The organism is Dyella sp. 01L423 (assembly GCF_056399945.1).
The window spans coordinates 284,031-339,837 of sequence record NZ_JBFTSI010000003.1 but is presented as its reverse complement, the minus strand read 5'-3'; the positions used below and the strand labels follow the sequence as shown (position 1 = coordinate 339,837).

Here is a 55,807-nt window from a genome sequence, read left to right as displayed (position 1 = left end):
TCCGGCGCTTCACTTGGCTGCCCGCAATGCACAGGCGCCTCACCTGTGCATCGCGGATCGGTTTTTAGACTGCTCGTCCGTCTCTTCTTTTCGGCACGCGTGTGTTCCCGCGAAGCCCGCTTCCTTCATCGATCATGCCTGACACCCTCGACGTCACCACTCACAGTTTCACCGATTGCCACGCGCTGGCTAGCGCGCTGGCCGAACGCATCGCCGAGCGCTTGCGCGACGGTATCGCCGAACGCGGCCACGCGCTGCTTGCGGTGTCCGGCGGCAGCACGCCCCGGCACTTCTTCGAGAGGCTTTCGCGCCAGACGCTGGATTGGTCGAAGGTCAGCGTGACGCTGGTCGATGAGCGCTGGGTGCCCGAGAGCAGCGAGCGTTCCAACGCGGCCATGGTGAAGGCGATGCTGCTGCAACACGCGGCCAGCAGTGCGCAGTTCGTGCCGCTGTACACCGATGCGCCAACACCCGAGGCAGGCCTCGCTGCGGTGCGCGCACGCATGGCTTCGCTGGAATTGCCCTTCGATGCGGTGATCCTCGGCATGGGCAATGACGGCCACACGGCCTCGTTTTTCCCGGGCGGCGACCGCCTGCCCGAAGCACTGGACCTGAATAACGCCACGCGCGTGCTGCCGATGCGTGCGGGCGGCGCCGGCGAGCCGCGCATCACCTTCACGCTGTCCGCCCTGCTCGATACGCGCGCGCTGTATCTGCATATCGAAGGCGACGCCAAGCGCCAGCTGCTGACTGACGCGCGCCTTGGCCTTGGCGAGGCCGCGGATTTTCCTGTGCGCTCGGTGCTGACCCAGCAACGCGTGCCGGTCGCCGTTTACTGGTGCCCTTGAGGCACCACGGCGCTACCCGATGAATCGACGCGCTGGTCAGCGCGCCGCCTGATGCCTCCGGAGTTTGAAATGAGTGTGCTGCACCCCGTTCTTGTCGAAGTCACCGAACGCCTGCGCGAGCGCAGTCGCGAATCGCGCGCCGAGTACCTGCGTCGCATCGATGCGGCGCGCGGCAACGGCGTGCATCGCGAACGGCTGTCGTGCGGCAACCTGGCCCACGGCTTTGCCGCCTGCGGGAGCACCGACAAGGAGCGCCTGCGCGAAGGCCATACGCCCAATCTGGCCATCGTCAATTCGTATAACGACATGCTCTCGGCGCATCAGCCGTATGAGCGTTATCCGGAGCTGATCCGCAACGTGGCGCGCGAAGCGGGCATCACCGCGCAGATGGCCGGCGGCGTCCCGGCGATGTGCGATGGCATCACCCAGGGCCGCGCAGGCATGGAGATGTCGCTGTTCTCGCGCGACCTGATCGCCATGGCCACGGCGATCTCGCTTTCGCACGACATGTTCGACGGCGCGATGTACCTGGGCATCTGCGACAAGATCGTGCCCGGCCTGTTGATCGGTGCGCTGAGCTTTGGCCATCTGCCCGGTATTTTCGTGCCGAGCGGACCGATGCCGAGCGGCATCAGCAACGAGCAGAAATCGAAAGTGCGCCAGGCTTACGCCGAGGGCAAGGCCACCAAGGCAGAGCTGCTGGAAGCCGAAGCGGCCTCGTATCACGCGGCCGGCACCTGCACCTTCTACGGCACCGCCAACTCCAACCAGATGCTGATGGAGATCATGGGCCTGCATTTGCCGGGCTCCAGCTTCGTCGCCCCGGAAACGCCGCTGCGCGACGCGCTCACGCGCGAAGCCGTGCATCGCGTGGCCGAGTTGAGCGCGCCGGGTTCCTCGTATCTGCCGCTGGGTCACATCATCGATGAGCGCGCGATCCTCAACGGCGTGATCGGCCTGCATGCCACCGGCGGTTCGACCAATCATCTGCTGCACCTGGTCGCCATCGCACGTGCGGCGGGCATTGAGCTGCGCTGGGATGATTTCGACGCGCTGTCCTCGGTGATCCCGCTGCTGGCACGCGTCTATCCGAACGGCTACGCCGACGTGAACCAGTTCCACGAAGCCGGCGGCATGGCCTTCCTGATCGACCAGCTGCTGAGCCATGGCTTGTTGCACGCGGACGTGCGCACGGTGTTCGGCACCGGCATGGACGGCTATACGCAGGTGCCGCATCTGGACGAGCACGGCACACTGGCGTGGACGCCGGTCTCCAAGGAAAGCGGCAATCGCGGCGTGCTGCGTGGCGCGGACGAACCGTTCCGCGCCGACGGCGGCCTGCGCATGCTGACCGGCAATCTCGGCCGCGCGGTGATCAAGGTGTCCTCGGTGCCGGATGACCGCCTGGTCATCGAAGCGCCGGCCATCGTGTTCCACGACCAGGACGATGTGCGCAAGGCGTTCGAGCGCGGCGAACTCAATCGCGACTTCGTTGCCGTCGTGCGTTTCCAGGGCCCGCAGGCGAACGGCATGCCGGAACTGCACAAGCTCACGCCAACGCTGTCGGTGCTGCAGGATCGCGGTCATCGCATCGCCCTGCTGACCGACGGCCGCATGTCGGGTGCCTCGGGCCGCGTGCCGGCGGCGATCCACGTGACACCGGAAGCGCAGGACCAGGGCGCCATCGCGCGCATCCGCGACGGCGACATCGTGCGCCTTGATGCCGTGCATGGCTTGCTCGATGTGCTGGTGGATGCGGCCGAGTTCGCCGCGCGCGTGCCGGCCACGGCCGATCTGTCGGCGCATCAGTTCGGACTGGGTCGCGAACTGTTCGGCATGTTCCGTCGCAATGCCACCACGGCTGACCTCGGCGCGGGCGTGTTCTGATCTGCCATCCCAAACTTTCTTGCATTCACGGAACGCCATGAGCATCGAAAACAAGCAAAAGCAGGTCGAGTCCACGCTGCGTCTCGCGCCGGTGGTACCGGTGGTGATCATCGAAGACGCGCGCCATGCCGTACCCATGGCGCGCGCGCTGGTGGCGGGTGGGATTCCTGCGATTGAAGTCACCCTGCGCACGCCCGCCGCACTCGACGCGATCAAGGCGATCGCGAACGAAGTGGAAGGCGCCGTCGTGGGCGTGGGCACCGTGCTCAGCGCCAAGGATCTGCGTGCGGCGCACAAGGCCGGCGCGACCTTCGCGGTTTCGCCTGGCGTGTCGCCGGGTCTGCTGGACGCGGCGGATGACAGCGAGTTGCCGCTGCTGCCGGGCGCTGCCACGGCGAGCGAAGTGATGACCCTGCTTGAGCGCGGCTATCGTTTTCTGAAGCTGTTCCCGGCCGTGCCGGCCGGCGGCCACAAGCTGCTGGCCGCCTGGGCGAGTCCGCTGCCGCAAGTGAAGTTCTGTCCCACCGGCGGCATCAGCCTGAGCAGTGCGCACGATTTCCTTTCGCTGCCCAACGTGGTCTGCGTGGGCGGTTCGTGGCTCACCCCGGCCGACAAGCTGCACGGCGGCGACTGGGCCGGCATCGAAGCGCTGGCGCGCGAAGCGGCCGCCCTGCGCTGAACCATCGCGCGGCAGGAGCCGTTGGCGGCTCCTGCCACAACATGTCAAAGTGAACCCTTCACCGATCTCCGGGGGGAGTCTCGATGCGTGCAGCGGTTCTGGTTGGTGCGTTGCTGCTGGCAACGCTGGGGTTGGCCGTCTCCGGCCCGGCAAGCGCCGACGATGCATCGGCGGGTTGCCCGATTCGTCCGCTCACGATCGATATCGCCCGCCTGAAAGCGGCGGCGGGTGTGCAGTCCGTCGTGCTCGATCACGCCGCTGCCCGTGCCACTGTGATGTATGACAACGGCGACGTGTTGCGCGTGGCCAGCACGGGATGCTTGACATCGATGCTTTCCGCGCGCCTGTGGGTGGCTGGTGACGACGCGATGTCTGATGCGCTGTGGCTGGAGCGCGCACGCTCGGTGACGGAACTGGTGCTGGCGCCGGCGGCTTCCGCCGAGGTCAGCGCATCGCTGAAGGCCGATGCGCCGGTCAGCCATGTGGATGGCGGCATGAAGATCGACCGCGCGCTCGCCGACGGGGCCGGCTACTCGCTCACGGTAGTGCGTACGCCGCGCGACGGTCTGGGGGCATCCATGTCCCTGGTGTTCCGCCGCCTCTGACCGCACGGCGGCGCCCCGACGCCAAGGCGCGGGGCACCGTTCAGGCGATTACGGCGCCGGTGCCGGCGTCTTGTCGACGCAATCCTGCACCTGCTGGAAATACCAGGTGTCGTCTTCATCGAAGTTCGAGTAGTAGGTGGCCACGGTGTGGTCGCTTACCGGCTTGATATCCACCAGCGCGATGGTCGGACTGTTCTCGGTCTTGTGGATTTCGATGGTCGTGCCGGTATAGAGCACGTACGACTCCAGGTGCACCGGTTTGCTGGCCCAGGCGGCTGAGATGCATGAGGCGATGTCCGCCGCGCTGCCCGGGCCCGCATAAGAGGCCGTAGGCTTGGTGTTGCGCAGACTGCCCGAGCTGGCGCAACCGGCGAGCAGCGTGACCGTCAAGGCAAGGGCTACATGTCGTTTCATCAAACGTCTTCCATCGTTGGGTTGGGGCGCGTGCCCATGGTACGTGGGCCTACGCCGTGGCGCGCATTCATGTAGGAAACGTACGATCCCTGCGATCCGCTTACGCGGTCGTAACGGCGGGGGGTGTTGAATGCCGGCACCTGACGGAGGGATACACATGAACAAGCGCATTGGCAGCATCGGAGCAGTCTGCGTGGCCATTGGCCTGAGCTTGGTTTGCAGCACGGGCAGCGCGCAGGATCTGGGCAAACTCGGCGGCATGATTCCCGGCGGCGGCTCCATGACGTCCGGCAGCATGGGCAACGTGGCCGGCCTCCTTCAATACTGCATGAAGAACAATTTCCTTGGCGGCGATTCGGGCGCGGCGGGCATCCAGAACCAGCTGATGGGCAAGCTGGGCGGCGGTTCGAGTGCTCAGACGTCCAGCAGCAACACCGGTTCGAACCCCAGCGACATGCTCGGCCAGCTCACGGGCAGCAAGAAGAAGTCCTCGGACACCAGCGCCACGAGCACGGGCGCAACGAACGACCCGGGCTACCTCAGCGGCGCCAAGGGCATCCTGCAGGGCAGCAACGGCCAGAGCATGGACTTGAACAGCGTGGGTGGGGGCTCCAGTGATCTGAAATCGCAGATCACCACCAAGGTGTGCGACACCGTGCTCAAGCAGGGCAAGTCGTTCCTGAAGATGTAGACGCAAACCTGTTTTGTGGGAGCGCACCCTGTGCGCGACAGGCGCCGCGCCGTCCTGCTGCGCACGGCCGTCGCGCACAGGGTGCGCTCCCACACACTACCCGCCCCGCCGCAGCCGCCTCTCATCACGCGCCACATAAATCCCCGCCGCCAACACCATCAACGCCAGCACATACCAGGTGATCAGGTAGCTGAGGTGGTTGTTGGGGAACGAGATCACCGTAAGCCCACCCTGCGGCCACGCGTGTTTGCCCGCGTCGAGCGTGCCCGGCGCGGCGTCCTCGTCCACAAAATACGGCGCGACATCCTTGAGCCCGCGCGCTTGCGCGATGGCGGCGACGTCACGCGTATACCAATTGTTGCGGGACGGGTCGTTGTGACGGAACGGCCGCGGCCCTTCGCTGATGCGCAGCAAGCCGGTCACGCTGGCGTCGCCGCTGGGCGCTGCCGCACAGCTGCCTTTGAGCCCGCACCAGTCCGCGGGTACAAAGCCGCGATTGATCAACACCACCGAGCCGTCGGCTTGCTGCAGTGGCGTGACCAGCCAGTAGCCGCTACCCAGATCGGTGGCTGCCCACACCAGGGTCTGGCGGTCATTGAGAAACCTGCCGTGCAGTTCGACATGGCGGTATTCCGACGACTGCGCGTTGACCTCGCCCCACTGCCCTGGCCCGGGCGCGGCCACGGGTGCCGCATGTACGCGCGCATCCACCCGCGCGATCAGGTCGCGCTTCCAGCCCAGCCGATACACCTGCCAGGTACCCAGGGACACAAAGCTGGCAAACAGCAGCACGCCCAACAGGGTCAGCAAAGTCAGCGCCACGGGGCCGCGCGGCTGGCGGCCCGGTTCTTCAACAACACTCATCGGGATTCACGTATCGGCAGTGGAGTGCGGATCGTCAGGGCAGGTTCGACGGATCCATCATCGACGGCATCATATTGCTGTTGAGGTGATACATGATCCAGATCGACCCGCTCAGCGTGATGACCACCAGCACGATGGTAAACACCAGCGCCAGCATGTTCCAGCCGCCTTCCGATTTCGCGTTCATGTGCAGGAAGTAGATCATGTGCACCACGATCTGCACGGCTGCCAGGGTGAGGATGATCACCGCGGCCGTGCTCGACTTGGTGATCACATGCGCCATCACCAGCCAGAACGGAATGACGGTGAGAATCACCGCCAACACAAAGCCGGTCATATAGCCGCTGAAAGTGGCATGGATGCCCAGGTCGTCGTCGTGACCGTGATCGTCGTGGGCGTGCAATTCGTCATGCGCGCTCATGGCAGCACTCCCATCAGATAGACGAAGCTGAAGACACCCACCCACACCACGTCCAGGAAGTGCCAGAACATCGACAGGCACAACAGGCGTCGCTTGTTGGCGGTGATCAAGCCCTTTCGCAGCACCTGGGTGATCAGCACCACCATCCAGATCAGGCCGCAGGTCACGTGCAGGCCGTGCGTCCCCACCAGGGTGAAGAACGAGGAAAGGAAAGCGCTGCGCTGCGGCCCGGCACCGATGGAGATCAGATGCGCAAACTCGCGCAGCTCCAGCGTGATGAAGCCCGCGCCCAGCAAACCGGTAATCACCAGCCACACCAGCATCGGATTCTGCCGGTTGCGCTGCATCGCCAACACGGCAAAACCGTAGGTAATCGACGAAAGCAGCAGCAGCGTGGTGTTCACCGCGACCGCAGGCAGCTCCAGCACTTCCTGCGCGGTAGGCCCGCCGGCGTACTCGCGCCCAAGCACGCCGTAGGCGGCAAACAGGCAGGCGAACACCAGGCAGTCGCTCATCAGGTAGATCCAGAAACCCAGGAGCGTGCCGTTGGCCGGGTGGACATCGGCCGACTCGTGGAACAGCAGCTGCTCCGTGCGGCCGCCGCTGCCTGGTGTCATGGAAGTGGTCATATCAGACATGGCTGGCCAGTAGATCCGTGCGGGACTGTTCGATGCGGCTGACTTCGTCGGCCGGGATGTAGTACTCGCGGTCGTAATTGAACGTGTGTCCGATCGCCACCAGCAGCAGTGCCACGAACGCGACGATGGCCAGCAGCCACATGTACCAGATCATGGCGAAGCCGAACACGAAGCTCAGCGCGGCCATGATGAAGCCGGCACCGGTGTTGTGCGGCATGTGGATGGGCAGGTAGCCGCTTAGCGGGCGCTGCCAGCGGTACTTCTTCATCATCCACCACGCATCGTGGTCATGGATGCGTGGCGTAAAGGCGAAGTTGTATTTCGGCGGCGGCGAGGAGGTGGACCATTCCAGCGTGCGACCACCCCATGGATCACCGGTGACGTCGCGTAGCGCTTCGCGGTTCTTGAAGCTCACGATGAACTGGATGATGTTGCAGGCGATGCCAAGGGCAATCAGGAAGGCGCCGAAGGCGGCGATCAGGAACCAGATCTGCAGGGACGGATCGTCGAAGTGGCTGAGGCGGCGCGTCACGCCCATCAAGCCGAGCATATAGAGCGGCATGAAGGCGAAATAGAAGCCCGACACCCAGAACCAGAACGAGCACTTGCCCCAGAACGGATCGAGCCGAAAACCGAACGCCTTCGGAAACCAATAGGTGATGCCGGCGAACAGGCCGAACAGCACGCCGCCGATGATCACGTTATGGAAGTGCGCGATCAGGAACAGGCTGTTGTGCAGCGAAAAATCCGCTGGCGGCACAGCCAGCAGCACGCCGGTCATGCCGCCGATCACAAAGGTGACCATGAACGCCACGGTCCACATCATCGGCAACTCGAACTCCACCCGGCCGCGATACATGGTGAACAGCCAGTTGAAGATCTTCGCGCCCGTGGGGATCGAGATGATCATCGTGGTGATGCCAAAGAACGAGTTGACGCTGGCACCCGAACCCATCGTGAAGAAATGATGCAACCACACCAGGTACGACAACACGGTGATCACCACGGTGGCGTACACCATCGACGCATAGCCGAACAGCGGCTTGCGGCTGAAGGTGGCAGTGACTTCCGAGAAGATGCCGAACGCCGGCAGGATCAGGATGTAGACCTCAGGATGGCCCCAGATCCAGATCAGGTTCACGTACATCATGGCGTTGCCGCCAAGCTCGGTAGTGAAGAAGTTGGTGCCTGCATAGCGGTCGAGCGCCAGCATGGCCAGCACGGCGGTGAGCACGGGGAAGGCCGCGACGATCAGCACATTCGTGCACAGCGCCGTCCAGGTGAACACCGGCATCTTCATCAGCGTCATGCCTGGCGCACGCATCTTCACGATGGTTACGAGCAGATTGATGCCCGATAACAAGGTTCCCACGCCTGCGATCTGCAGCGCCCAGATGTAGTAGTCGACACCTGCGTCAGGGCTGGACACGATATCGGACAGCGGCGGATAGGCCAGCCAGCCAGTGCGTGCAAATTCGCCGATGAACAGCGAACTCATCACCAGCATCGCGCCGGCCACGGTCATCCAGAAACTGAAGTTGTTGAGGAAGGGGAACGCCACGTCGCGCGCGCCGATCTGCAGCGGCATCACGAAGTTCATCAACCCCGTCACCATCGGCATCGCGACGAAGAAAATCATGATCACGCCATGCGCGGTGAAGACCTGGTCGTAGTGCTCTGGCGGCAGATAGCCGTGTGACGCGCCGAACGACACCGCCTGCTGGCCGCGCATCATGATCGCGTCCGAAAAGCCGCGCAGCAGCATCACGAAGCCCAGGATCATGTACATGATGCCGATCTTCTTGTGGTCGATGCTGGTAAACCATTCGTGCCACAGATAGCCCCACAGCTTGTAGTAGGTGATGGCGCCGAGCAACGCGATCGCGCCGAGGGCTACCACCACGAAGGTCCACATCACGATGGGCACGTGCAGCGGCAACGAATCGATCGACAGTCGTCCGAAGATCAGCTTGGCAAGGTCAGGATGGGAAAGCATCGTGGACACCACCGGATCAGTCGGAATGAGGTTGGGTTGCCATGGCGGCCATGCCGCTGGCCTGGCCGGATGGCGACACAGCGGCGCCTTCACCGGTCTCGTGCGGACTCAGGTCGACGCGCGTCATGCACGAGGGATTCTCCGGGTCCACGCAGTGCGTGAGGATGGCGCGATAGAGGCCGGGCTCCACCGTGGCGTAATACTTCACCGGGTCGTACTCGCTCGGCGCCGCGAGCTTCACATAGGCATCACGATTGAGATCGCCGCCGCTGGCCTTGGCCTTCGCCACCCACTGCGCAAAGCCTTCTTCCGTCACGCCTTGGAAGACGAATTGCATGCCCGAGAAACCGTTGCCGCTGTAGTTGGCGGAGAATCCCTTGAATTCGCCGGGTGCGTTGATCACCGCCTGCAGCTGCGTCTCCATGCCCGGCATGGCGTAGATCTGGCCGGCGAGCGCGGGTATGAAGAACGAGTTCATCACCGTGGACGCCGTGATCTTGAACTGGATCGGCCGATCCACCGGCGCGGCCAGCTCGTTCACGGTGGCAATGCCTTGTTCCGGGTATATGAACAGCCACTTCCAGTCGAGCGCGACCACGTTCACCTGCAAGGGCCGCACACCGGCCGGTACCGGGCGATTGGCGCTGATGCGTTCGAGCTGGCGATAGGGATCGAGCTTGTGCGTGCTCACCCAGGTGATCGCGCCCAGTGCAATGATGATGAGCAGCGGTGCGGCCCAGATCAGCAGCTCGAGAATAGTGGAGTGATCCCATTCGGGATCGTAGTGAGCCTTCTTGTTGGATGCGCGGAAATGCCAGGCGAAAAACAGCGTCAGCACGATGACCGGCACGATGATCAACAGCATCAACAACGTCGACGTGATGATCAGATCGCGCTGCTGCACCGCGAGGTCGCCGGATGGCGCCATCAATACGGTTTGGCAACCCGCAAGCAGGAAGACGACGGAGACAAGCAGTCCACGCAGCAGCTTCATAGACATGACCGACGGCGCAACCAGTGTGGAAAACGGTACGCCCTTCGGCGCGAAACAGGAACAGGGCAGATTCCAAGTGACGCGAGAGGCGTGGCGGTGCCATAGTGTGGCCGCGACATATTCCTTCTTTGTGAGTAATGACTATGTCAAGCACCTTCCCTGATCACGGCGGCGCCCCGGCTACCACGGCCGAAGACATCGGGCGGTTGCATGCACGCGCCAAGGTGGCGCCAGGCGAGATCGCCATTGGCGTGATCATCGGCCGCACGTCCGAGCAGTTCGACTTCTTCGTGTTCGGTATTTCTTGCGTGCTGGTGTTCCCCTCCGTGCTGTTCCCGTTCGCCAGTCACCTGGATGGCATTCTTTACGCCTTCACGGTCTTTTCACTGGCCTTCATCGCGCGACCGTTCGGCACCGCGTTGTTCATGGGCTTCCAGCGGCGCTGGAGTCGCGGCACCAAACTCACCATCGCGCTGTTCCTGTTGGGCAGCGCGACTGCCGGCATTGCCTTCCTTCCGGGCTACAAGCAGATCGGCAACTGGGCGATTGGACTGCTGATCCTGTTCCGTCTGCTGCAAGGCATTGCGCAAGGCGGATCGTGGGATGGCCTGCCCTCGCTGCTGGCGCTCAATACGCCGCCGGAGCGACGCGGCTGGTACGCCATGCTCGGCCAGTTGAGCGCGCCAATCGGCTTCATCGTGGCCAGTGCCTTGTTCCTGTTCCTGCATGGCAGCCTGGATGAGGACGACTTCATCGACTGGGGCTGGCGCTATCCGTTCTTCGTGGCGTTTGCCATCAACGTGGTGGCGCTGTTTGCGCGCCTGCGCCTGGTGGTGACCGAGGAATACACGGTGGCGATGGAAGAGCGCGAGCTTGAACCCGTCGGCATCGGCGAGATCCTGCGCACGCAGGGTTACAACATCTTCATCGGCGCGTTCGCGGCTCTGGCCAGCTACGCGCTGTTCCATCTGGTGACGATCTTTCCCTTGTCATGGATCGTGCTCAAGAACTCGCAGGCCGTGGATTCGGTGCTGTTGATCCAGATCTTCGGCGGCGTAGCGGGCATCTTCGGCATCGTGATGTCGGGCTACGTGGCCGACCATATCGGCCGACGCACCACGCTGGGCGTGGCGGCTGGGCTTATCGGCCTGTTCGCGCTGGCCACGCCGTGGATGCTGGATGGCGGCAAGGAGTTGCAGGACGCCTTCATCATCGTGGGCTTCCTCTTGCTCGGATTCTCGTATGGCCAGGCGGCTGGCAGCGTGACATCGAATTTCGAAGTGCGTCTGCGCTACGCGGGCGCGGCGCTGACCACCGACGTGGCATGGCTGATCGGTGCGGCGTTTGCGCCGCTGGTGGCGCTGGGTTTGTCGATGCGCTTCGGCCTGGCCGCGGTCAGTGCGTATCTGCTGTCGGGCGTGGTGTGCACTTTGCTGGCGCTGCGCGTGAATCGTGCGCTGGCAGCACGCGAATAGCCGTCGCCGACGAGAGCTGGACTATCAGCGTTCCTCGGGTGCGCGGTCGCTCACTTGGGCCACCAGCGCGGCATGTTTTACCAGGTACACGGGCTTGTGCGTCACCTGCGATGTTGCGGGGTAGCGTGACAGCGAGTTGCCGTTCTTCCAGTCCCGCGCGGGGCGAACCGGCCGTGGCGTGAAACCACCGCCGCAGTTCGGACAGACGTTCTGCAATAGCTTCACGCAGTCGCTGCAGTAGGTGCATTCGAACGAGCAGATCATGGCCTCCGTCGATGCCGGTGGCAGCGCTTTGTTGCAATGCTCGCAGGTCGGTCGAAGATCAAGCATGGGTGACTCCAATCGGGTTGGTGCCGATCATGCCAGCTCGCGGCAGCCCCGCGATGTCATGCACGGTCCAGCGGCAAGGCATAGCGCAACTTGGCATATTCGCAGGCGCCCAACCTTCGATAGAAGCGCGCGGCATCCACGTTCCAGGCGGGCGTCTGCCATTGCACGGAAGCGCATCGCAGCGCCCTCGCATGCGCGATCACGAGTTCCAGTAGTTGGCGCCCGATCGCGTGGTTGCGCCATCGCGCGCGGACATAGAGGCAATCCATGTGCAGATAACTGGCACGATCGAGCGTGGAGAAATCCACTGTCGCACTGGCATAACCCACCACGACGTCGTCGCTGTACGCGAGCCACGCAACCAGCGGCGGCCTATCGCCATCGAGTGCGTCGGCAAGCGCAGCGGAACCCACGCCGGGAACATGCGGCAGCCGTTCAAACGCCGCATGCTCCGCGCAGATTTCCATGAGCTCGTGCACGTCCAGACGATGCGCTCGGCGGATTGCAACGGCGTGCTGCATATCAGCGCTCGAGCCCGAAGCCTTCATCGATCCAACCGGTGAGCCCGCCGATCATCTCCTTCACCGGGCGACCGAGTTGGGCCAGCTTCACCGCCGCCTTGTTGGCGCCGTTGCAGTGAGGGCCGGCGCAGTACACGACGAACAACGTATCGGGCGGATATTCCGCCAGGCGCTGCTCGCTGATCATGCGGGTGGGCAGGTTGAGCGCACCCGGCACGTGGCCGGCGGCGTAGAGCGTCGGCGTGCGCACATCCAGCAGCACGAAATCTTTCGCCTCATGGTTGGTCGCGTAATACACGTCGGCACAATCGGTTTCGAAGCCTAGACGGGCCTGGAAATGCGCCAGCGCGTCGTCGCTGGCGGCGGGAGAGACACGTTGCACTACGCTGCTCATGGCTTCACTCCGGTGGAAAGACAGCGTCAGTATCGGCACTGGCGCGTTGCGCCGACATTGGCAAGAATGCCAGTCACCATGAAGAAACCGCCAAAACGTTCCGGGCATCCATCAGGACCGCCCAACCGGCAGGTGGCCGCCTTGGTCTACGACGGGCTGTGTACGTTCGAGTTCGGCATCGCCGTGGAAATGTTCGGCCTGCCGCGGCCCGAACTGGCCGACTGGTACGACTTCGGGCTGTGCGCGGTGGACCGCGGCCCGATGCGCGCGGCCGGCGGCATGCGCGTGCTGGCCGATGGCGGCCTCGAGGCGCTCGCCTCCGCCGGCACCATCATCGTGCCGGGCTGGCGAGGCGTCGATGCAGCGCCACCCGAGCCGCTGCTTGAAGCTCTACGTACCGCACATGCACGTGGCGCGCGCTTGCTGTCGTATTGCTCGGGCGTGTTCGTCCTCGCGGCCACTGGATTGCTCGATGACCGTCGCGCGACCACGCATTGGCGCTATGCCGAGGCGCTCGCCGAGCGCTTTCCGCGCATCCGCATCGAACCGGATGTGCTCTATGTCGACGAGGGACAGCTGCTCACTTCGGCAGGCAGCGCCGCGGCGCTGGATCTTTCGCTGCACCTGATCCGCCGGGACTATGGCGCGGAAGCGGCCAATAGCGTGGCGCGCCGCGCGGTGGTGCCGGCGCATCGCGATGGCGGGCAGGCCCAGTTCATCCAGTCGCCGATGCCGGCGCAGGGGGCGGGACTGGGCAAGCTGCTGGAATGGATGCGTCGCCACCTCGACCAGCCGCAGCCCGTTTCGCTGCTGGCCGAACGCGCACGCATGAGCGAACGCACGCTCTTGCGGCGCTTCGAGGAAGCCACCGGATGCTCGCCCAAGCAGTGGTTGACTCATGAGCGCCTCGGACGCGCGCGTGAGCTGCTGGAGGGCAGCGAGATGGGCGTGGACCGCGTGGCCGAGGTGTGCGGATTCGGCAGTGCGGATACCCTACGTCACCATTTCCGCCAGCACCTGCAGCTGAGCCCGGCACGCTACCGCGAGCGATTCGCCCTGCAGCGGTGAGCTTTCCCGGTGCAGCCGGCGCACCGCAGGAAAGTTGACATCATCACCGGGTATATCGGCGGAGCGGAACCGCGGTGTCGCCCATAAGGAATTTTCATGGTCTATGTGTTGCTGAGCGTCGTCTGCAGCGTGCTGGTGTCGGTGCTGCTGAAGCTCGCCCGCCGACTATCAGTGGACGTGGGCCAGGCGATTGCCTGGAACTACGTCGCCACCAGCGTACTCACGATGCTGGTGTTTCGTCCGTCCTTGTCCGTGTTGTCCAGCGGGCAGGCGCCCTGGTTGGGCTTCATCGGATTGGGTCTGTTGTTGCCACTGATCTTCCTGGCACTTGCTGCTTCGGTGAGCAGTGCCGGCATCGTGCGTACCGATGCCGCGCAGCGTCTGTCGCTGCTGATCTCGCTGCTGGCGGCGTTCCTTTTGTTCGGCGAAACGCTGAGTGTCGGCAAGGGGTTTGGCATCGCGCTGGGCCTGGTCGCGCTTGCATGCATGGTATGGCGCGCGTCGTCGGCAACTCATGGCAACGGCGAACGTAGCTGGCTTTGGCCGCTGGTGGTGTTCGCCGGTTTTGGTGCGATCGACATTCTGTTCAAGCGTGTAGCGGCAGCGGGTACGCCGTTTGCGGCTTCATTGCAGGCGATGTTCGCTTTGGCGCTGGTGGTGTCGCTGGCGATCTTGTTGTGGCGTCGCTGGCATGACCGCACGTTTTTCACTTTGCGCGATGCGGTGGCCGGGTTGCTGTTGGGGTTGGCGAACTTCGGCAATATCGTGTTTTACGTGCGGGGGCATCAGGCGTTGCCGGATCATCCGTCGCTGGTGTTTGCCAGTATGAATCTTGGGGTGGTGGCGCTGGGGGCTTTGGTGGGCACGGTGGCGTTTCGGGAGAGGTTGAGTTGGGTGAATGGGGTGGGGGTGGTGTTGGCGTTGGGGGCGATTGGGGCTATCGCCTGGGGGTAGCGCTGGCTGTTGCCTCAGCTCGTCATTCCTGCGAAGGCAGGAATCCAGCGACTGTGCGCCCGGTTGTCGCGCTACCACCAGCGTGCCGCCTACGCGGCGGGCGTTTCGAACGGCTGCCGCCGTTCGAGTCACTTTTCTCTTGCTGGCCCAAGAGATCCCACGGGACTAGCTTCGCGTCGAAAGTAACCCAAAGAGAATGGCCTGATAACGCCCGCAGCATCGTGTTGGGATAAGCCCGAACGCTTGAGGCGCGTCGTTGTGGGACAACCTCCGAGGGTACACAGGGGTACTGCAAAGCGCTGCGCAACGCGCCCGAATCGCTGAGGACTTAAAGCGGAGCCACGCTTCGCATCGGCTTTTGGGTTTCGCGGTGCGCCGCACTTCTCCCTCTCCCCTTCGGAGAGAGGGCTGGGGTGAGGGGTCAATCTTGCCTCACGCTTCCATCTGGCCAGATGGAACGCTTAGGAAAATATCGCGAGATCTCGCGACAATGCGGTTGGTCGAAGAGTTTCACTGCCAATGACTTCTGGCGTATGAAACCACCCACCCACGGCACCTAAGCTGGAGCGTCGCGCTACCGCGCTCGTTCAGAGGTTTCACTTTCATGCGCAAGCTTCCCCTCGTCGTGGCGCTCGCCACGCTGTTGCTCGGTACGGCGGTTCATGCCGATGACAAAAAGGACAACAAGGACAAGCCGGAGGACAAGCCCGAAGCCGTGCTGCTCAAGCCGCAGGCGTCGGAAACCTCGGGCACGGTGAAGGTCGAGGGCAAGAGCATCGACTACAAGGCGGTGGCGGGCACGCTGGTGTTGCATGGCAGTGGCGACAAGGAGAGCGAGCCGCAGATCAGCATGTTCTACGCCGCGTACTTCAAGAAAGGCGTGGAGCCGGGCAAGCGGCCGATCACCTTCATTTACAACGGCGGTCCGGGATCGGCCACGGTGTGGCTGCATATGGGCGCGTTTGGTCCCAAGCGCGTGGTGACCAGCGATGACGCGCATACGCCGGCCGCTCCGTACGGACTGGTGAACAACGACTACAGCCTGCTTGATGTTTCCGATCTGGTGTTCATCGATGCGCCCGGTGCGGGCTTCAGCCGCCTGATTGCCGACGACGCCGACAAGGGCAAGCGCGAAGAGTTGATGAAGGACCGCAAGAAAACGGTCTATAGCGTCGATGGCGATGGTCATGCCTTCGCGCAGTTCATCACCCAGTTCCTCTCCAAGTACAACCGCTGGAACTCGCCCAAGTACCTGTTCGGCGAGAGCTACGGCACCACGCGCTCGGCGGTGGTGGCCAACATCTTGGAGAACGAGAACAGCGTCGATCTCAATGGCGTGATCCTGCTGTCGCAGATCCTCAGCTTTGACAGCAGCATCGATGGTCCGGCCAACAACCCGGGCGTAGACCTGCCCTATATCGTTGGCCTGCCGACGTTTGCCGCCACGGCGTTCTATCACCACAAACTGCCGCAGCAGCCCGGCGCGCTGGAGCCTTTCCTGCGCGAAGTAGAGCAATACGCGACGAACGAATACGCCTCCGCCCTGATGGCCGGCTCGCGCCTGGACGAAGGGCGCAAGCAGGCCGTGGCGCAGAAGCTGCACCAGTACACGGGCTTGCCGGTCGCCTATCTGTTGAAGGCCAACCTGCGTGTCGACGGCGGCATGTTCGAGCACGAGTTGCAGGCCGATGGCGACATCACTACCGGCCGCCTGGACAGCCGCTTCTCCGGCCCGTCGATCGATCCGCTGAGCAAGTCGTCCGACTACGATCCGCAGTCCTCGGCGATCAGCTCGGCCTATGTGGCGGCCTTCAACGACTACGTGCGACGCCAGCTCAAGTTTGGCGAAAACCAGACTTATCGCTTGTTTGCGAACGTCGACAACTGGGACTTCTCGCACAAGGCGCCGGGCTCGACCGAATCGCTGCAGCAGTCGACCAACGTGATGCCGGATCTGGCCACGGCGATGAAGACCAATCCGAACCTGCGCGTTTCGCTCAACGGCGGCTACTACGATCTGGCCACGCCGTACTTCGCGGCCGATTACGAGATGCACCACATGCCGATCCCGGCGAACCTGGAGAAGAACATCTCCTATGCGTGGTATCCGTCGGGGCACATGGTCTACGCGCACGAGGATTCGCTCAAGCAGTTGCATGACAACGTGGCGCGCTTCATCGGAGAAACCGACAACGTCGGCAAGCATTGATGCGCGCGTGAGGGTGCGCCATGAACGGCGCACCTTCACATCCGGCTACTGCGGGCGGCGTTACGCTCGCGGGCCTCGCCAGCCGGAGGTTTCCCTATGAGTACCGAATCCGTTGCCAAGCGCCTGGTGGCCATGTGCCGCCACGGCCAGTTTGAGGAAGCGCAGCACGAGCTGTATGCCAAGGACGCCGTGAGCATCGAACCGGAGGGCATGGCGCAAGGCCCGCTCGGCAACGTCAAAGGCCTGGATGCCATCCTCGAGAAGGGCAAGCGCTTCCAGGCGGGCGTGACGGAGATGCACGGCGTACAAGTCAGCGAGCCGCTGATTGCCGGCAATTGGTTCAGCGTCGCGATGACGCTGGATGTGACGATGAAGGAATACGGCCGGGTCAACATGCAGGAGATCTGCGTCTACCACGTGAAGGACGACAAGATCGTGCAGGAGCAGTTTTTTTACGACGCGGGTGGGTGAGGCCGTAGCCAGGCGCTGTGGCAACGGTAACCCCTGTGGGAGCGCACCCTGTGCGCGACGCGGCCTAGCGGCTTACCGTGCAATGGGATCTTGCAGCAAGGCCATGCCGGCTTCGCCGGCTGTCGCGCACAGGGTGCGCTCCCACAGGTGATGGCCGCGCTGTGAGCCCCCACAAACAAAAAGCCCCGCTTTCGCGGGGCTCTTCGCAAATGCACCAGCGCGTGCTCAGTCGATGTCGAGGAACGAGCGCAGCTGCTCCGAGCGGCTCGGGTGACGCAGCTTGCGCAGCGCCTTGGCCTCGATCTGGCGGATACGTTCACGCGTCACGTCGAACTGCTTGCCGACTTCTTCCAGCGTGTGATCCGTGTTCATGTCGATGCCGAAGCGCATGCGCAGCACCTTGGCCTCGCGCGGGGTGAGGCCGGCGAGCACGTCGCGCACGGTTTCCATCAAGCCCGTTTCGGTGGCCGACTCGATCGGCGAGGACGCGTTGGTGTCCTCGATGAAATCGCCAAGATGGGAATCCTCGTCGTCGCCGATCGGGGTTTCCATCGAGATCGGTTCCTTCGCGATCTTCAGCACCTTGCGGATCTTGTCCTCAGGCATGTCCATTTCCTTGGCCAGCTCTTCGGGCGTCGGCTCGCGGCCGAACTGCTGCAGCATCTGGCGGGAAATGCGGTTCAACTTGTTGATCGTCTCGATCATGTGCACCGGGATACGGATGGTGCGCGCCTGGTCGGCGATCGAGCGGGTGATGGCCTGGCGGATCCACCACGTGGCGTACGTGGAGAACTTGTAGCCGCGGCGGTATTCGAACTTGTCCACCGCCTTCATCAGGCCGATGTTGCCTTCCTGGATGAGGTCGAGGAACTGCAGGCCGCGATTGGTGTACTTCTTGGCGATGGAGATGACCAGGCGCAGGTTGGCCTCGACCATTTCCTTCTTGGCGCGGCGTGCCTTGGCCTCGCCGATCGACATCGTGCGGTTGATTTCCTTGATGTCGGTCAGCGGCAGGAACAGCTTGTGCTCGATCGCGCCGAGCTTTTCCTGCTCGCCGTCGATCGCTTCCTTGTAGGTCTTGATGTTGGGCGACCATTTCTGACGCTTGCGGCCCAGCTCGTTCGCCCACTCGAGGTTGCCCTCGTTGCTGGGGAACGTCTTGAGGAACTCAGCCTTGGGCATCTTCACGTGCTTGACGAAGATCTCCATCAGCACGCGCTCGTGATGACGGATGTCGTTCACCACTTCGCGCAGCTTGCGCACGAAGCTGTCGATCAGCGCGGACGGCAGCTTGAGCTTGAGGAATTCCTCAGCCATCTGGTCGCGCAGCTTGGTGACCTTCTTGTCGTTGATGTCGGTGGCCTTGGGGGCCGCCTTCTGGAACTTGCCGTAGTAGTCGCGCAGCAACTCCATGCGGCGCTTGACCTCTTCCGGGTCCGGACCGGTCGGGCCGGCTTCTTCTTCCTCGGCCGCGCCTTCTTCTTCGTCGTCTTCGGCGTCCGCGTCGGCTTCTTCCACTTCGGCGTCGGCGGCGGCGGCCTGGGCCGCATCGGCGGCTTCTTCAAGGTCGGCGAAGCCGGCCAGGATTTCGCTCAGGCGGCGCTTGCCGTCCAGATGCTGGTCGTATTCCTCGAGCAGCAGCTCGATGGTCAGCGGGAAGCTGGCGAGCGCGGTCTGCACCTGGCCCAGGCCTTCTTCGATGCGCTTGGCAATGGCGATTTCGCCCTCGCGGGTCAGCAGCTCGACCGTACCCATCTCGCGCATATACATGCGCACCGGGTCGGTGGTGCGGCCCACTTCGGAGTCGACAGCCGACAGCAACGCGACCGCTTCTTCGGCGGCAGCTTCGTCGTCGGTAGACGCGCCGGGCGCGTTGTCCGAGAGCGGATCGGAATCGGGTGCGGCATCGTGCACTTCAATGCCGACGCCCTTGAGCACCGCCATGATGTCTTCGATCTGCTCCGGATCGACAATGTCGTCGGGCAGGTGGTCGTTGATCTCGGCGTAGGTCAGGTAGCCCTGCTCCAGACCCTTGGAGATGAGCGCCTTGATTTCAGACTGTTGCTCGGGAGCTTTGCTATTCATACCTACCGCCGCGTATGCAGGAACCGATCAGTATACCCATGTGATGCTTTTTTGACCAGTTTTCAAGGAAGAAAATCGGCAGCGCCGACACGCAAAAATCGCGCCAAATCGGCAACTTCCGGGGATTTTTTCGTCGTTTGGTCGAGATGCGCCGGGATGAAGGCGATCATGGGGTCTCCAGCCAGAAGGTGACTGGGCCGTCGTTGACCAGATGTACTTCCATATGGGCGCCGAACTGCCCGATTTCCACCCTGGGATGCATTCCACGCGCCAGTTCCACCAGCCGATCGAACCAGCGGCGGCCCTCCTCGGGTGTGGCGGCACTGGTGAAGCTGGGACGCATGCCCGAACGCGTATCGGCGGCCAGGGTGAACTGGCTGACCAGCAGCAGCTCGCCACCGGTGTCGGCCAGGGAGCGGTTCATGCGGCCCTGCTCGTCGGCAAACACGCGGTAACCCAGCAGGCGTTCAAGCATGCGCCTGGTGCGCGGTTCGTCGTCGCCGGGCTGGACCGCCACCAGCGCAAGCAGGCCGGGGCCAATGGCTCCGACGGTGGTGTTTTCGACATCGACACGGGCTGACAGGACACGCTGGATCAGGGCGATCATCGAAAGTGGTAACGGCCGGAGACGGCGGAAGCTTAGGGCCTCACTATCGCCGCCGCATAGCCTGCGAAAGTGGTAGAGCATGCCCTGGGGCGAAGAACGTAAGCGGGCGGCATGTCGTTGACCCGTGAACCGGCGATGCGGGCGGTTACACTGCGTCGCTCATGCGATTCGACATCACCCTCCTCTATCTCCTCCTGCGCCTGTTTGGACGGCTGCCGCTGCGCACGCTGCATGCCCTGGGCGCAGCCATCGGCCGCCTCTCGCTGGCCTTGCACACACGCACCGCGCACAACACGTCGGTGAACCTCAAGTTGACCCGTCCCCAGCTGGACGAACGCGCGCATGCCGCTTTGCTGCGCGAGGTGATGGAAGATGCCGGCCGCTCCGCCACCGAGATCACCTGGATCTGGGGCAACGATCCCGAGCGTGCTCTCGAGCTGGTGCGCGAGGTCCGTGGCGAGGCGCTGTTCGATGCCGCCTTGACCTCGGGCAAGGGCGTGATCATCGCGGCGCCGCACCTGGGCTGCTGGGAGCTGCTCAACTATTGGCTGTGCCGCAAGACGCCAATGGCGATCCTCTATCGCCCGCCGCGCATCGCCGCGATCGAAGGCCTGCTGCGCAAGGTGCGCGGCGCGCTGGCGCCGGAGCAGGTGCGCGCCGAAGGTGCCGGCGTACGTACCTTGTACAAGCGGCTGGCCGCCGGCGGCACGGTGGGCATCCTGCCGGACCAGAAGCCGCGTGCCGGCGAAGGCGAGGTGGCGCCGTTCTTCGGCCAGAACGCACTGACCATGGTGCTGTTGCCGCGCCTGGCCGCGCGCACCGGGGCGACCGTGCTGTTCGCCTTCGCCGAGCGCTTGCCCAAGGGCGAAGGTTTTCGCATCCACCTGTTGCCGGCGCCGGAAGGGCTGGCAGACGCGGACCTGGCGATCGGTTGCCGGGCGCTCAACCAGGGCGTTGAGCAATGCGTGGAGCTGGCCTTCTCGCAGTACCAGTGGCAGTACAAGCGCTTCTCGGCCGATACCTGGAAAAGCCCGTACGACTGATTCGCCTGCGCGGCATGCCACCTGTGGGAGCGCACCCTGTGCGCGACATGGGCGCCGGGTCGCTACCGCTCCGTAGGCTTGTCGCGCACAGGGTGCGCTCCCACAAATAGCTCCCCGCAGGAAAAAGTCGGAAGCGGTCGCTCAGCCGTGCTTTTCCACCCGCCGCAAAAACACCGCCATTTCCTTCTCCGCCTGCTTGTCGCCGCGCGCCTGGGCGACGCTGATGCCCTGGCGCCACGCCTCGGCGGCGCCGGCTTGGTCATCCATGGCGAGGCACGCCTTGCCCAGCATTTTCCACGCGGCGGAATAGCCCGCGTCGAACGCCACGGCCTGGCGAAATTCCGGAAGCGCCCCGGCGGCATCGCTTGCCGCCAGCAGCGCATTGCCCAGCGAAAACCGCAGCAAGGCGCCATCGCGCGGACCGCCGCACTGCGCGCGCAGGTTGGCGATCAGTGCGTCATTCATTGCAGTGCGCGGGAGCGCCACGGGTCGACCTGGTAGACCCGGGTCGGATGCAGCGGCTCGGGCGGTACGCGGCCGGTGCGTAGTTCGGCCAGCGACTTGGCCGGCCAGATCACCACCCAGCCCGAGCGGAACGGCTGCACCAGCAGCGCATAGCGCAGCGCGTCATTGGTCAGCTTGTCCGGATGCTCCACGATCAGCCCGTCGGGGTGTTCCTGCGCAAACGTCTGCAGCGATTTGCCTTCGTACAGACGCTCGATGCTGTGGGTCAGCCGGCCGGCAAAGTGGAACTGGCCTTCGTAATTGCCCAGCAGACCCAGGGCCTGGTTCTGCGCATCGGCCGCGCCGAGCAATTGGGCCGACGGTCGCAAGTCGAAGTTCTGCCACATGGTGAGGGTGAACAGCGTATTGAGCGCCAGCGTGCCGACCAGGCCGGCGAACGCCAGCCGCCGCAGCTCGCCGCGACCGCGCAGCAAGAGCAGCACGCCCAGCAGCACAAACACCACGCTGAAGAAGCGGCTATAGCGCTGGGTGGTGTCGAACCATTCGCCATGCAGGTCGTTGTGCGATACCAGCACCGGCAGCACGAACAGAAAGATGCCGAACAGGATGCCACCCACGCCCAGCGGCCAGGTGCCCAGCCAGGGGTTGTCGGCAAGCTTCGGACGCTGGTCGCGCAGGGCCGCGATGGCGCCGGCGATAAGCAGGGCCGCGCCCGCGAACTCCGGCAGCGGGTAGTACAGCTGCTTGCCGCTGATGAAAGAGAACACCACGATCACCGGCACCAGCCAGCACAACGCGAAGCGCAGGCCGCTATCGAGCGGACGGCGCAGCGTTGCAATCGCCACCCAGGCGCGCGGCCATCCGCTGAAGGGGAATAGCAGCGCCGGGATCATCGGCACGTACCACCAGAACGGGCGTGCGTGATCGAACGCATTGACCACGCGGCCGGCGGTCTGGGTGAAGAACAGCCGTTGCCGATAGGCCTCGCCGCCCGCAAAGCCCGCAGGCAATGCCCAGGCCAGCAGCATCGCACCGCCGAGCAGTAGCGCCAGCACGCCACGGCCGTACCAGCGCACGCGGTTGTCGCGCGCCCAGTCGTTCCACAGCGGACCGAGCAGGAACGGGAACGCCACGTGCAGAAACATCACCGGGCCCTTGGTCAGCAAGCCCGCGCCCACGCACAGGCCAAACAGCACCCAGCGGGGCTCCGCCCGCTGCCGCTTGGGCGTCAGGCATAGCAGGGCCGCCAGCACCCAGACGGCCAGCAGCACCTCGTACATGATCTGCAGGCCGAACAGGAACGCATAACCCAGCGCCAGCAGGATCCACGGCGCGCCCTTGGCCACCCACGGGCGGTTCGGAAACAGGCGTTGCGCCAGCACCGACACCAGCACCAGCTGGGTGCCGCCAAAGATCACCTCGAGCACGCGTGGCCAGATGTCGTTGACGCCGGTCACCAGCCAGCCGGCGTGGATCATCCAGAACAGCAGCGGCACCTTCTCGCTGTACGGCGCACCATTGATGTGCGGCACCAGCCAGTCGTGGTGGATCCACATTTCCCAGGCCACCGCGAGGGTGCGGGTGGAGTACAGCGGCATCGGGCCGTGCGAGAAGATCGCCAGCAACGCGGCCAGGGTCCACAGCGGTAGCCATGGCCAGAGGGAGCGCAGGTGTTCTGAGCGGCTATAGCTGCTGGATGCCACGGGCAGTCTTCTTTATGGGAATGAAACAATTCTAGCCCGAGCCGCCCCTGCTCCACGCTGACCCGGCCGCGGCGCGGCCGGGACTGGCTCAGTAGCGGGCCGGTCCCCAATAGCCGATGCGTCGGCGGATTTTCAGTTTTCGCCAGAAATTCCGAGGCTTACGGCGTCGATTGCGGCCGCCGGCGGCAATGAAGCCGTCAATCGCCTTGAGGATGCGCTCGGCTGAGTGGCCGTCGCGATACGGATGGATGGCCTCGCCGTACTCATGAATGGCCTGCATCAGCTCGGGCGGCCTCGACAGCGCACGCACAATGGCCGGCTCGAATTGGGACGCCTGGTCGATATCGATCAGCTGCGGACCCGGACGGCGGTTCTTGAAGGTCACCACCGGCTTGCCGGTGAGCAGGAATTCATTGAGTGCGGACGAGGTGTCCGAGCACATCATGTCCACCTGGGGGAACAGCTCGAGGATGTTGTCGTTCTCGGCGAACGTCAGGTACTCGTTCTGCAGCGCCTTGTACTTGGCCACCGTGGCCGGATCCATCTTCGGATGGAAGGTGACGATCCAGCGCCAGCGGCCGTCGCGGGAGAGGCGTTTGACTTCCTCATACAGCGTTTCGGCGGCGCTCCAGGACGGCGAGAAGGTGGAGTGATAGAGGATCACCGGCGGTTGGCGCACCGCCGGCAGCGGGCCGCTGATTTCCCGCATGAACGGATCGAGCTTGGGAAAGCCCGTTTCCACCACGCTGAAGTGGCCGACGCGATCGGCGATCGCCTGGAACTGCGCGGTATCGCGCGGGCCGGTGGTGCAGTAGAGGTCGAAGAAGCCGCGCACATAGATGTGTCGCGGCTTGCCGGCGTCGAAGCCGTGGAAGGTCTCTACCTTCACGCCGGGAAAGAAATGCGGCACCGCGTTGCTGGAGGTAATCACCGCACGAGGTTTCCACGCCCGCACTTCCTGCACGCTGAGCAGCCGCTCGCCCTCCACCAGATCCTCGGCACCGGGGCCGTCGAAGAACCAGGCCGCCTCGTCGCCGCGCGCGCGGATCGCGTCCTGGATCGGACGCAGGATGGCCAGCGCGTAGCGCTCAGAGCCATACAGCAAGTAATGCTCTTTAAGAGCGGGTTCTTTACTCATCGATCGATGCCGTGGCGTATCAGGGCGTCGGTAGCCGTTTGCAGTGACGCCGGATTGCGGCGCATCTCGTAGTAACGCATGCGTTTGTATGCCGCATACGAAGCGCCGGTCTGTGCGATCACGAAGCCGCGCCAGCCGTCCAGGAAGGCCAGCCGCAGAAAATAGTCCTTCACGAAGGCCAGCAGGTACACAAAGGGCGTCTGCCACATGCGCACCGGTTTGTTCTTCTGCAGCCAGTCACGGCACTTCAGTTCGGCGTAGCGCAGCACCTTGATCTGCTTTTCGGGCAGGCTCGGGTTGTTCTCGTGGTTGAACACTTCTTTCAGCAGCACGGAAGGTCCATCGAAACGCAGCGACTCGTGCACGCGTACATCCGCCCAGCGTGCGCGGTCGCGATGGTACAGGCGGGCCATTTTCTCGCCGCGGCCCGGCAGATACCAGCGCATGCGCTCGCCCATGAAGATGGTGGAACGCCGCAGATAGGCCGCGCAAAGGTTGCTGGCCATCAGCTTGGGCAGCCGCTGCTCCAGTTCGGCCGCCAGCTCCGGTGAGAGGTACTCGTCGGCGTCGAGCGCCAGCACCCAGTCATTGCTGCACTGCGTCGTAGCGAAATTGCGCTGTGGCCCGAAGCCCAGCCACGGCTGGTGCACCACCCGTGCGCCACGGGCCTGCGCGATGGCTACCGTGTCATCGGTACTCCCGCTGTCGACCACAAGTTTTTCACTGGCGAAGGGCACGCTATCCAGGCAGCGGCCGATCTGCTTCGCCTCGTTGTACGTCATGACCACGAGGGTGAGGGAAAAGGTAGGCATAAAGTGAATTCTAACGGTATTCGCCGGGAGGCTCGTGTCCTCCATGGGGGCCGGATTGGCGTTAGCCGGCAGGGCGGTGGTCGGCTACGTTTCAGCTGGAACCGTGCACTATTCTGCTGACTTTGGGTGGAGCAAGGCCGAAAATAGACCGGTTTCGGGTTCGCCCGGGCCGCAGTAACGAACAGGCAAGCAGGCAGTATGAGAAGTAGGGCGATCCCATTGAAAACCGAAGTTCAGCCAAAGAGCCGGGCCATTGCGCGCACGCTTGTTGGCGTGGGTATCGTCTGGATGATGCTGGGCATGGTCATCATGCCGGCGGGTGTCTCGTTCAACCCTGGCAAGGCCTATCAGACCAGCCTGATCGTGCTGCTCTACCTCCCTGCCCTGGTGCTGTCCTTCTCGCAGGGCGCCCGGGTATGGCGCGAGCTTTGGCCGCTGCCGGTGTTCAGGGTATTCCTGGCGCTGTTGGCTTGGGCGCTGCTCTCGTTGGCTTGGGGCCACGTGCCACGTGCGGGCGACGAGGTGGGCCGCCTGATCAGCGTGCTGGCGTTTGTGCTGGGCTGGCACGCCTATGCCACCAACGACGTGTCGCGCATCCGCCATCTGCTGCTGGCCGCCGGCCTGGCCATCGGGGTTTGCGCGATCTACTACTGCATCAGCTTTGTGCGCGCACCCATGGAAGACGGCCGCATCGTCGGCGAGGGTACGATCGCCACCGCCAACTACGCAGCGGCGCTGATGGGGGTGGTGGCGCTTTGGCTCAGCCAGCTCGATCTCGACGACCGTCGCTGGTCCATCGCGCGCTATGCGGCGATGGCCGTGCTGCTGCTGTTTGTCGGGCTCACCCAGACGCGCAGCGTGTGGTTGGCCCTGGCGCTGGTTATCGTGCTGATGCCGTTATGGCAGCCGGGCCGGATTCATCGCTGGGTGGCCGTGACCATCGCCGTGCTGGCGGCGATCATGCTGCTGTGGCCAGCGTCCATGCTGACCGAGCGCGGCACCTCCTTGCGCCCCGAACTGGCCATGCAGGCGATGCACCTGGCCGCCCAGCACCCCTTGCTTGGCCTGGGCCAGGGCGCTCCGATCAGCCTTATCGTCAACGGTGCGGCCTATACGCATACCCATAACCTGCTCACCCAGGTGATCGTGGAACTGGGCCTGCCCGGGTTGCTGCTGACCGTCGCCATGTGGCTGATGCTCGGCTGGCAAGGCTGGCGCCATCGCGACACCTTGCAGGGCCGGCTGGTCCTGACCATCTGGGTCTACGCCTCGGTGGTGCTCCAGTTCGACATGCCGCAGATGCTCGATAGCCCACGGCCGGCGTGGCTGCTGATCTGGCTGCCGATGGGTCTGGTCCTGGGCCTGCTTGCGGGCGATCGGACCAAGCCGGCAATTTCCATCCATTGAAACTAAAGTACCCCGACGTGTTGGGGATTCGGGGATCTCGATGAACAAGGTGTTGGTTACCGGCGGTGCGGGCTTTCTCGGCTCCCATCTGTGCGACCGGTTGCTGCGAGACGGCCATGACGTGCTGTGCGTGGACAACTTCTTTACCGGCAGCAAGCAGAACATCGCGCATCTGCTCGATCACCCGTATTTCGAGATGATGCGGCATGACGTGACCTTCCCACTGTACGTGGAAGTGGACCGCATCTTCAATTTCGCCTGCCCTGCCTCGCCGGTGCATTACCAGCACGATCCGGTGCAGACCACCAAGACCAGCGTGCACGGTGCGATCAATATGCTCGGCCTGGCCAAGCGCACGCACGCGCGCATCCTGCAGGCGTCGACCAGCGAAGTGTATGGCGACCCGGAAGTCCATCCGCAGCGCGAGGACTATTGGGGCCGCGTCAATCCCATCGGCTTCCGCAGCTGCTATGACGAAGGCAAGCGCTGCGCCGAAACGCTGTTCTTCGATTACCACCGCCAGCACAACCTGGACATCAAGGTGGTGCGCATCTTCAACACCTACGGCCCGCGCATGCATCCGAACGACGGGCGCGTAGTCAGCAACTTCATCGTGCAGGCGCTGCGCGGCGAGGACATCACCATCTACGGCGATGGCAGCCAGACGCGCAGCTTCTGCTATGTCGACGACTTGATCGAAGTGATCACCCGCATGATGAACAGCGAGGCCGGCTTCGTCGGTCCGGTGAACATCGGCAATCCGGTCGAGCACACCATGCTGCAGCTGGCCGAGCGGGTGATTGCGCTGGTGGGCGGGAAATCCAAGCTGGTGTTCCGCCCGCTGCCCTCGGACGATCCGCGCCAGCGGCAGCCGGATATCGCCCTGGCCAAGGAAAAACTTGGCTGGGAGCCGCGCGTGAGCCTGGACGACGGCCTGCGCGAAACCATTGCCTACTTCCGTCAGTTGCTGAAGGGAGAGGTGGCTGCATGAAGGCTCTGACCTTCAGCGTCATCATTACCAACTACAACTACCGCGACTACGTCGGCGAGGCGATCGACAGCGTGCTGGCGCAGACACGCGCCGCTGCCCAGGTGATCGTGATGGACGACGGCTCCACCGATGGCTCGGCCGCCTGGCTGGCGGAGCGCTACGGCAACGACGAACGCGTCACGCTGCGTTGCGTGAGCAACGGCGGCCAGCTTTCGGCGTTCGTGAAGGGCATGGAAGGCGTCACCGGCGATATCGTGTGCTTTCTCGATGCCGACGATCATTGGGACAAGGACTATCTGGCACGCATCGGCGAGGTGTACGACAATCGCCGCGATGTCGATTTCGTATTCACCGATGTCAATCTGTTCGGCAACGAGCAGGGCATCGTGGGCTATGCGGATCGCGCCACCGACTTGGGCTATACCGCCATCAGCACTTGGGTGACCGCGTATTGGTATGGCGCGGCGACGTCTGCCCTCTCAATGCGACGCCAGTGGGCGCAGCGCACTTTGGACCTGCCGCACACCTTCCTGACCACATGGCGCATCTCGGCGGACAACTGCCTGGTGTTCGGCACGAGCTTGCTGGGGGCGCGCAAGTATTTCCTTCCCACCGGCATGGTTCACTACCGCGTCCATGGCGCCAACGGCTGGTGGCACGCGCGCGATCGCGAGAACCAGTTCGCCAACCTGTTCCGTTCGCGCACGCTGATCAACCATTACGCCGAGCGCATGCATATGGACGTCCATACGCTGGACCTGGCCAAGGCTGAGTTCCGCAGCAAGCCGGCAGCAGGCATGGATGAGGCCTGGCGTTACGCCGGCATCGCATTCCGGCGCGGCACGGCGGGCTGGCTCAAGCGAGTGGAACGCACGGTATCCATCCTCCGGCACGGCCGTCGTAACAGCGGCAAGGCGGACGCGTGATGCCGCGCGGGGCCGGTGACATATGAGCGCCGGGCTGGAGCTCAAGGTCAGCGTGATCCTGCTGACTTACAACTGGCCGCAGGCACTCGAGCGCATGCTGGAAGGACTGGCACGCCAGACCCAGCTGCCTTACGAAGTCATCGTGGCCGATGATGGCTCGAGCGAAGAGACCGCCGCCTTGGTCAAGCGCATGGCGGCGACGTTCCCGGTGCCGCTGCGCCACCTGTGGCAGGAAGATCATGGCTTTCGGGCGGCGCGCGCACGCAATCGCGGCATTGCGGCCAGTCGGGGCGACTATGTGATCCTGCTCGACGGCGACATGCTGATCGAGCCGCATTTCATCGCCGACCATCTGATGCTGGCCGAGCGAGGATTTTTCCTGCAAGGCGGACGCATCAAGGCCACGTCTGAAGAATCGCAGCGGCTGCTCCATGGCAAGGCGCCCGTCTTTGCGCCGTGGTCCACCGCCCACTTCGACGAATTCGACGGCAGCAAGCGGCTCTACGCCTTTCGCGCACCGTGGCTGGCGCGCTGGAAATCCCGCTCGCGCAACGGCGGCCGGGTGATGAGCTGCAACATGAGTTTCTGGCGCGACGATCTATTGAAGGTCAATGGCTTCGACGAGCGCATGGAGGGCTACGGCGCGGAAGATCGCGAGCTGGCGGCGCGCCTGGAGAATACCGGGCTGAAACGCCGCGCCCTCAAATGGGCGGCGCTCGCCGTGCACCTGTGGCACAACTCGCGTTCCCCGCCAGACGTCGACGACATGAGCTTGCCGAACAATGTGCTCTTCCACGAAACGCGCACACAAGGTATCAGCTGGTGCGAGCGCGGGATCAGCCAGCACATCGACCTGCTCGGTGAAAGCGATCGCGCCGCATGAAGCTGCTCTATACGAATTTTCATCACGGCGACGGCGGTGGCCACACCACCTATATCCGCGAACTTGCTGCGGCGCTCGCATCACGGCATGAGGTGCACGTGGCGGCGCCGCCCGGCAGTCGGCTCAATCGCGAAGCCCGCGCCCTTCCTGGCGTATTCGTGCTGGACCAGCCGTTTCCCAATGGCGTGAACAAATGGAAGGCCCGGCGCCGTGCACGCGTCCAGCTGGCCTCGTATCTGCGCGAGCAGGCGTTTGATCTGGTTCACGTCAACGGGTCAGCTGACCATCGCCTGGTGCTTTCGGCGATGCCGCCCAAGCGCCCCGTCCTCGTGTGGACCAAGCACAACTCCAAGCCGGTCCGCGGACTGGGCGCTGCGCTGCGCGCGCGGCATACCGACTTGGTCATCGCCGTATGCGAATACACACGTCACGAATTGCAGCACACCGCCTATCGCCGCTGCAGGCTGGAGACGGTCTACAACGGCGTGGACATCGAGCGGTGGTCGCCGTGGCCGGTCGATCAAATGAAAGCCGAGCGCGCGCGTTGGACGAATGGCGATGAAAGCGTGCTGGTGTTGGGCAGCAACGCAGGAACGGCCAGCTACAAAGGCTGGATGGACCTGATGGAAGCATTGCCCATGCTGCCTCCCGAGGTTCGCGCCCGCGTGCGCGTGGTGCTTGCCGGTGTGCTGCCCAAGGCTGCGGAGCAAGAGCGCGTTGCTGCGCTTGGATTGTCCGAGCTGGTGCATTTCACCGGCGTGTTGACCGACGCACGCAACATGGTGGCCTCACTCGACGCAGGCTTCGTGTTGTCCTACGACGTGGAAACCATCTCATTCGCCTGCCGCGAGATGATGGCGATGGGCAAACCGGTGCTGCTAACCCGCTATGCGGGCTTGCCCGAGAATATTCGCGAGGGTCAGGACGGTTGGCTCGTGCCTGTGCGCGATCGGGCGGCGATAGCTACCGCCGTGCAGCGATTGCTCGAGCAACGCGATGCACTGCCCGCCATGGGCGCCGCGGCACGCCAACATGCGGAGCAGGAGTTCGGGCTGCCGTTGTTCGTAGGTCGCACGGAGCGGGTCTATCAGGATCTGCTGGAATCGCGTCGACCCTAATTCCCGCAGGGGATTGGAATCGGTGCGGTGCACGCCACTTCTCCCGAGGCAGCAACCGCCACATGACGAAAGTGTAGGAGCGCACCCTGTGCGCGACCAGCCTACGGAGCGGTACACCTCAGCGCTGCGGTCGCGCACAAGTGCGCTCCTACAAGGGGGATCAACGCTGCCGGCCGGCTCTTTGTGGGAGCGCACCCTGTGCGCGACAAACCTAGGGAGCGATACACCCCAGCGTGACTGTCGCGCACAGGGTGCGCTCCCACAGACAAGCCGGCGCGGCAGGCGGATGGAGCGATGCCCGGCTTTAAGTCCTCTTCGTCGTGGCGCGTTGCGGTGTAGCGGAGACGCGTGTCGGACGATCGCCACGCCTCCGAAGCCCTCGAGCGACAAGAGATCGTATTCAACAGAACGCTACGAGCCCTTGCTCTTTTAGGCCATTCTCTTTGGGTTACTTTTCTCTTGGGCCAGCAAGAGAAAAGTGACTCGAGCGGCGGCAGCCGGTCGAAACGCCCGCCGCGCAGGCGGCACGCTGGCGGAGAGGCGACAACCGAGCCGTGCCGCTACTGGATGACGAGCTTCGCTGTTGAGAAGCGCCTCCGGCCCACGCCAGGATGACGAGCAAATGGCGTGCATCCGGGCCAGCGCAATTCACCACCGCCCCCACCCCAGGCAAACACCTCACTCCTCCAAGGCAGCCGCCGGCACCCGATCCACATCCTCACTCGGCACACACCCCGGCACCACCGCATCGGCCTTGAACATCCACCACTCACGCCTGTTCGCATGCCCCAGGCTCACCGCCTTGCTGCGATCCACGCAGTTGGCCATCACGCCATCCAGCGCAAACAACCAGCGGTGCCCGGGATCGACGGCCTGCCACTTCACCGCAGCGCTGTACTGCTCGTGCCACGGGCGCGTAAAGCCAAAATCCGTGGCCGGATGGTCGAACATCAACAGGTTCTGCTCCTTCCACGCCACCATGCCGATCTGGTCGCCCGCCGGCAGGCGTTCACGCACGTCCTGCATCAAGCCGGCGGCCGAGCTGGAATCGTTGAGGATGGGATAAGCCCACAGGCTCCACACCAGCCACATCGCAGCCATGCCGCCGGCAACGGCGGCGACGGCGCGGCGCATGCGCAGCGCGGCGATCAACAGCAGTTGGATGGCGCCGATGGTGACGAACATCCACCACAGCGCATGGCCGCCGTCATCGAAACCGCGCGCCGTGGCGAAATCACTGGCGAACTTCGGATGAGCCATCAGCGCCGTGGCGCCCACGCCGAGCATGGCGGCGCCCATGATGCCGATGAAAACGAGCCCGGCCGCTCGCAGCCAGCGATTCTGCAGCAGCTCATCCAGATAGGGGCCACTGACCAGCGCCAACATCGGCAGCGCGGGCATGATGTAGACGTCGCGCTTGCCCTTGGGGATCGAGAAGAACACCAGCAGCAGCACGATCCAGCCCAGCGGCAGCAGGATGCGCGCGTCCTTGGCCTTCAGCGAACGCCACCAGCGCGGCAGCGTGCCCGGATACGTGAGCGACAGCGGCAGCCAGGTGAACAGCACGATGGGCACGTAGTACAGCGCGTTGTGGTGGTGGTCCCACGACTTGCTGTAACGGCCGGCCGTCTGGTGGAACAGGATGTCGTTGACGTAAGCCGCGTAGGCCGGATCGCCCGCGTGCGCCTTGGCTCCCAACAGCATCGGCACCAGCCATAGCGCCATGGCCAGCAACAGCGCGACCAGGCCCAGCGCCCAGCGCCACCACGCGCCTTCGCCCATGCGCGAGACGCCATTCCACTGGCCGAACGCAGCGACCAGATACGGCACGAACATGAAGAGCGCGAGCACGCCCACGCCCTTGGTGATCACGCCCAGGCCGGCGCAGAAGCAGCCGAACCAGAAAGCCCGCCAGTTCGGCCCCTTCAGCATATGCACCAGCAGGCCCCAGTTCGCCGCCGTGATGTAGAACATCACCAGCGGATCGATCTGCGCCCGTTTGGTCTGGTAGATGAACTGGAAGGTGATCAGCAGGGCCGAAGCGGCATACAGACCGACCTGGCGATTCCACAGGCGACGGCCGAGGTCATACACCAGCGCCAGGCAACCCAGCGCCGCCAGCAACGAAGGCAGCAGAAAGGCGACGCGCCAGTTGCGCAGCACCGTGTAGCTGGCGGCTTCGAGCCAGAACAGCATCGGCGGCTTGTCCGAATACAGCTCGCTGCCACGATGCGGGAACAGCCAGTCGCCGCTTTCCACCATGTGCTTGGCAGCCAGCGCAAAGCGCGGCTCGTCCGACGGCCAGGGATCGCGCAGGCCCATGCCGGCGCCGATCACCACGAAGGCAATCAGCAGCAATAGCCAGAATCGGCGGCGTTCCAGGGGAGTGGCTTCAGAAAAAACAGACATGCGTGGATTCCGGGCTGCGGCGGGCCGCGTCGCAAATACATAGCTTAATGCCATGGCCGAGCTTAACGGTCTTGCCTGGTCCCTGGCTTAGCTGCAGCGCCCGCGGGCGCCTTCAGGCCTTCTCGAGGACGGCATAGTACATGCCGTCCAGGTCGCCATCCCCGGGCAGGACCTGCCAACCCACGCTGGCGGCCTGGCCCACCGGCAGGGAAAAGTCCACGACGCGGGCATCGGGCTGGCTCTTGAGCCACGCGCCGACCACGGTGTCGTTCTCGGCGCGCAGCATGGAACAAGTGATGTAGACCAGCCGGCCGCCCGGCGCCAACAGCGGCCACAGGGCGGCCAGGATGCGCTGCTGCTGGGCGGCGAGTGGCTTGATGTCGCTCTCGCGGCGGTGCAGGCGCACATCCGGTCGCCGGCGCAGCACGCCCGCGGCCGAACAGGGCGCGTCGATCAGGATGCGATCGAACGGCTTGCCGTCCCACCAGCCTTCAGGCTCGCCTGCATCGCCGACGACGATGTTGGCCTTGAGGCCCAAGCGTTCCAGATTTTGGCTGATCCGCTGGGTGCGCTTGGCGTCGAATTCCAGCGCGGTGAGCGAGAGGTTCGCGCGCTCCAGCAAGTGGCAGGCCTTGCCACCCGGAGCGGCGCAGGCATCCAGCACGCGCTGACCGTCGCGCACATCGGCAAGGTCGGCGGCGATCTGCGCTGCGCCATCCTGCACGGCGAATTCGCCAGCCGCGAAGCCGGGCAGGCGGGTGACATCGGTACTGTGCGGAAGCACGATGCCATCAGCCAGCCATGGATGGGCGTCAGCCGTATAGCCGTCCGTACGCAAACGCTCGATCAGTGACTCGCGCTCGCTACGGCGGTGGTTGACGCGCAGCATCAACGGCGGCTCGACATTGTTCGCCGCCATGACCGCATCGGCTTGCTCCGGCCAGTCGCGCGCCAGCGTCTTGGCCAGCCATAGAGGATGCGCGTGCCGGGTCTGCGGCTTGGCATCAAGTTCGGCCAGCAGCGTCTCGCGTTCGCGTTGCCAGCGGCGCAGTACGGCGTTCACCAGTCCCGCCATGCGCGGGCGCTGCAGCGCTCGCGTGGCCTGCACGGTGGCGGCCACCGCGGCATACGCCGGCAATTGCAGGATTTCCAGCTGCACCAGGCCGAGCACCAGCAGTGCATGCACGACCGGTTCCTTCTGGCGCAGCGGCTTCTCCAGCAGGCGATCCAGCACGGGGTCGAAACGCAGCCACCAGCGTGCGCCATCGCTGAGCAAGGCCATCAGCAGTGCGCGATCGCGCCCGTCGGCCAGTTTGGGCGCATGACGCTCCATCGCGTCGCGCAGCGAGGTACCGCGCAGGGCGACGTCGGCAAGGGCTTGGGCGGCTAGGGCGCGGGTATCGGTCATGGCGGGGAAGGTAGTGGATGTGGGTGAGAAGCGGGGGTAAAGACGGAGCGGACTTTCAGCTCGTCATTCCGGCGCAGGCCGGAATCCAGTAGCGCCAGTGCTTAGTTTTCGCGTGGCGTCTTGAGATGCGCCACGAAGGCGAGGCGATAACCGACCCGCGACGCCACTGGATTCCGGCCTGCGCCGGAATGACGATCTTCAGAGGCCGCGCGTCTTCATGGCGTTGTAGTAATCCGCCGCCGTAATGCGCTTGCCACCCGCGCGCTGCAACGCGGTCACCCGCAGCGCGCCTTCACCGCAGGCGATATCAATGCCCTCGCGGCTCATGCCGAGCACGGAACCCGGAGCGCCGCTGCCTGCGATGGCACGCGCTGCCCAGATGCGCAGGGTTTCGCCCGCAACATCACCTTCGGCGACGGGCCACGGATCAAAGGCGCGCACCTGGCGCTCCAGCTCAATCGCCGGTCGCGTGAAGTCGAGTCGCGCCTCAGCCTTGTCCAGCTTGTGCGCGTAAGTGACGCCATCGTCCGGCTGGGCCCGTGCGATCAACGATTCACCGGCCATCACGCGCGCCAGACCCTCAGCCAGCACGTCAGCGCCCAGCATGGAGAGGCGATCATGCAGCGAGCCGCCGGTGTCTTCGCCGGTGATCGGCGTGCGGCGCTCCAGCAGCACCGGGCCGGTATCCAGGCCGGCCTCCATCTGCATCAGGTCGACACCGCTTTCGCTGTCGCCGGCCAGGATGGCGCGCTGGATCGGCGCCGCACCGCGCCAGCGCGGCAGCAGGCTGGCGTGCACGTTCCAGCAGCCCAGACGCGGAATGGCCAGTACCTTGCGCGGAAGAATCAGGCCGTACGCCACCACCACCATCAGGTCGGGCGCGTAGGCGGCCAGCGCGGCGCGAGCCTCGTCGGACTTCAGCGATTCGGGCTGCTCGACCGGAATGTCGGCAGCCAAGGCAGCCTGCTTGACCGGGCTGGGTGTTAGCTTGCGGCCGCGACCGGCGGGGCGATCGGGCTGGGTGTAAACCGCCACCACCTGCGCACCGCTCGCGCGGCACGCTTCAAGGCAGGGTAGGGAGAATTCGGGAGTGCCCGCGAAAACGACGCGGAGCTTCAAGCGGTGGCCGCCTGCTTGCGCTGCTTTTCCAGGCGCTTGAGCAACATGGAGCGCTTGAGCGGCGACAGATAGTCGACGAATACCTTGCCGGCCAGGTGATCCATCTCGTGCTGCACGCACACGGCCAGCGGGCCTTCGAACTCGAGCTCGATCTCGTTGCCATCCACGTCGTTGGCCTTCACCTTCACCTTGAGGGCGCGGGTGACGTCGGCATAGATGCCCGGGAACGAAAGGCAGCCTTCCTGGTAGACCTGGGCGCCGTCCTTCTCGATGATGCGTGCGTTGATCAGCGCCAGCGGCTGATTGCGCTCGTCGCTCATGTCGGCAACCAGCACCTGCTTGTGTACATTCACCTGGGTGGCGGCCAGGCCGACACCATTGGCGTCATACATGGTCTCGAACATATCGGCCACGAACTGCTTGAGTTCGGCGTCGAACACGGTCACGGGTTCGGCCTTGGTACGCAGGCGGGGATCGGGAAATTCGATGATGGTCAGTACGGACATGGCTTTACCTCAAGCGCCGAAACTGCGGGCGAATCGGTGAAAACCAAGCCCCGGGCGCATCTAGAATGACCTTTATTGTACGCCGCCAAGCGCCCGTCTGGCATGCTGTTTTGCCAACTGGTCACGGTTGCGTGAACAAGTTGTTCGGTTACACTCGCCCGAGCGTCGGGGGATGGGGGAATCCCGTTTATGATCAGAAAGTCCATAGGGCTGCTGGCCGGCATGCTGGTCACGGTGGCTGTTTACGCTGCGGGCGCGCAATTGCGTGCCGATCACCCGGATACCTATACGGTTCGAAAGGGCGACACCCTTTGGGCGATTTCCGCACGTTTCCTGTCCAAGCCGTGGCTGTGGCCGGAAATCTGGCAAGCCAATCCGCAAGTGCAGAACCCACATCTCATCTATCCGGGTGACGTGCTGAATCTGTCGTTTGCCAACGGTCCGCGCCTGGGCTTGCAGCCCCGCGTGCGTGCCGAGGGCGATGCAGTGCCGGCCATTCCGCTGGATCAGCTGCAGACGTTCCTCAAGGAAATGCGCGTACTCAACAGCGACCAGGTCAAGGCACTGCCTTACGTGGTGGGCTTTGAAGAAGCGGATCTGCGCGGCACCGTGGGCAAGAACGTCTATGCCCGCAACCTGCAGGCCGAGCCGGGCCAGCGCTTTGCGATCGTCCGTCCCACCCAGACCTTCCGCGACTTCGACAGCAAGAAGGGTCGCGACGGTGGTTCGGATCTGGTCGCCCATCCGCTGGACAGCAATGTGTCGCTGGTCCAAACGCCCTGGAAGGAAGATTTCCGCGCCGACGGCCACTACGGCCATGGCGAGGACATCGGTACCGAGGTGATGGTGATCGGCACCGCCGAGGTGTTGCGTACTGGCGACCCGACCACCCTGCTGCTGTTGAACGGCACGATGGAGATCAACAAGGGCGACCGCCTGCTGCCGCTCGACGACAAGCCGTATGACGCCTACTACTACCCGCATGCGCCCAAATCGCTGCCGGGGAATGCGCGCGTGATCGCCTTCGCCGACGCCTACGATGCGGTGGGTCCGCATCAGGTGGTGGCGTTGAACATCGGTTCGCAGGATGGCGTGGACAACGGCCAGACCTACTCGATCTACCAGCCGGGCGAAACCATCAACGACGACGTCGCCCACAACAGCTGGAATCGCGGCACCGGCGTGGACGTGACGCTGCCCCAGGAGTTCGTGGGACACGTGATGGTGTTCCGCACCTTCGACCGCGTGAGCTATGGCCTGATCATGGATGGCCTGCGCCCGGTGCACAGGCACGACAAGCTCGAACTGCCGAACTAAACCTCCGGCGGTACAGGACGACAGAACGGCGCGGTCATGACCGCGCCGTTTTTTTTTGCGCCGTGCCTAGGCTGGGCGGCGATGAACGACACCTCTCCGTTACGCACCTGGCTGCTCCTGCTGCGCACACCGCGCCTCGGGCCGGGCGCGCTGCGCGAGCAGCTGGCAGCCCATGATGGCCAGGTCGACGCCGTGCTGGCGGCACTTCACCAGCAACTGCCCGACCTGCCCGGCGACACTCGCCGCTGGCTGCAGCGCCCCGACCCTCGCCGTCTCGACGCCGATCTGGCTTGGCTGGAGCGGCGCGGCCATCGCCTGATGCTGTACACCGACGAGGATTTCCCGCCGCTGCTCGAAGCGATTGCGCAACCGCCGGCAGCGCTGTTCGTGGCCGGCGACGCCAGCCTGCTGTTGCATCCGCAGCTGGCGATCGTGGGCGCCCGCGCCGGCACGCTGAGCGGTCGCTGTGATGCGCGCGCCTTCGCGCAAGCCCTCGGGCTTGCCGGCTTCACCATCACCAGCGGCATGGCCGAGGGCATCGATGGCGCCGCGCACCTGGCCGCGCTCGAGGCCGGGCTGCCTACCGTGGCCGTGGTGGGCACCGGACTGGACCGGGTCTACCCACACAAGCACCAGGCCCTGGCCCGGCGGCTGGCGGCCGAAGGCGCGCTCGTGAGTGAGTTTCCGCCGGGCACGCCGGGTCGTGCCGATCACTTTCCGCGCCGCAACCGCCTGATCGCCGGTTTGTCGCTGGGCACCCTGGTGATCGAGGCCGGGCTGCAATCAGGCTCGCTTATCACGGCCCGCCTGGCCGCCGAACAGGGGCGCGAGGTATTCGCTTTGCCCGGTTCCATACATAATCCCCTCGCTCACGGTTGCCATCGGCTGATTCGCGATGGTGCGCGTTTGGTTGAAACGGCTGCTGAAATCGTGGAAGTGCTTGCTCCTGCTGCTGTCGCACTGGGGCGTGAGCTGGCAAGCCGGTTGCAAGGCTCAGCCGTCGCGTCCCCTCAAGAGACGGTGTCCGAAGCCGATCCATCCCGCCGAGCGCTGCTCGACGCGCTCGGTTACGGGCCGGTCGCGCTCGACGATCTGGCGGGTTTCACCGGCAAAACTGTCGCAGACCTTACATCTGCACTGTTGATGCTGGAGCTGGACGGCAAGGTCGAAGCGCTGCCAGGCAATCGTTACCAACGTTTGCCGAGTTAGCGAAAGCCGACGTGCAGCGCGCTTTCACATGGTTCAGCTTGACGGCGTGATGCCGCCATGCCTTTAACTAAATATAGGAAGCCGGCCCGGACAGGTCGGCTATAGATGGCGGATAGCAAGCTTCATGGCAAAAAACCTGCTTATCGTTGAGTCGCCGGCTAAGGCGAAGACGATCAACAAATATCTCGGCAAGGACTTCCAGGTCCTCGCTTCCTATGGCCACGTCCGCGACCTGCGCCCGAAGGAAGGGGCGGTCGACCCGGACAACAACTTCGCCATGGCCTACGAGGTCATCGACCGCAACGAGAAACACGTCGACGCCATCGCCAAGGCAGCCAAGCTGGCCGACGACATCTATCTGGCGACCGACTTGGATCGCGAAGGCGAAGCGATCTCCTGGCACATCAGCGAGATCCTCAAGGAGCGCGGCCTCACCAAGGGCAAGACGCTGCATCGCGTGGTGTTCTCCGAGATCACGCCCAAGGCGATCAAGGCCGCCGTGGCGGCGCCACGCCAGCTGTCGCTGGACATGGTCGATGCGCAGCAGGCGCGCCGCGCGCTGGACTACCTGGTCGGCTTCAATCTTTCGCCGGTGCTGTGGCGCAAGGTGCAGCGCGGTCTATCCGCCGGCCGCGTGCAGTCGCCCGCGCTGCGCATGATCGTGGAGCGCGAGGAAGAGATCGAGGCGTTCGTCGCCCGCGAGTACTGGACCATCGAGGCGGCGCTGCGCCACCCGGAAGGCGACTTCAACGCCCGCCTCACCAAGCTCAACGGCAAGAAATTCGAGCAGTTCGACCTCACCAACGAACACGATGCGCTGGCCGCGCGCCATGCGCTGAAGCAGGCGGCGCACGGCCACCTCACCGTCAGCGACGTCGGCAGCAAGGAGCGCAAGCGCCGCCCGGCGCCGCCGTTCACCACCTCCACGCTGCAGCAGGAGGCCGCGCGCAAGCTCGGTTTCTCCACCAGCCGCACCATGAAGGTCGCGCAGGGCCTGTATGAAGGCGTGTCGATCGGCAGCGAGGGCAACGTTGGCCTGATCAGCTATATGCGTACCGACTCGGTGGCACTGTCGGAGGACGCCGTGGTCGAGTTGCGCGAGCTGATCGCGCGCGACTTCGGCACCAAGGCGCTGCCAGATCATGCGCAGGCCTACAAGTCCAAATCCAAGAACGCGCAGGAAGCGCATGAGGCGATTCGCCCGACCTCGGCCATGCGCACGCCGCGCGACGTGTCGGCGTATCTCAACGACGAACAGCGCAAGCTCTACGAACTGATCTGGAAGCGCACCGTTGCGTGCCAGATGATCCACGCCACGCTCAACACCGTGTCGGTGGAATTCGCCGTGCCGCACGTGCACGGCGGCGATGCCTCGTTCCGTTCCACGGGCACCACCGTGGTCGATCCGGGCTTCCTCGCCGTGTACGAGGAAGGCCGCGACCAGAAGACGGCCGACGATGACGACGAGGGCCGCCGTCTGCCCAAGCTCGACGTGGGCGAGAAGGTGGCGCTGCAAGACATCCTGGCCGACCAGCACTTCACCGAGCCGCCGCCGCGCTACTCCGAAGCGAGCCTGGTGAAGACGCTGGAAGAGCACGGCATCGGCCGCCCGTCGACCTATGCCAGCATCATCCAGGTGCTGCTCAACCGCGAATACGTGTTCCTCGACAGCCGCCGCTTCAAGCCGACTGACGTGGGCCGCGCGGTGAGCAAGTTCCTCACCGCGCATTTCACCCGCTACGTCGACTACGACTTCACCGCCAAGCTCGAGGACGAGCTGGACGCCGTGAGCCGTGGCGAAGAAGCCTGGGTGCCGCTGATGGAGCGCTTCTGGCAGCCGTTCAAGCAGCAGGTGGACGAGAAAACCGAAACCGTCGACCGCAGCGAAGCCACCGGCGCGCGCGAACTGGGCAGCGATCCCAAGAGCGGCAAGCCGGTGTCGGTGCGACTGGGCCGCTACGGGCCGTATGCGCAGATCGGCGACAAGGACACCGACGAAAAGCTGCAGTTCGCAAGCTTGCGTCAGGGCCAGAGCATGCACACCATCACCCTGGCCGACGCGCTGGAGCTGTTCAAGCTGCCGCGCAAGCTCGGTCAGGCCGAGAACGGCGATGAGGTGTCGGTGGGCGTGGGCCGCTTCGGCCCGTTCGTGAAGCAAGGCAGCACCTACGCCTCGCTCAAGCCCGAAGACGATCCGTACACCATCGAGCTGCCGCGCGCCCTGCAGATCGTGCAGGAAAAGCTGGAGATGATCGCCAATCGCATCATCCAGGACTTCGGCAACGGCGTGCAGGTGCTCAACGGCCGCTTCGGCGCGTACATCACCGATGGCGAGAAGAACGCGCGCATTCCCAAGGACCAGGAACCGAAGGAACTGACCGAAGCGCAGTGCATCGAATTGCTCGCCGCCGCGCCGGTCAAGAAGGGCCGCGGTGCGTTCAAGAAGACCGCCGCCAAGAAGGCTGCCGCCGAGAAGAAGCCGGCGGCAAAGAAGGCTGCCACCACCAAGACCGCCGCCAAGAAAGCGCCGGCAAAGAAGGCCACCGCCAAAAAGGCCGCCAGCAAGAAGACCGCGACCAAGAAGACGGCCGCCAAGAAGGCCACCGCCAAGACCGCCACCAAGAAAGCTGCCGCCAAGAAGGCGGCAACGGAAGCCTGAGTGACGGCTCGCTTCAGCCTCGCCGACGTAACTGCCGCCGCCGCGCTGGTGCGCAGCGGCGGCGTGCTGGCCTACCCGACCGAGGCCGTGTTCGGCCTCGGTTGCGACCCGCACAATCAAGTCGCGTTCGAGCGGCTGTTCGCGCTCAAGCGACGGCCGCCCACGCAGGGCGTGTTGTTGATCGCGGCGGATTTTGCCCAGGTCGAGCGCTATATCGATCTGGCCGCCGTACCCGCCGCCGTGCTGGCGCAGGTGCGCAAGAGCTGGCCCGGACCAAATACCTGGATCTTCCCGCGCTCCGCAGAAGTGCCGGCGTGGGTGGCTGGCGCGCACGCGGGCATCGCCCTGCGCGTGACGGCGCACGAACCTGCTGCCGCGCTGTGTCGCGCCTATGGCGCCGCCCTGGTTTCCACCAGCGCCAATCCGCATGGCGAGCCGCCGGCGCGCACTGCCGACGTAGCTGCCGGCTACTTCGGACCCGCGCTGGATGGCCTGCTGGACGCACCGACCGGCGATCAGCTACGCCCCACGGTGATCCGCGATGCGCTCTCGGGCGCTATCATCCGTGCCTGAGTGAAGCCGCAAGGACTTGCTGACCGGGTCAGCGAGGATGAACGGTTTCCGCATGCCACGCGCTCTCAGTAGGGAGTGATTCAGTGGCTACCGCGAGGATGGGGATCATCGCGGGCTCTCTATTCCGTCCGCACGTCGGACCGGCCAGGCCGGACCGAGGGGCAGACTGCCGTTGCCGGAGAACACCTTGGCCATCGTTTTTGAAAACGTCCAGCTCGAACGATCCGCCATCGAGTTGCCGTTGCTGGCGGCGATCGCGCCGGATCGCCCGGTGGTGTGGCGCGATGGCGAGCCCGTCACCGCCGCGCGCTTCCTGGCGCACGTGCTGGCGGTTGCCGAACAGCTGCCGGTGGCCCCTGCCGCCGTGAACCTGTGCGAAGACCGCTACGCCTTCCTGGTGGCGTTCTGCGCCATCGCGCTCCGTGGACAGACCAACCTGCTGCCGTCCTCGCGTGCGCCGCAGGCGGTGGCCGAAGTGATGGCTGCCCATCCCGGCAGCTATGCATTGGGCGAACTTGCACTCGACGCGCCGCCGAGCCACTACCGGCACCTGCCGAGCCTGATGGACGTGCCTGAGGCGAAGGGCGAACTGACGATCCCTTCGCTGCCGGCCGATCAGGTCGTCGCCATCGGCTACACCTCCGGTTCGACCGGCACGCCCAAGGGCAATCCCAAGACCTGGGGCAGCTTCAACGCCAGCAATGCGGGCAACCTGCGCATGCTGCACGGCTCGGTGGGCAAGCACTTCCACGTGGTGGCCACGGTGCCGCCGCAGCACATGTACGGCATGGAGATGTCCGTGCTGTTGCCCCTGCTCGACGATATCGCGGTCCACGCCGGCCGCCCGCTACTGCCGGCCGATGTGGCGGCCGCATTGGCGGAAGTGCCCTCGCCGCGCGTGCTGGTCACCACACCGGTGCATCTGCGTGCGCTGATCGAATCGGGCGTGACTTTGCCGCCGATCGACGCGATGGTGTCCGCTACCGCGCCGATGCCGGTGGAGCTTGCGCAGGCTGCCGAAGCGCGTTTCGGCGCGCCGCTGCTGGAAGTATTCGGATCCACCGAGACCTGCGTGTTCGCCAGCCGTCGTTCCGCCAACGACGAGCCGTGGCTGCTGTACGACGACGTGCAGCTGCATCCGCAGCCCGATGGCACGCAGGTGCGTGCACCTCAGCTCGATGAGCCGATGACGCTGGCCGACATCGTGACGCTGCACGACGGCGGGCGTCGTTTCCGTCTGTGCGGACGCCATTCGGACCTGCTCGAGATCGCCGGCAAGCGCGCCTCGCTCGGCGACCTCACCCGACGCCTGCAGGCGATACCGGGCGTGCAGGACGGTGTGGTGTTCCAGCTGGAAAACGGCGATGCGCTGGGCGTGCATCGGATTGCGGCGTTGGCTGTCGCGCCGGATATGGATGAGCAGACCATCCTGGACGCATTCCGGCAGTCGGTAGATCCGGTGTTTTTGCCGCGGCCGCTGAAGTTGGTGGCGCGGTTGCCGCGCAATGAGACGGGGAAGTTGCCGAGGGCGGCGTTACTGGCGTTGCTTTGAGGCGCTGACGCGCCGTTTTGCCTACTCCTGGCGACCCAAGTCCTAGCTCGTCATCCCTGCGAAAGCAGGGATCCATCTCTTGATCGTCATCCCTGCGGAGGCAGGGATCCAGTGCCTTTGCGCCTTTGTTGTCGCGATCCGGCGACCGGGCCGCTTACGCAGCGGGCGTTTCGAACGGCTGCCGCCGCTCGAGTCACTTTTCTCTTGCTGGCCCAAGAGATCCCACGGGACTAGCTTCGCGTCGAAAGTAACCCAAAGAGAATGGCCTGAAGAGCTGGCAGCATTACGTTGGGATAAGCCCGAACGCTTGAGGTAAGTCGCTGCCTGGCAACCTTCGCCGCTACACAGCGGATACTTCAAAGCGCTTCGCAACGCGCCGTGGCGCTGAGGACTTAAAGCGGAGCTTCGCTGCACATCGGCCTTGGCCCCGCCGCTTCGTGCCGGCTTGTCTGTGGGAGCGCACCCTGTGCGCGACAAACCTACGGAGCGATGCACATCACTTCTCCCTCTCCCCTCCGGGGAGAGGGCCGGGGTGAGGGGCGGGTGCTCGCGGTTGCGCTGATCTGGCGCCTGTGCCCCTGCTCGCAACCCAGCCTCCCGCTGAAGCTCCCCCTCGTGCTGCACTGCGAAATCCCCCCGCCGCCCTTTACAATGGCCCGCTGCGCCGCTCTAGGCGCACCCCTACGGCAGTTGGAGTCCCCATGAAAGTCCTGGTCATCGGCAGCGGCGGGCGTGAACACGCGCTGGCGTGGAAGCTCAAGCAGTCGCCGCGCGTGAGCGAAGTGATCGTCGCCCCGGGCAATGCGGGCACGGCGCGGGAAAAGGGTGTGCGCAACGCCGACGTGGCGGTGACTGACCTGGATGGCTTGTTCAAGCTGGCCAAGGACGAAAAGATCGGGCTGACCGTGGTCGGTCCCGAAGTGCCGCTGGTGGCCGGCGTGGTCGACAAGTTCCGCGCGGCGGGGCTGCGCTGCTTCGGCCCGCGCGCAGTGGCTGCGCAGCTGGAAGGCTCCAAGGCGTTCGCCAAGGACTTCCTGCTCCGCCACAACATTCCCACCGCACGCTACGCGGTGTTCACCGAGCTCAATCCTGCGCTCGCTTATGTGCGTCTGCACGGTGCGCCCATCGTGATCAAGGCCGATGGTCTGGCCGCGGGCAAGGGCGTGGTGGTGGCGTTGACGCTGGCGGATGCCGAGCAGGCGCTGCATGACATGCTGGGTGCGCATCAGTTCGGCGATGCCTCTGCGCGCGTGGTGATCGAGGAATTCCTCGACGGCGAAGAAGCCAGCTACATCGTGATGAGCGATGGCCAGCACGCCTTGCCGATGGCCAGCAGCCAGGACCACAAGCGCCGCGACGAAGGCGACATGGGCCCCAACACCGGTGGCATGGGCGCGTACTCGCCCGCACCCGTGGTCACGCCTGAAGTCGAGAAGCGCATCCTCAAGGAAGTGATCGAGCCCACCCTGCGTGGCATGGCGATGGAAGGTGCACCTTTCATCGGCTTCCTCTACGCCGGCCTGATGATCGACAAGAGCGGTACGCCCAAGGTCATCGAATTCAACGTGCGCTTTGGTGATCCGGAAACGCAGCCGATCATGCTGCGCCTGAAGTCCGATCTGGTGGATTTGATCGAGGCCGCGCTCGATGGCGAGCTGCATCACACGCATGTGCAGTGGGATGCGCGCCCGTCGCTTGGCGTAGTGATGGCGGCAGGCGGTTATCCTGGCAAGGTGCGCAGCGGCGACGTCATCACCGGGCTGGACAGTGATTTTGGCCCCAACGTGAAGGTGTTCCATGCCGGCACGCAACTCGACGCGCAGGGCAAGGTCGTCACTGCAGGCGGTCGCGTGCTCACGGTGTGCGCGTTGGGCAAGGACATTGCGGCCGCTCGCGAGCACGCTTATGCGGCAGTGGCGAAGATTCATTACGAGGGCGGCTTCTGCCGCCGCGATATCGCGCATCGCGCGCTGCATCGCCTCTGAGCTGATCGACTCAGCCCGTTGAAAGCCCCGGACGTCCGGGGCTTTTCTTTTGGGTCATCCGCGACAGCGCATTCATCCCGCCTTTTCCACGATCTTCTTCAACGCACGCAACACGTCGCCAAAATCGCCCGTCACCTGTGGCCCGATCGCCTCAGCCTCGGGGCCGGTGATCTGGGTGGCGTATGTCACTCTCACCCGATGCGGCGAGAGTGCTTCAATGCGGTGATCAACCACGACGCGCGTTTCATCGATTACGGTTTCGTCGGTAAAGGCCTGCCGCTCATCCACAGCGATCAAGGTACTGACGAAGGCATCCGTGCCCGGTGGTTGCATGGTGAAGGTGGTGCCGGTGGCAAACGGCCCATGTAACTGGATGCGTTCGATACCTGCGTTCCAGCGCTGCCAGCCAGGCACATCGGCAAACACCGCCCAGACTTGCGCAGGCGTGGCCTCGATCTCGATGCTTTCTTCATGCGTCCACATGACAGCTCCTCGCGAGTCGTGGAACGCGGACGTTCCATGGGGATGGCTCAGCCGGGAATTTCCGGCTCGACCAGGTTCGCCAGATGCAGCAGCGATTCCTGCCAGCCGAGATAGCATGCCTCGGTGGGAATCATCTCCGGGATGCCCTCCTGCACCACGCTCATTTCCGTGCCGCAGGAAACCTGCTTCAGGGTGACCGTGGTCTGCATCTCGCCGGGCAGGTTCGCATCATCGAAGCGCGCGGTGTAGACAATACGCTCGCCGGGTACGAGCTCACGATAGGTGCCGCCGAACGAATGGCCATGGCCGGTGGAGAAGTTGGTGAAGGACATCTGATAGGTGCCGCCCACCTTCCCATCCAGATGCTGCACCTTGCCGGTGAATCCGTTCGGCGGCAGCCAGCGTGCCATGGCGTCGGCATCGAGGAAGGCGCGATAGATCTTCTCGGGGGTGGTGCGAAGGACACGGTGGAGCGTAACGGTACCGGTGGTCATGCCTAGGACTCCTGTGCAGGGATGAACGGGCCGTCGTAGGGCTCGTTATCGATTCGACGAACCAGCCGCGCTTACTTCGACATCTGCTCTCCATCCTGTCGACGCAGGATGGCGTGCGTGGCGCGTTCGCCCGCGATGCTGTCCACCGCCTGGTAGCCGAGCTCAGGCAGATCCAGGCCCTGGAACAAGGCTTCGCCGCGACCCATCAGCCACGGCCGCACGGCCAGATGAAGCTCATCGATCAGGCGCGCCTGCAGATACTGGCGCACCGTGGACACGCCGCCGCCAATGCGAACGTCCTGGCCGTTCGCGGCGGCGCGTGCCTGTTCCAGCGCGGCGTGGATGCCTCCAGTGACAAAATAGAACGTGGTGCCGCCGGCCATGGTGAGTGGCTCGCGCGCGTGATGCGTCAAGACAAACACCGGCACGTGATACGGCGGCTCATCGCCCCACCAACCCTTCCAGCTGTCGTCGGGCCATGGGCCACGAACCGGGCCAAACATGTTGCGGCCGAGGATCCACGCGCCAATGTTCGCGAAGCCTTTTTCCGCCATGTCGTTGTCGATGCCGGTTTCGCCGTCGCTACCGCTGTCGCCATGCATGCGCTGGAACATGCGGGTGGGAAAAACCCATTCCATCAGGCCGAGTCCACCCACGCCGAGGGGATGTTCAAGGTCCTGGGCGAGTCCCGCGCCGTAACCATCCAGCGATACGGCGAAGCTTTGCACGCGAACTTTCGACATGACGACTATCCGTGTTGGAGGAGTTACCTATCCGACGAAGCATCTGCGCCGATATCGACACGAGCGTATCCCGGTGCCCACAGACGCATCGGAGCATGCCAGAAAGCGACGGGTCGCGAGGCCGAAGCCAGGCCTTCGCCGACTCTTGCTGGAAACGCTGAACAATGCGTCCGTGCGTTATGCCCCCACTGCTATGCTCCGCGCGTGAAGGACACCACGCCACCGAGCTGCGCATGAGCCAATTCAACCTGCTGGGAAGCCGACGTTTCGCGCCATTCTTCTGGACGCAGGCGCTGGGCGCATTCAATGACAATGCGTTCCGCAACGCGATGGTCATGCTGGTGGCGTTCCAGATGGGGCTGGATGACAGGACGGTGTCGCTCTACACCAATCTGGCGCCGGCCCTGTTTATCCTTCCGTACTTTCTGTTCTCGGCGACAGCCGGGCAGCTGGCGGAGAAATACGAAAAGTCGCGCATCATCCGCTACGTGAAGCTGTTCGAGATCGCCGCCATGGCAATTGCAGCGGTCGGCTTCTACACGCACCACACGACCTTGTTGCTGGTGGTGCTGTTCCTGATGGGCCTTCACTCGACCACGTTCGGTCCGATCAAGTACGCCATCCTGCCGCAGGCGCTGAAGCCCGAAGAGCTGGTGGGCGGCAACGGCCTGGTGGAAATGGGCACACAGCTGGCGATGCTGATCGGCATGATTGCCGGCAATTCGCTGATGTTGATTGCGGGCTACGGGCCGGTCGCCGCGTCGGCCACTACCATTCTTATCGCAGTGCTTGGCTATCTCGCCAGCCGTCGTATTCCACCAGCGCCGGCCACGGCGCCGGATCTCGTGTTCAACTGGAATCCCGTCAGCGAAACCGCGCGCGTGCTTGGCATCACCAAGCAGGATCGTCGTGTGTTCAACGCGGTGCTCGGCATCTCCTGGTTCTGGTTCTTCGGCACCGTGTTGATCGCGCAGTTGCCCAATTACACGCGCCTCAACCTGGGTGGCGACGGTTCGGTCAATACGCTGGTGCTGACGTTGTTCTCGCTAGGTACCGGTGTCGGCGCCTTGCTGTGCGAACGCATGTCGGGACGCCGCGTGGAAGTGGGCCTGGTGCCGCTGGGCGCATTTGGTCTCACGGCGTTTGGGGTGGATCTCTACCTCGCGCACCCGCATCTGGCGACGGCACATGGCCTCGACTGGCTCGGTTTCATCCACAGCGCGGGCAGCTGGCGCGTCGTGATGGATCTCACGCTGATCGGCGTCTTCGGCGGTTTCTACGTGGTGCCGCTGTTCGCCTTTGTGCAGGCGCGTACGCCGCGCGACCGGCTGTCGCGCGTGATCGCCGGCAACAACATCATCAACGCGTTGTTTATCTGCCTGGCCTCGGGCTTCGGCCTGGCGCTTGGTGCACTGGGCTTCACCGCCGTGCAGATTTTCCTCGCCGCGGCGTTGCTCAACGTCGCGGTGGCGACTTACATCTTCACCATCGTTCCCGAATTCCTGATGCGTTTCATCACCTGGGTGCTGGTGAACACGCTGTACCGCGTGCGCGTCGACGGGCTGGAAAACATTCCGCAGGAAGGTCCCGCCCTGTTGGTGTGCAATCACGTGAGCTTTATGGATCCGCTGTTGCTGATGGCGAATCTGCGCCGGCCCACGCGTTTCGTCATGTACTACAAGATCTTCAATATCCCGGTGTTGAAGTTCGTGTTCCGCACGGCCAAGGCCATCCCGATTGCAGGACAGAAGGAAGATCCGGTCGTGTTGCAGCGCGCCTATGACGAAGTGGACGCCGCACTCGCCGATGGCGAGCTGGTGTGCATCTTCCCCGAGGGCGGCCTGACCAAGGATGGCGACATCGCGCCATTCCGCCCGGGCGTCGCGCGCATTCTTGAACGTCGTCCGGTGCCGGTGGTGCCGCTGGCCTTGCGCGGCCTGTGGGGCAGCGTGTGGAGTCGGCGCGATTCGATGATGCATCGCGCGCGCTTGCCGCGACGCTTCCGTGCACGGGTGGAACTGGTCGCCGGCGCGCCCTACTCACCGCAAGACGCGCAGTTGGAAACACTGGAAGCGCGTGTGCGTGAACTGCGCGGCGATTTCGCCTGACGGCCGGCTTGGCGATCGGGCAGGTTCAGCGCGATCGCCTGCTTGATCAGGCCATCCAGCCGGCCAGCACAATCAAGGCCACCACACTGAGCCAGGCCAGCAGTGCACGCAGCAAGGCGCCGCGCAGGCGGACGAGTTCGGCCAGCGTATCGATGCGTTCCTCGGCATAACCGTCGCCTGCTTCGATATCCACCTGCACATCCGCACGCGCAGCCGCACCGAGAAAACCCGGGCCTTCGACATACCAGCTGTTGGGCGGCTGTTGCTGGTGCCAGCGCTTCCACGCGCCGATCACTGCATCCCAGTGGCCAACCAGGGCGAGCGTGAATACCATCAGCTGCGCCGGCAGCCAGTCGGCCACGTTGGCGAAGGCGCGGGCGGCGTTGCGCGCTGCCGTATCCAGCCGCAGGGTCTGGTCGCGGCCCAGCGTCTGCGCGAGGCGATAGAGCAGCGCGCCAGCAGGACCCAACAGGAAGAACCACAGCAGTACGCCAAAGCGTCGACGCAGCGCGGCATAGGCAGTCGCTTCGCCGAGCGCCAGCGCATTCCAGGCCACCGGCTCGCCGTCGTCCGACAACGCCTGGGCAGCGGCTTCGCGCGACGGCTGGTCGGGCGCCTTGATGATCGCTTCGAGATCCGCTTCATACGCGTGCGGACCGAAGCAGTACAGCAGCACCACCAGGGAAAAGATCAGGCGAAAAAGATCGCTGCCAGGCAACAGCTCGATCAGCCAGATCGCGATCAGGCACAGCACCACCGGCACGCCCAGGGTCACCGCGACGCGCGCCGGACCGCTGGTATCACCCAGCTGCGCCACCCAGCGCCGGAAGCCACCATCGCCGCGCCAATGCGCGAGCTGTGGCATGACATGCACTAGACCGAGTGCGATGAGTGCAGAGAGCAGACTGACAGCCATGAACACCATTCTCCCTATCGACGAGCGCATTGTAGGGCAAGGCTGTGACGGGTCAGTGGGTTCGTAGCACGACGCGCTTCTCTAGCTCGTCATTCCGGCGCAGGCCGGAATCCAGTAGCGATCACCCAGGGTTTTCGCGAGGCCTATACGTTTTTTGTCTCGACTGAGGCGATAACCGCGCACCGTCGCCACTGGATTCCGGCCTCCGCCGGAATGACGGCTAGGGGAGATCCGGAGGACCTCAGCCCTTGCGCTGCGCCACCAGCTCATCGAGCTCCAGGCCAGCCTGTTGGCGCAGCCAATGCTCGAGCAATCGGTATGACACCGACAGCGGCAACGAAGGCAGGAAGCTGCCGTCGGCAATGCCGTCGACGATGTCCTGCGGGGTGAACCAGCGAGCCTCTTCCAGCTCCTGGTCACGCAGGCGAATGGTGCGCGACAGGGCCTTAGCCGTGAATCCCACCATCAAGGATTGCGGCAGCGGCCAAGGCTGCGATGAGTGGTAATGCACCTCGCCCACGACCACACCGGATTCTTCCGCCACTTCGCGACGCACCGCATCTTCCAGCGATTCGCCGGGCTCGACGAAACCGGCGAGCGTGGAATAACGGCCCTTCGGCCAGCCCGCCTGGCGACCTAGCAGGCAGGCGCCCTGGTGTTCGACGATGACGATGACGGCCGCATCGGTGCGCGGGAAATGCATGCGTCCGCATTCGGCGTTGGTGCACTGCGCACGATGGCCGGACGCCACCAGCACCAGCGGCGAACCGCAGTAGGGGCAATGCCGTGTTTCACGCTGCCAGTGCACCAGTCCCTTGGCATAGGCGAACAGACCCGCTTCATCGGCCGGCAGCAGCAGGCCGATATCGCGCAGACCGCCGCGGCGCGCACCAAGCGCCTGCTCCAGCTCGGCCGCACGTTGCGCGTCGTCGATTCCGAGCACAAAACGCGGCTGTTCATCCGTCAGGCCCATGAAGCTGGCCTTGAGGTCGCCCAGCAGGCGCTCGCGCTCGGCGCTGTCCAGCCAGCGCAGCGTGTCGCTATCGGGCGATAAATAGGTCTGACCTAGCGGGTCGATCAGCAGGTAGCGCGCGTGCTCGGATGCGCCCTGCTCGTTCACCCACATGCCTTCGTCGCGCCGTTCGGCGACGCGATCGAGGATCAGGCTGAGTCCCGCGAAGGTATTGGGCCGCGGCAAGGTGATGCGATCCATGCCGTGACGACTCTCAGGTGGAGAAGGAGGAGCCGCAGCCGCAGGTGCTCTTGGCATTGGGATTGCGGATGACGAACTGCGAGCCGCTCAGGCTTTCCGAGTAGTCGATCTCGGCGCCGGTGAGGTATTGCAGGGACAGCGGGTCGACCAGCAGGGTGACACCCTCGCGGTCGATCGCGAAATCGTCCTCGGCCTGGGCCTCGTCGAAGGTGAAGCCGTACTGGAAACCCGAGCAGCCGCCGCCGGTGATGTACACGCGCAGCTTCAGCTCCGGGTTGCCCTCTTCCTGGATGAGTTCGTGCACCTTGCGGGCCGCCGCCTCGGTAAACACCAGGGCAGAGCCGGCGCTGCGGTAGTCGGGAACGATGGGGAGAGAGACGACGGTATCCATGATGCTCAAGTGGGGATGCGACAAAGCGTACGCAAGGATACCGCGATCAGGCCGGTACGGCTTCGGCGTCCCGCATCGACGGCGCGGGGAGCTCGCGAGTCAGCTCGGCCGCGTGGTGGCTCATGCGGCCGTTGACCTGGGCGCCGGCGGCCATTTCCAGCGTTTTGTAGTGAACGTCGCCGATCACGCGCGCTTCGGGCGCCAGTTCCAGGCGGTCGCTGGCATGGATATCACCGCGCACCTGCCCATTGATGATGGCGTGGGGAACATGGATCTCGCCCTGCACATGACCGTTTTCGCTCAAGGTGAACACGGCGCCTGCCTCGTCGGCCAGCACCGAACCGACGATCTGGCCGTCGAGGTGCAGTGCGCCGCTGAAGCGCACGTCGCCATGGACCACGGTGCCGCGGGCAATCAGGCTGGTGTCGTGACTGTTGGGCGCGCGCTCGTTGCGCTTACGGTTGAGCATCTTGTTCCCCTTGGGTCGGTGTGAGATGGCCCGACAGCGCCTCACCCCAGGCAACCGTGCGGGTGACCGGGTCGTCCCCGGCCGCCTGGGCCTTGATGATCAGGCGGGTGGGCCGAAAGTCGGCGGGCAGCACGATGGTGCCCTGGAGCTGCTGGAAATATTTGAAGCGGAACGGCATGCCGTCGCGCTGCGCGTTGTCGCCCAGCGCCGACCAGTCCAGTTGGATCACCTTTTCGCCGCGCAGGCCTTCGATGCTGACGCTGGCGTTGCCGGTGATATCGTCGCCGCGCTTGGCGTTCTGCGTGAGGCTCAGGGTGAGGTTCCACGCGTGCGAGTTGTCCACCGGCTGAAGGCGGACTTCCTGCACCTTGAGCCCCTCGCGCTGGGCGTCGCCGCCGGTCAGGCGGGAGTAGAAGCCCAGGTCGGCCCGCAGGCCGCTGATTTCCTCTTCGCGCTCGCCCAGCGTCTTGCGCAGCGAGCGATTGGCGATGTCTGCCACCTGGCCCGCGCGCTGCTGATTGGCCAGTTGCTGCTGGAGCTCGTCGTTCTGCTGGGTCAGCGCCTTGAGCTGGCGCTCTTCATGCGCGGCCGGGGTGGCGCGGTGCGTAATGCCGCCAACTACCAGGGCGACGATGACCAGGCTGGCCAGCCAGGCCGTGCCTATCCACAACGCGCGCCGCCGCCCGACGGATGCGTCGTGCGGACGTACCACGAAGCGCGGCGGTGGGCGTGAAGCCATGCTTGGCTATCCGGGGGAAAGGCCAAGGTATAGCCCCGCTGTGTAGAAAGCGTCAAGGAACGGCGGCACGCTTTGCGCGCCGTCCCGGGGGTGCCAAATGGCCGATCAGCTGTCGATCTTGGACTGCAGATAGCGCTCGGCGCTGAGGTCCTTGATCAGGCTGAACTGGGTTTCCAGCCAGTCGATGTGTTCTTCCTCGTCATGGAGGATGTTCTTGAACAGGTCGCGGCTGACGAAGTCGGCGATGCTTTCGCTATGCACAATGGCTTCGCGCAGATCCTTCACGGCTGCCATTTCGAGGTCCAGGTCGCCCTGCAGGCATTCCACCGGGTTTTCGCCGATGCGCAGCTTTCCCAGGTGCTGCAGGTTCGGCAGGCCGTCAAGGAACAGGATGCGCTCGACCAGGTTGTCGGCGTGCTTCATTTCCTCGATCGATTCCTTCCTCTCGTGCTCCGCCAGCTCGTCGTAGCCCCAGTCCTTGTACATGCGGTAATGCAGCCAATACTGGTTGATCGCGGTCAGCTCGTTGTAGAGGACCTTGTTGAGGAATTCGATAACTTTCGCGTCGCCCTTCATGGGAAGTCTCCTTCAGCGCAGAGGGCGACTATACGGCGAGTTTTTCAGCCATGTCGGAACGAGAATGACTAAGAGTTGCGCATGCAAAAACGCGCAGCCAAGGCCGCGCGTTTCGGGGGAAATCGTGAGGTTCGCCGGATCAGGCGATGGCAACTACCGGTAGCGTCGACATCACGTGCTGCACCGCCTTGTCCAAGGTGGCGCGGGCTTCCTGCTCGCAGCAACCGCAGCAGTCCGAACAGCCCGTGCGAGCCTGCAGCTCGGCGAACTGATGGACGCCCTCGCTGGCGGCCCGGCGGATGTCGCCGTCGGTGACGGCGTTGCACATGCAGATATACATGGCACATATGGGAACGCAAATGCGAATGATTGTCAACTCAACACCCGGGTCGTTACCGGCGGGGTGATTCAGCTGCCGTCAGGGTTGGTGAAGGAGACGGGCGGGCAACGCCCCGCCGTGTCGTGGGCCAATCCGGGCTCTCGGTGCCGGCGAGCAGGCTTGCGGCCCATCAGGCCGCGGCCTTGCCCTTGCGTGGGGTGTCGCCGGCGTCCGGGCCGTCGCGGTGCGGCAGGTCGCCCAGCTGGACGCTCAGCAGGGTCTCCACCAGCGGCGCAAAGTGGCGCAAGGCCCGTTCGTAGACCTGGCGCTTGAAGTTGACCACGTGGGCGGCCGGGTACCAGAAATCCACCCAACGCCAGTGGTCGAATTCCGGCTTCTCGCAGGCATCCAGGCGCAGCGCTTCCTCGCTGCCCACCAGGCGCAGCAGGAACCACACCTGTTTCTGGCCGATGCAGGTCGGGTGCTGGTGGTGGCGTACGTAACGGCTGGGCAGGCGGTAGCGCAGCCAGCCGCGGGTCACGCCGATCACTTCCACATGGTGGGCGGCTAGGCCGGTTTCCTCTTCCAGCTCGCGGTACATCGCCTCCAGCGGCGTCTCGTCGCTGCGCATGCCGCCCTGGGGGAACTGCCAGCCATCACGATTGACGCGGCGCGCCCAGAACAGCCGGCCGTCCGCATTCAGCAGAACGATGCCCACATTCGGACGATAGCCATCGACGTCGATCATGTTGCCTCCTGGAGCCGGGCGGGTACGGCGGACTACAGGAAACCACCGCGGCTCGGAGTCGATTCAAGCACAGCGCAGGAAGCGGGGGCAACCAGCCCCCTTGAACCGAACCGCGCGGACAACTAAACTGCCGGGCCCTGCCTGGTCGACCTCACGTCGACACCTCTGGCGGGCGGCACCCAAGGCTATGTAGCTCAGCCGGTTAGAGCACAGCACTCATAATGCTGGGGTCGGTGGTTCGAGTCCACCCATAGCCACCATGTCCCTTGCGGAATCAACGCGTTGAAGCAACCCGCCGCTAGGCGGTGTTCTGTTGGATGCGATTTGGGCTAGTGGGAGGATGCGCGCCGGCTTCAGGGTGGCTTAGGGGGAGGGTGGTAAGCGACACGGTCCCAGCTGCCACGGTCGGTGTCCGGAGCCTCCGGATGGCAGCATCAATGTGACAAAGCTACACTCGAGTTGGGGAGCGGTGGCGCAATGCCACGGCAGGGAGGCTAGATCGAATGAGTGTTGGACCCAGCGCGGATACTTCGCCCGGCGCACCTGGCAACAAGACCATTTCCCAATCTCTCCACCTGGAACCTGGCCGATACCATCGGTTGATGCAGGTAATTGGTCGTTTTCGACCGACGCCAGGGGAAGATCAGCTCGCCGAAGCTCGCGACCTGGCCGTGCAATGGCTGCAGAAGAAGAAGAGCTGGAACGTCATGCCCAGCCAGGTCCGCAATGATCGTCCGGTGAATTTGGAAGACGAAGCGAGCACTCGAGCCCTCTCAATTGAATCGGCTCCCGGTCAAGATGGAAAAGCCCTCGTTCGATGGACATGACATTCATCCAAAAGCTGACGGCGGATGAAAATCGGCTCAAAGACCAGCTCAAACGGCTCAAGGTTTCGGTTAACGTTCTCAAAGACCTCAGAAAAGACTATGCCGCCGCGCTAAAATCTCGCTGGAGAGCGCGGCAGGTCGTTGCTTCCCAGCGAGTCGCCTTCGCCCGAAAAATCTCTAAATCGCTGGAAAGCGGTGTCGCTGATTTGTCGATTAGCCTGAAGTTTGCTGAGAGCGCGCTTGCCCCCGAGGCTGACCGTGCCATCTGCAACGCTATGGGAGGCGCGTGCTGACGATCGCGAATGACCTTGCTGCGGCACCCCTACTGGGGTTGCGATGGAGCCCCGCATGGACGGTCTGGCGGAGTCTGGCAGGCGCGCTTGGACATCGGCGTAGGCCTCGTGGTT

Annotated in this window: 55 protein-coding genes and 1 tRNA gene; 26 read left to right on the top strand and 30 right to left on the bottom strand. The window is 64.3% G+C overall.

The genetic code is table 11. The features are described 5' to 3' along the window. The first annotated feature begins 134 nt into the window (after window positions 1-134). The 4 genes from pgl to AC1DMY_RS12535 all read left to right on the top strand — a co-directional run bounded on the left by pgl (window position 135) and on the right by AC1DMY_RS12535 (window position 4,019). The gene (pgl, locus tag AC1DMY_RS12550; protein WP_477165281.1) at window positions 135-848 is read left to right on the top strand and encodes a 6-phosphogluconolactonase; all 714 of its coding nucleotides are present in this window, start codon (window positions 135-137) and stop codon (window positions 846-848) included. Between the two features lie 69 nt (window positions 849-917). Continuing rightward, the gene (edd, locus tag AC1DMY_RS12545) at window positions 918-2,735 is read left to right on the top strand and encodes a phosphogluconate dehydratase (protein WP_477165280.1); all 1,818 of its coding nucleotides are present in this window, start codon (window positions 918-920) and stop codon (window positions 2,733-2,735) included. 37 nt (window positions 2,736-2,772) lie between these two features. Next, complete coding sequence (gene eda, locus AC1DMY_RS12540; protein ID WP_477165279.1) at window positions 2,773-3,414, top strand: bifunctional 4-hydroxy-2-oxoglutarate aldolase/2-dehydro-3-deoxy-phosphogluconate aldolase; 642 nt, start codon at window positions 2,773-2,775, stop codon at window positions 3,412-3,414. 83 nt (window positions 3,415-3,497) lie between these two features. Beyond that, window positions 3,498-4,019 carry a hypothetical protein gene (locus tag AC1DMY_RS12535; protein WP_477165278.1) on the top strand — a complete coding sequence of 174 codons (522 nt, stop codon included), beginning with the start codon at window positions 3,498-3,500 and terminating at the stop codon, window positions 4,017-4,019. A gap of 48 nt (window positions 4,020-4,067) precedes the next feature. On the opposite strand, the gene AC1DMY_RS12530 is transcribed toward AC1DMY_RS12535, so the two are convergent. Then, a complete protein-coding gene (locus AC1DMY_RS12530) occupies window positions 4,068-4,433 on the bottom strand; it encodes a hypothetical protein (RefSeq protein ID WP_477165277.1) in 366 nt (121 codons plus the stop codon). Between the two features lie 157 nt (window positions 4,434-4,590). Between AC1DMY_RS12530 and AC1DMY_RS12525 the strand changes: the two genes are divergently transcribed. After that, window positions 4,591-5,124, top strand: a complete 534-nt coding sequence (locus AC1DMY_RS12525) for a DUF2501 domain-containing protein (RefSeq protein WP_477165276.1) — start codon at window positions 4,591-4,593, stop codon at window positions 5,122-5,124. Between the two features lie 96 nt (window positions 5,125-5,220). On the opposite strand, the gene AC1DMY_RS12520 is transcribed toward AC1DMY_RS12525, so the two are convergent. The 5 genes from AC1DMY_RS12520 to cyoA are packed head-to-tail and all read right to left on the bottom strand — an operon-like array spanning window position 5,221 to window position 10,043. After that, a complete protein-coding gene (locus AC1DMY_RS12520; protein WP_477165275.1) occupies window positions 5,221-5,988 on the bottom strand; it encodes an SURF1 family protein in 768 nt (255 codons plus the stop codon). Between the two features lie 34 nt (window positions 5,989-6,022). Next, a complete protein-coding gene (gene cyoD, locus AC1DMY_RS12515) occupies window positions 6,023-6,409 on the bottom strand; it encodes a cytochrome o ubiquinol oxidase subunit IV (protein ID WP_477165274.1) in 387 nt (128 codons plus the stop codon). Next, entirely contained in the window at window positions 6,406-7,026 is a 621-nt protein-coding gene (cyoC, locus tag AC1DMY_RS12510) for a cytochrome o ubiquinol oxidase subunit III (RefSeq protein WP_477165273.1), read from the bottom strand. The genes cyoD and cyoC overlap by 4 nt, the downstream gene beginning before the upstream one ends. A 13-nt stretch (window positions 7,027-7,039) precedes the next feature. Further along, window positions 7,040-9,013 carry a cytochrome o ubiquinol oxidase subunit I gene (gene cyoB / locus AC1DMY_RS12505; RefSeq protein WP_477165297.1) on the bottom strand — a complete coding sequence of 658 codons (1,974 nt, stop codon included), beginning with the start codon at window positions 9,011-9,013 and terminating at the stop codon, window positions 7,040-7,042. A gap of 46 nt (window positions 9,014-9,059) precedes the next feature. Beyond that, window positions 9,060-10,043: a ubiquinol oxidase subunit II gene (gene cyoA / locus AC1DMY_RS12500; protein ID WP_477165272.1), complete on the bottom strand. Its 984-nt coding sequence runs from the start codon at window positions 10,041-10,043 to the stop codon at window positions 9,060-9,062. A 137-nt stretch (window positions 10,044-10,180) separates the two neighbouring features. Between cyoA and AC1DMY_RS12495 the strand changes: the two genes are divergently transcribed. Further along, window positions 10,181-11,512, top strand: a complete 1,332-nt coding sequence (locus AC1DMY_RS12495; protein ID WP_477165271.1) for an MFS transporter — start codon at window positions 10,181-10,183, stop codon at window positions 11,510-11,512. Between the two features lie 24 nt (window positions 11,513-11,536). Here the strand turns inward: AC1DMY_RS12495 and AC1DMY_RS12490 are convergent, their stop codons facing one another. Genes AC1DMY_RS12490 through AC1DMY_RS12480 form a run of 3 tightly spaced genes read right to left on the bottom strand, consistent with a single transcriptional unit; the run spans window position 11,537 to window position 12,757 of the window. Next, on the bottom strand, window positions 11,537-11,842 hold the full coding sequence (locus tag AC1DMY_RS12490; protein WP_477165270.1) for a DUF1272 domain-containing protein: 306 nt from the start codon (window positions 11,840-11,842) through the stop codon (window positions 11,537-11,539). 56 nt (window positions 11,843-11,898) lie between these two features. Beyond that, window positions 11,899-12,363: an N-acetyltransferase family protein gene (locus AC1DMY_RS12485; protein ID WP_477165269.1), complete on the bottom strand. Its 465-nt coding sequence runs from the start codon at window positions 12,361-12,363 to the stop codon at window positions 11,899-11,901. Window position 12,364: 1 nt separating this feature from the next. Next, window positions 12,365-12,757, bottom strand: coding sequence for a rhodanese-like domain-containing protein (locus AC1DMY_RS12480; protein WP_477165268.1), 393 nt, complete (start codon window positions 12,755-12,757; stop codon window positions 12,365-12,367). 78 nt (window positions 12,758-12,835) lie between these two features. Between AC1DMY_RS12480 and ftrA the strand changes: the two genes are divergently transcribed. The 4 genes from ftrA to AC1DMY_RS12460 all read left to right on the top strand — a co-directional run bounded on the left by ftrA (window position 12,836) and on the right by AC1DMY_RS12460 (window position 17,459). Further along, window positions 12,836-13,825, top strand: coding sequence for a transcriptional regulator FtrA (gene ftrA / locus AC1DMY_RS12475; protein WP_477165267.1), 990 nt, complete (start codon window positions 12,836-12,838; stop codon window positions 13,823-13,825). 96 nt (window positions 13,826-13,921) lie between these two features. After that, entirely contained in the window at window positions 13,922-14,779 is an 858-nt protein-coding gene (locus AC1DMY_RS12470) for an EamA/RhaT family transporter (protein WP_477165266.1), read from the top strand. A gap of 604 nt (window positions 14,780-15,383) precedes the next feature. Next, window positions 15,384-16,988 (top strand): S10 family peptidase, encoded by a 1,605-nt coding sequence (locus AC1DMY_RS12465; RefSeq protein WP_477165265.1) that lies wholly within the window; start codon window positions 15,384-15,386, stop codon window positions 16,986-16,988. Between the two features lie 96 nt (window positions 16,989-17,084). Next, window positions 17,085-17,459, top strand: a complete 375-nt coding sequence (locus tag AC1DMY_RS12460; RefSeq protein ID WP_477165264.1) for a SnoaL-like domain-containing protein — start codon at window positions 17,085-17,087, stop codon at window positions 17,457-17,459. 225 nt (window positions 17,460-17,684) lie between these two features. Here AC1DMY_RS12460 and rpoD read toward each other — a convergent pair whose 3' ends face one another. Then, window positions 17,685-19,544, bottom strand: a complete 1,860-nt coding sequence (rpoD, locus tag AC1DMY_RS12455) for an RNA polymerase sigma factor RpoD (RefSeq protein ID WP_477165263.1) — start codon at window positions 19,542-19,544, stop codon at window positions 17,685-17,687. A 166-nt stretch (window positions 19,545-19,710) separates the two neighbouring features. After that, complete coding sequence (dtd, locus tag AC1DMY_RS12450) at window positions 19,711-20,151, bottom strand: D-aminoacyl-tRNA deacylase (protein ID WP_477165262.1); 441 nt, start codon at window positions 20,149-20,151, stop codon at window positions 19,711-19,713. Window positions 20,152-20,312: 161 nt separating this feature from the next. Between dtd and AC1DMY_RS12445 the strand changes: the two genes are divergently transcribed. Continuing rightward, entirely contained in the window at window positions 20,313-21,194 is an 882-nt protein-coding gene (locus AC1DMY_RS12445; RefSeq protein ID WP_477165261.1) for an LpxL/LpxP family acyltransferase, read from the top strand. A gap of 141 nt (window positions 21,195-21,335) precedes the next feature. Here the strand turns inward: AC1DMY_RS12445 and AC1DMY_RS12440 are convergent, their stop codons facing one another. The 4 genes from AC1DMY_RS12440 to AC1DMY_RS12425 form a co-directional block, all read right to left on the bottom strand. Next, on the bottom strand, window positions 21,336-21,659 hold the full coding sequence (locus AC1DMY_RS12440; protein WP_477165260.1) for a hypothetical protein: 324 nt from the start codon (window positions 21,657-21,659) through the stop codon (window positions 21,336-21,338). Next, entirely contained in the window at window positions 21,656-23,362 is a 1,707-nt protein-coding gene (locus AC1DMY_RS12435; RefSeq protein WP_477165259.1) for an ArnT family glycosyltransferase, read from the bottom strand. Before AC1DMY_RS12435 ends, AC1DMY_RS12440 begins: the two co-directional genes overlap by 4 nt. An 88-nt stretch (window positions 23,363-23,450) precedes the next feature. After that, window positions 23,451-24,500: a CDP-glycerol glycerophosphotransferase family protein gene (locus tag AC1DMY_RS12430; RefSeq protein WP_477165258.1), complete on the bottom strand. Its 1,050-nt coding sequence runs from the start codon at window positions 24,498-24,500 to the stop codon at window positions 23,451-23,453. After that, the gene (locus tag AC1DMY_RS12425; protein WP_477165257.1) at window positions 24,497-25,312 is read right to left on the bottom strand and encodes a glycosyltransferase family 2 protein; all 816 of its coding nucleotides are present in this window, start codon (window positions 25,310-25,312) and stop codon (window positions 24,497-24,499) included. Before AC1DMY_RS12425 ends, AC1DMY_RS12430 begins: the two co-directional genes overlap by 4 nt. A gap of 219 nt (window positions 25,313-25,531) precedes the next feature. Between AC1DMY_RS12425 and AC1DMY_RS12420 the strand changes: the two genes are divergently transcribed. The 5 genes from AC1DMY_RS12420 to AC1DMY_RS12400 are packed head-to-tail and all read left to right on the top strand — an operon-like array spanning window position 25,532 to window position 30,637. Continuing rightward, window positions 25,532-26,719: an O-antigen ligase family protein gene (locus AC1DMY_RS12420; RefSeq protein ID WP_477165256.1), complete on the top strand. Its 1,188-nt coding sequence runs from the start codon at window positions 25,532-25,534 to the stop codon at window positions 26,717-26,719. Window positions 26,720-26,759: 40 nt separating this feature from the next. Next, window positions 26,760-27,710, top strand: coding sequence for a UDP-glucuronic acid decarboxylase family protein (locus AC1DMY_RS12415; protein ID WP_477165255.1), 951 nt, complete (start codon window positions 26,760-26,762; stop codon window positions 27,708-27,710). Beyond that, window positions 27,707-28,636 carry a glycosyltransferase family 2 protein gene (locus AC1DMY_RS12410; protein WP_477165254.1) on the top strand — a complete coding sequence of 310 codons (930 nt, stop codon included), beginning with the start codon at window positions 27,707-27,709 and terminating at the stop codon, window positions 28,634-28,636. The genes AC1DMY_RS12415 and AC1DMY_RS12410 overlap by 4 nt, the downstream gene beginning before the upstream one ends. 22 nt (window positions 28,637-28,658) lie before the next feature. Beyond that, window positions 28,659-29,519 carry a glycosyltransferase family 2 protein gene (locus tag AC1DMY_RS12405; protein ID WP_477165253.1) on the top strand — a complete coding sequence of 287 codons (861 nt, stop codon included), beginning with the start codon at window positions 28,659-28,661 and terminating at the stop codon, window positions 29,517-29,519. Next, complete coding sequence (locus AC1DMY_RS12400; RefSeq protein WP_477165252.1) at window positions 29,516-30,637, top strand: glycosyltransferase family 4 protein; 1,122 nt, start codon at window positions 29,516-29,518, stop codon at window positions 30,635-30,637. Before AC1DMY_RS12405 ends, AC1DMY_RS12400 begins: the two co-directional genes overlap by 4 nt. 678 nt (window positions 30,638-31,315) lie before the next feature. On the opposite strand, the gene AC1DMY_RS12395 is transcribed toward AC1DMY_RS12400, so the two are convergent. The 4 genes from AC1DMY_RS12395 to def all read right to left on the bottom strand — a co-directional run bounded on the left by AC1DMY_RS12395 (window position 31,316) and on the right by def (window position 36,079). Further along, the gene (locus tag AC1DMY_RS12395; RefSeq protein ID WP_477165251.1) at window positions 31,316-33,046 is read right to left on the bottom strand and encodes an ArnT family glycosyltransferase; all 1,731 of its coding nucleotides are present in this window, start codon (window positions 33,044-33,046) and stop codon (window positions 31,316-31,318) included. Between the two features lie 112 nt (window positions 33,047-33,158). Next, window positions 33,159-34,454 carry a 16S rRNA (cytosine(967)-C(5))-methyltransferase RsmB gene (gene rsmB / locus AC1DMY_RS12390; RefSeq protein ID WP_477165250.1) on the bottom strand — a complete coding sequence of 432 codons (1,296 nt, stop codon included), beginning with the start codon at window positions 34,452-34,454 and terminating at the stop codon, window positions 33,159-33,161. 198 nt (window positions 34,455-34,652) lie between these two features. After that, on the bottom strand, window positions 34,653-35,573 hold the full coding sequence (gene fmt / locus AC1DMY_RS12385) for a methionyl-tRNA formyltransferase (protein WP_477165249.1): 921 nt from the start codon (window positions 35,571-35,573) through the stop codon (window positions 34,653-34,655). Beyond that, a complete protein-coding gene (def, locus tag AC1DMY_RS12380) occupies window positions 35,570-36,079 on the bottom strand; it encodes a peptide deformylase (protein WP_477165248.1) in 510 nt (169 codons plus the stop codon). The genes fmt and def overlap by 4 nt, the downstream gene beginning before the upstream one ends. A gap of 189 nt (window positions 36,080-36,268) precedes the next feature. On the opposite strand from def, the gene AC1DMY_RS12375 reads away from it, so the two are divergent. The 6 genes from AC1DMY_RS12375 to purD all read left to right on the top strand — a co-directional run bounded on the left by AC1DMY_RS12375 (window position 36,269) and on the right by purD (window position 45,374). Then, window positions 36,269-37,396, top strand: coding sequence for a LysM peptidoglycan-binding domain-containing protein (locus AC1DMY_RS12375; protein WP_477165247.1), 1,128 nt, complete (start codon window positions 36,269-36,271; stop codon window positions 37,394-37,396). Between the two features lie 81 nt (window positions 37,397-37,477). Further along, window positions 37,478-38,605: a DNA-processing protein DprA gene (gene dprA / locus AC1DMY_RS12370; protein ID WP_477165296.1), complete on the top strand. Its 1,128-nt coding sequence runs from the start codon at window positions 37,478-37,480 to the stop codon at window positions 38,603-38,605. A 124-nt stretch (window positions 38,606-38,729) separates the two neighbouring features. Beyond that, window positions 38,730-41,264, top strand: a complete 2,535-nt coding sequence (locus tag AC1DMY_RS12365; protein WP_477165246.1) for a DNA topoisomerase I — start codon at window positions 38,730-38,732, stop codon at window positions 41,262-41,264. Continuing rightward, the gene (gene tsaC, locus AC1DMY_RS12360; RefSeq protein ID WP_477165245.1) at window positions 41,265-41,837 is read left to right on the top strand and encodes an L-threonylcarbamoyladenylate synthase type 1 TsaC; all 573 of its coding nucleotides are present in this window, start codon (window positions 41,265-41,267) and stop codon (window positions 41,835-41,837) included. 244 nt (window positions 41,838-42,081) lie between these two features. Then, window positions 42,082-43,389, top strand: a complete 1,308-nt coding sequence (locus tag AC1DMY_RS12355; protein ID WP_477165295.1) for an AMP-binding protein — start codon at window positions 42,082-42,084, stop codon at window positions 43,387-43,389. A gap of 701 nt (window positions 43,390-44,090) precedes the next feature. Beyond that, window positions 44,091-45,374 (top strand): phosphoribosylamine--glycine ligase, encoded by a 1,284-nt coding sequence (gene purD / locus AC1DMY_RS12350; RefSeq protein ID WP_477165244.1) that lies wholly within the window; start codon window positions 44,091-44,093, stop codon window positions 45,372-45,374. Between the two features lie 72 nt (window positions 45,375-45,446). Here the strand turns inward: purD and AC1DMY_RS12345 are convergent, their stop codons facing one another. From AC1DMY_RS12345 to AC1DMY_RS12335, 3 genes are all read right to left on the bottom strand, one after another. Continuing rightward, window positions 45,447-45,857, bottom strand: coding sequence for an SRPBCC family protein (locus AC1DMY_RS12345; RefSeq protein ID WP_477165243.1), 411 nt, complete (start codon window positions 45,855-45,857; stop codon window positions 45,447-45,449). Between the two features lie 47 nt (window positions 45,858-45,904). Continuing rightward, window positions 45,905-46,351: an SRPBCC family protein gene (locus AC1DMY_RS12340; RefSeq protein WP_477165242.1), complete on the bottom strand. Its 447-nt coding sequence runs from the start codon at window positions 46,349-46,351 to the stop codon at window positions 45,905-45,907. A gap of 71 nt (window positions 46,352-46,422) precedes the next feature. Then, on the bottom strand, window positions 46,423-47,094 hold the full coding sequence (locus AC1DMY_RS12335; protein ID WP_477165241.1) for a dihydrofolate reductase family protein: 672 nt from the start codon (window positions 47,092-47,094) through the stop codon (window positions 46,423-46,425). Between the two features lie 233 nt (window positions 47,095-47,327). Here AC1DMY_RS12335 and AC1DMY_RS12330 point away from each other — a divergent pair, with 233 nt between their 5' ends. Continuing rightward, window positions 47,328-49,202 carry an MFS transporter gene (locus AC1DMY_RS12330; RefSeq protein ID WP_477165240.1) on the top strand — a complete coding sequence of 625 codons (1,875 nt, stop codon included), beginning with the start codon at window positions 47,328-47,330 and terminating at the stop codon, window positions 49,200-49,202. A 46-nt stretch (window positions 49,203-49,248) separates the two neighbouring features. Here AC1DMY_RS12330 and AC1DMY_RS12325 read toward each other — a convergent pair whose 3' ends face one another. From AC1DMY_RS12325 to AC1DMY_RS12290, 8 genes are all read right to left on the bottom strand, one after another. Continuing rightward, window positions 49,249-50,118, bottom strand: coding sequence for a beta-lactamase induction protein (locus AC1DMY_RS12325; protein WP_477165239.1), 870 nt, complete (start codon window positions 50,116-50,118; stop codon window positions 49,249-49,251). A gap of 241 nt (window positions 50,119-50,359) precedes the next feature. Then, complete coding sequence (nudC, locus tag AC1DMY_RS12320; protein ID WP_477165238.1) at window positions 50,360-51,331, bottom strand: NAD(+) diphosphatase; 972 nt, start codon at window positions 51,329-51,331, stop codon at window positions 50,360-50,362. A 13-nt stretch (window positions 51,332-51,344) separates the two neighbouring features. After that, complete coding sequence (gene erpA, locus AC1DMY_RS12315; RefSeq protein WP_441601929.1) at window positions 51,345-51,722, bottom strand: iron-sulfur cluster insertion protein ErpA; 378 nt, start codon at window positions 51,720-51,722, stop codon at window positions 51,345-51,347. A gap of 46 nt (window positions 51,723-51,768) precedes the next feature. Beyond that, a complete protein-coding gene (locus AC1DMY_RS12310; RefSeq protein WP_477165237.1) occupies window positions 51,769-52,191 on the bottom strand; it encodes a bactofilin family protein in 423 nt (140 codons plus the stop codon). Continuing rightward, window positions 52,178-52,930: a DUF6776 family protein gene (locus tag AC1DMY_RS12305; protein WP_477165236.1), complete on the bottom strand. Its 753-nt coding sequence runs from the start codon at window positions 52,928-52,930 to the stop codon at window positions 52,178-52,180. Before AC1DMY_RS12305 ends, AC1DMY_RS12310 begins: the two co-directional genes overlap by 14 nt. 105 nt (window positions 52,931-53,035) lie before the next feature. Beyond that, window positions 53,036-53,506, bottom strand: a complete 471-nt coding sequence (bfr, locus tag AC1DMY_RS12300) for a bacterioferritin (RefSeq protein ID WP_204634695.1) — start codon at window positions 53,504-53,506, stop codon at window positions 53,036-53,038. A 139-nt stretch (window positions 53,507-53,645) separates the two neighbouring features. Next, window positions 53,646-53,846: a (2Fe-2S)-binding protein gene (locus AC1DMY_RS12295; protein WP_441601932.1), complete on the bottom strand. Its 201-nt coding sequence runs from the start codon at window positions 53,844-53,846 to the stop codon at window positions 53,646-53,648. A gap of 169 nt (window positions 53,847-54,015) precedes the next feature. Further along, the gene (locus tag AC1DMY_RS12290; RefSeq protein ID WP_441601933.1) at window positions 54,016-54,573 is read right to left on the bottom strand and encodes an RNA pyrophosphohydrolase; all 558 of its coding nucleotides are present in this window, start codon (window positions 54,571-54,573) and stop codon (window positions 54,016-54,018) included. Between the two features lie 183 nt (window positions 54,574-54,756). Between AC1DMY_RS12290 and AC1DMY_RS12285 the strand changes: the two genes are divergently transcribed. The 3 genes from AC1DMY_RS12285 (at window position 54,757) to AC1DMY_RS12275 (ending at window position 55,693) form a co-directional block, all read left to right on the top strand. After that, window positions 54,757-54,833, top strand: a tRNA-Met gene (locus tag AC1DMY_RS12285). A 243-nt stretch (window positions 54,834-55,076) separates the two neighbouring features. After that, entirely contained in the window at window positions 55,077-55,400 is a 324-nt protein-coding gene (locus AC1DMY_RS12280; protein ID WP_477165235.1) for a hypothetical protein, read from the top strand. Then, window positions 55,391-55,693, top strand: a complete 303-nt coding sequence (locus tag AC1DMY_RS12275; protein WP_477165234.1) for a hypothetical protein — start codon at window positions 55,391-55,393, stop codon at window positions 55,691-55,693. The genes AC1DMY_RS12280 and AC1DMY_RS12275 overlap by 10 nt, the downstream gene beginning before the upstream one ends. Window positions 55,694-55,807: the final 114 nt, after the last annotated feature.

Coding starts and splice junctions, on each gene's coding strand:
- pgl (WP_477165281.1), top strand. CDS start 135: ATGCCTGACACCCTCGACGTCACCACTCACAGTTTCACCGATTGCCAC.
- edd (WP_477165280.1), top strand. CDS start 918: ATGAGTGTGCTGCACCCCGTTCTTGTCGAAGTCACCGAACGCCTGCGC.
- eda (WP_477165279.1), top strand. CDS start 2,773: ATGAGCATCGAAAACAAGCAAAAGCAGGTCGAGTCCACGCTGCGTCTC.
- AC1DMY_RS12535 (WP_477165278.1), top strand. CDS start 3,498: ATGCGTGCAGCGGTTCTGGTTGGTGCGTTGCTGCTGGCAACGCTGGGG.
- AC1DMY_RS12530 (WP_477165277.1), bottom strand. CDS start 4,433: ATGAAACGACATGTAGCCCTTGCCTTGACGGTCACGCTGCTCGCCGGT.
- AC1DMY_RS12525 (WP_477165276.1), top strand. CDS start 4,591: ATGAACAAGCGCATTGGCAGCATCGGAGCAGTCTGCGTGGCCATTGGC.
- AC1DMY_RS12520 (WP_477165275.1), bottom strand. CDS start 5,988: ATGAGTGTTGTTGAAGAACCGGGCCGCCAGCCGCGCGGCCCCGTGGCG.
- cyoD (WP_477165274.1), bottom strand. CDS start 6,409: ATGAGCGCGCATGACGAATTGCACGCCCACGACGATCACGGTCACGAC.
- cyoC (WP_477165273.1), bottom strand. CDS start 7,026: ATGACACCAGGCAGCGGCGGCCGCACGGAGCAGCTGCTGTTCCACGAG.
- cyoA (WP_477165272.1), bottom strand. CDS start 10,043: ATGTCTATGAAGCTGCTGCGTGGACTGCTTGTCTCCGTCGTCTTCCTG.
- AC1DMY_RS12495 (WP_477165271.1), top strand. CDS start 10,181: ATGTCAAGCACCTTCCCTGATCACGGCGGCGCCCCGGCTACCACGGCC.
- AC1DMY_RS12490 (WP_477165270.1), bottom strand. CDS start 11,842: ATGCTTGATCTTCGACCGACCTGCGAGCATTGCAACAAAGCGCTGCCA.
- AC1DMY_RS12485 (WP_477165269.1), bottom strand. CDS start 12,363: ATGCAGCACGCCGTTGCAATCCGCCGAGCGCATCGTCTGGACGTGCAC.
- AC1DMY_RS12480 (WP_477165268.1), bottom strand. CDS start 12,757: ATGAGCAGCGTAGTGCAACGTGTCTCTCCCGCCGCCAGCGACGACGCG.
- ftrA (WP_477165267.1), top strand. CDS start 12,836: ATGAAGAAACCGCCAAAACGTTCCGGGCATCCATCAGGACCGCCCAAC.
- AC1DMY_RS12470 (WP_477165266.1), top strand. CDS start 13,922: ATGGTCTATGTGTTGCTGAGCGTCGTCTGCAGCGTGCTGGTGTCGGTG.
- AC1DMY_RS12465 (WP_477165265.1), top strand. CDS start 15,384: ATGCGCAAGCTTCCCCTCGTCGTGGCGCTCGCCACGCTGTTGCTCGGT.
- AC1DMY_RS12460 (WP_477165264.1), top strand. CDS start 17,085: ATGAGTACCGAATCCGTTGCCAAGCGCCTGGTGGCCATGTGCCGCCAC.
- rpoD (WP_477165263.1), bottom strand. CDS start 19,544: ATGAATAGCAAAGCTCCCGAGCAACAGTCTGAAATCAAGGCGCTCATC.
- dtd (WP_477165262.1), bottom strand. CDS start 20,151: ATGATCGCCCTGATCCAGCGTGTCCTGTCAGCCCGTGTCGATGTCGAA.
- AC1DMY_RS12445 (WP_477165261.1), top strand. CDS start 20,313: ATGCGATTCGACATCACCCTCCTCTATCTCCTCCTGCGCCTGTTTGGA.
- AC1DMY_RS12440 (WP_477165260.1), bottom strand. CDS start 21,659: ATGAATGACGCACTGATCGCCAACCTGCGCGCGCAGTGCGGCGGTCCG.
- AC1DMY_RS12430 (WP_477165258.1), bottom strand. CDS start 24,500: ATGAGTAAAGAACCCGCTCTTAAAGAGCATTACTTGCTGTATGGCTCT.
- AC1DMY_RS12425 (WP_477165257.1), bottom strand. CDS start 25,312: ATGCCTACCTTTTCCCTCACCCTCGTGGTCATGACGTACAACGAGGCG.
- AC1DMY_RS12415 (WP_477165255.1), top strand. CDS start 26,760: ATGAACAAGGTGTTGGTTACCGGCGGTGCGGGCTTTCTCGGCTCCCAT.
- AC1DMY_RS12410 (WP_477165254.1), top strand. CDS start 27,707: ATGAAGGCTCTGACCTTCAGCGTCATCATTACCAACTACAACTACCGC.
- AC1DMY_RS12405 (WP_477165253.1), top strand. CDS start 28,659: ATGAGCGCCGGGCTGGAGCTCAAGGTCAGCGTGATCCTGCTGACTTAC.
- AC1DMY_RS12400 (WP_477165252.1), top strand. CDS start 29,516: ATGAAGCTGCTCTATACGAATTTTCATCACGGCGACGGCGGTGGCCAC.
- AC1DMY_RS12395 (WP_477165251.1), bottom strand. CDS start 33,046: ATGTCTGTTTTTTCTGAAGCCACTCCCCTGGAACGCCGCCGATTCTGG.
- rsmB (WP_477165250.1), bottom strand. CDS start 34,454: ATGACCGATACCCGCGCCCTAGCCGCCCAAGCCCTTGCCGACGTCGCC.
- def (WP_477165248.1), bottom strand. CDS start 36,079: ATGTCCGTACTGACCATCATCGAATTTCCCGATCCCCGCCTGCGTACC.
- AC1DMY_RS12375 (WP_477165247.1), top strand. CDS start 36,269: ATGATCAGAAAGTCCATAGGGCTGCTGGCCGGCATGCTGGTCACGGTG.
- dprA (WP_477165296.1), top strand. CDS start 37,478: ATGAACGACACCTCTCCGTTACGCACCTGGCTGCTCCTGCTGCGCACA.
- AC1DMY_RS12365 (WP_477165246.1), top strand. CDS start 38,730: ATGGCAAAAAACCTGCTTATCGTTGAGTCGCCGGCTAAGGCGAAGACG.
- purD (WP_477165244.1), top strand. CDS start 44,091: ATGAAAGTCCTGGTCATCGGCAGCGGCGGGCGTGAACACGCGCTGGCG.
- AC1DMY_RS12345 (WP_477165243.1), bottom strand. CDS start 45,857: ATGTGGACGCATGAAGAAAGCATCGAGATCGAGGCCACGCCTGCGCAA.
- AC1DMY_RS12340 (WP_477165242.1), bottom strand. CDS start 46,351: ATGACCACCGGTACCGTTACGCTCCACCGTGTCCTTCGCACCACCCCC.
- AC1DMY_RS12335 (WP_477165241.1), bottom strand. CDS start 47,094: ATGTCGAAAGTTCGCGTGCAAAGCTTCGCCGTATCGCTGGATGGTTAC.
- AC1DMY_RS12330 (WP_477165240.1), top strand. CDS start 47,328: ATGAGCCAATTCAACCTGCTGGGAAGCCGACGTTTCGCGCCATTCTTC.
- AC1DMY_RS12325 (WP_477165239.1), bottom strand. CDS start 50,118: ATGGCTGTCAGTCTGCTCTCTGCACTCATCGCACTCGGTCTAGTGCAT.
- nudC (WP_477165238.1), bottom strand. CDS start 51,331: ATGGATCGCATCACCTTGCCGCGGCCCAATACCTTCGCGGGACTCAGC.
- erpA (WP_441601929.1), bottom strand. CDS start 51,722: ATGGATACCGTCGTCTCTCTCCCCATCGTTCCCGACTACCGCAGCGCC.
- AC1DMY_RS12310 (WP_477165237.1), bottom strand. CDS start 52,191: ATGCTCAACCGTAAGCGCAACGAGCGCGCGCCCAACAGTCACGACACC.
- AC1DMY_RS12305 (WP_477165236.1), bottom strand. CDS start 52,930: ATGGCTTCACGCCCACCGCCGCGCTTCGTGGTACGTCCGCACGACGCA.
- bfr (WP_204634695.1), bottom strand. CDS start 53,506: ATGAAGGGCGACGCGAAAGTTATCGAATTCCTCAACAAGGTCCTCTAC.
- AC1DMY_RS12295 (WP_441601932.1), bottom strand. CDS start 53,846: ATGTATATCTGCATGTGCAACGCCGTCACCGACGGCGACATCCGCCGG.
- AC1DMY_RS12290 (WP_441601933.1), bottom strand. CDS start 54,573: ATGATCGACGTCGATGGCTATCGTCCGAATGTGGGCATCGTTCTGCTG.
- AC1DMY_RS12280 (WP_477165235.1), top strand. CDS start 55,077: ATGAGTGTTGGACCCAGCGCGGATACTTCGCCCGGCGCACCTGGCAAC.
- AC1DMY_RS12275 (WP_477165234.1), top strand. CDS start 55,391: ATGGACATGACATTCATCCAAAAGCTGACGGCGGATGAAAATCGGCTC.